Raw genomic sequence first — 57,671 nt, forward strand, 5'->3', positions numbered from 1 at the left:
GATAAGTCCTGGGGAGCTGAGAATAAGCTTTGATCCAGGAATTTCCGAATGGGGCAACCCACCTGAAAGTTCGTTATAATTGCTCTTCGGAGCAGCCTATAACGGGCTTAAACAGGTACTTTTAACCTGAACACATAGGGTTTTAAGAGCAAACCCGGGGAACTGAAACATCTAAGTACCCGGAGGAAAGGACATCAATAGAGACTCCCCTAGTAGCGGCGAGCGAACGGGGACCAGCCGAGTCCTGAGAGTGAACAGAATGGTCTGGAAAGGCCAACCACAGCGGGTGACAGTCCCGTATGTGAAGCTCGATGGAACGTATTAAGTAGGGCGGGACACGTGAAATCCTGTCTGAAGATCGGGGGACCACCCCCGAAGGCTAAGTACTCCTTACTGACCGATAGCGAACCAGTACCGTGAGGGAAAGGTGAAAAGCACCCCGACGAGGGGAGTGAAACAGTACCTGAAACCGAACGCCTACAATCAGTCGGAGGCTCCTCGAGAGCTGACGGCGTACCTTTTGTATAATGGGTCATCGACTTGGTCTATCTAGCAAGCTTAAGCCGTTAGGTGTAGGCGCAGCGAAAGCGAGTCTTAATAGGGCGATGAGTTAGATGGATCAGACCCGAAACCGAGTGATCTAGGCATGACCAGGATGAAGGTTAGGTAACACTAACTGGAGGTCCGAACCCACACCTGTTGAAAAAGGTCGGGATGAGTTGTGCCTAGGGGTGAAAGGCCAATCAAACTCGGAGATAGCTGGTTCTCCGCGAAATCTATTTAGGTAGAGCGTCATCCGAATACCCCTGGGGGTAGAGCACTGGATGGGTAATGGGGCCCCACAGGCTTACTGATCCTAACCAAACTCCGAATACCAGGGAGTACTAGATGGCAGACACACTGCGGGTGCTAACGCCCGTAGTGGAGAGGGAAACAACCCTGACCTCCGGCTAAGGCCCCCAATTCATGGCTAAGTGGGAAAGCAGGTGGGACGACCAAAACAACCAGGAGGTTGGCTTAGAAGCAGCCATCCTTTAAAGATAGCGTAACAGCTCACTGGTCTAATTAAGTTGTCCTGCGGCGAAGATGTAACGGGGCTCAAGCCATGAGCCGAAGCCGAGGATGCGCATAGCGCATGGTAGCGGAGCGTAGTGTGACATAGGACTACTCCTCTTCTGCATCCTTCGGGATGTAATGGAGGAGCAAGTCCTTTCTGTGAAGCCGGGCTGTAAGGCATCCGGTGGAGAGATCACTAGCGAGAATGATGACATGAGTAGCGACAAAGAGTGTGAGAGACACTCTCGCCGAAAGTCCAAGGGTTCCTGCTTAAAGCTAATCTGAGCAGGGTAAGCCGGCCCCTAAGGCGAGGCCGAAAGGCGTAGTCGATGGGAACCAGGTCAATATTCCTGGGCCATGTGGTGGTGACGGATTGCAGAGGTCGTTCTTCCTTATCGGATTGGAAGGGCGGCTGAGCGGTTCCTGGAAATAGCCCCACTTTGAGACCGTACCCTAAACCGACACAGGTGGACTGGTAGAGAATACCAAGGCGCTTGAGAGAACGATGTTGAAGGAACTCGGCAAAATACCTCCGTAAGTTCGCGAGAAGGAGGCCCAGTTTCAACGCAAGTTTTGGCTGGGGGCACAAACCAGGGGGTGGCGACTGTTTACTAAAAACACAGGGCTCTGCGAAGTCGCAAGACGACGTATAGGGTCTGACGCCTGCCCGGTGCCTGAAGGTTAAAAGGAGGGGTGAGAGCTCTGAATTGAAGCCCAGGTAAACGGCGGCCGTAACTATAACGGTCCTAAGGTAGCGAAATTCCTTGTCGGGTAAGTTCCGACCTGCACGAATGGCGTAACGACTTCCCCGCTGTCTCCAACATCGACTCAGCGAAATTGAATTGCCTGTCAAGATGCAGGCTTCCCGCGGTTAGACGGAAAGACCCCGTGCACCTTTACTACAGCTTCACACTGGCATCAGGCCATGCATGTGCAGGATAGGTGGTAGGCTTCGAAGCGGACACGCCAGTGTCCGTGGAGCCTCCCTTGAGATACCACCCTTGCATTGCTTGATGTCTAACCGCGATCCCTTATCGGGTTCCGGGACCCTGTGTGGCGGGTAGTTTGACTGGGGCGGTCGCCTCCTAAAGCGTAACGGAGGCGCGCGAAGGTTGGCTCAGAGCGGTCGGAAATCGCTCGTTGAGTGCAATGGCAGAAGCCAGCCTGACTGCAAGACTGACAAGTCGAGCAGAGTCGAAAGACGGCCATAGTGATCCGGTGGTCCCAAGTGGGAGGGCCATCGCTCAACGGATAAAAGGTACGCCGGGGATAACAGGCTGATACTGCCCAAGAGTCCATATCGACGGCAGTGTTTGGCACCTCGATGTCGGCTCATCTCATCCTGGGGCTGGAGCAGGTCCCAAGGGTATGGCTGTTCGCCATTTAAAGAGGTACGTGAGCTGGGTTTAGAACGTCGTGAGACAGTTCGGTCCCTATCTGCCGTGGGTGTAGGATACTTGAGAGGAGTTGCCCCTAGTACGAGAGGACCGGGGTGAACGATCCACTGGTGGACCAGTTGTCGTGCCAACGGCAGTGCTGGGTAGCTATGATCGGACAGGATAACCGCTGAAGGCATCTAAGCGGGAAGCCCCCCTCAAAACAAGGTATCCCTGAGGGCCGTGGAAGACCACCACGTCGATAGGCCGGAGGTGTAAGTGCAGCAATGCATTCAGCTGACCGGTACTAATGGCCCGATAGGCTTGATCCGATCCAGGAACAGCAAGGCTGTTCCAAGATCAGACGAAGCATACAACCCCTACAAAATACTTGACTTGGTATCTGTCGCTCCCAGCTTCCCGGGGGTGTCGGCCCGCAACCTGCTTCGCAGGTCGCTTCCGCCGACCCGTCGCGCTGCGCGCGACGTTGTGGGTTTTTCTTGGTTTGGTGGTCATAGCGCAAGCAAAACACCCGGCTCCATTCCGAACCCGGCCGTTAAGTGCTGCCGCGCCAATGGTACTGCGTCTCAAGACGTGGGAGAGTAGGTCACCGCCAAACCTAGTAAAACCCACAATAAATCAACAAAAACGTATCTCTCAAAACGATCCTCAGCCTTATATTCCTATCCTGCAGCGCCGAGCGACCGCCACGCGACCCACCCCGGTCGCGATTTGCGCGTTTGTGTGGGCATCAGCGCCAAGATCGACCTGGCCGCATGCTCTCGACGTGGGGCAGGGTATCCGAATGACCCAACGCTAAGCACTCGCAGCGCCTATGGCCGGGGCCTCGCGGGCTGCTATGTTGTACTGCATCAGCGTCGTGGGGGGACAGGATGCTTCGTCAGCAAGATGCGCACTTTGGGCCAATGGACTTTCTTGCCGGGGACGGCGAGATGGCGCGGCGTATCCGTGAGACTGACTGGAGCGCGCATCCCTTCGGCCCGCCCGAGAACTGGCCGCAGTCGCTGCGATCCGCGCTGTCGATCTGTCTCAATTCGGCGTTTCCCACGGCCATCTACTGGGGGCCGGAGTTGCGGCTTCTCTACAATGACGCCTGGGCCCCAATCCCCGGACCGCGGCATCCGGCCTCGCTCGGCGCGCCCGCGCGCGAGGTCTGGAGCGACATCTGGTCGATCATCGAGCCACAGTTCAACGAGGTGATCCGCAGCGGCAGCGGGCTTTTCCTCGAAGACCAGATGCTGCCCATGCAGCGCTTTGGCTATCTAGAGGAAACCTATTGGAATTATAGCTTTACGCCGATGCGAGGCGAGCTCGGTGAAATCGTTGGGGTCTGGAATTCGGGGAGCGAGACCACCGAGAACGTGATCCAGCGGCGCAATGCCGAATGCATGGTGAAGCTGAACGAAGCGCTGCGCAATTGCACCAGCGCGCAGGACGGGATGCAGGTCTCTCTTGAGCGGCTGGGAACCCATCTGGGGGCCGATCTCGTCGGGCTGGCGGAGTTCGACGGCAGCGGCACCGCCGTTCCGCTGTGCGAGGTTTATACGCCGCAGTCTTCGGCGCGTCGGCCCGAGGGGGCGTCGATGTTTGGCCCGGCGCTGCTCGCCGAGCTCAAAGCTGGCATGGACGTCTTTGTCAGCAGAGGCGAGGCAGGGCAGGACCCCGAGACGGCGGCCTATATGTCAGCGCGCAATCTGGCCAGCGGCGTGCTGGTGCCGTGGCTGTCGGGCGGCGCGCTGCATGCGGTGCTCTATATCCACTGGTCCCGGCACCGATCGACCGGCGTGCTCGACGTGGCGCTGGTCGAGAAGGTGCTCGAGACGGTGATTTCTTGGGCCGAGCTGGAGCGGGCGCGGGCGCGCGAGGCGGTGATGTCGCAGGAGATCGACCACCGCGCGCGGAATATTCTGGCGATCCTGCGCGCCGTGGCGCGGTTGATTTCGGCCGAGACCGTCGCGGACTACAAGGCCAAGCTCGATGACCGGATCGCGGCACTGGCACGGATCCATGGTCTGCTGTCGCAGCGCAAGTGGGACGGTCTGACCCTGCGCGAAGTGATCGAGGTCGAGATCGCAACCTTCGGCGTTGCCGAAGGCGTCCGCCTGTCGCTGTCTGGTCCCGAAGTTTCGCTGCCGGCGGGCGATGCGCAACTGCTGGCGATGATGATCCATGAGATGAGCACCAACGCCTTAAAACATGGCGCGCTTGGCGATCCCGAGGGCGCGCTCGAGGTGGACTGGAGCGTGCGGAGCGAAGATGGCGCGGTGTTGCTGCGCTGGGTCGAGCAGTCTGGTCTCATCGTGCCCGAGGAGGCTCAAGATGACCTTCCGCGCGGCTTCGGCACCGTTCTACTGCAGCGTGTGGTTCAGGACCATTTTCAGGGACAGATCGAGCAAGCCATTGCGCCGGGGCAGTTCAGCTACGCGGTAACCCTGCGCAACGGCGCGTGGTCTGCTGAGCCCTCCGCTTCCGCCGCCGAGGTCATCGCAGGGGGAGATGATCCTGCAACGACGGTCCTGATCGTCGAGGACGAGCCGATCATCGCATTGGACCTTGCGGGTATGATGGAAGACGCAGGCTATGCGCTTTTTGGTCAACATGGCACCGTTGCTACGGCGCTCGAGGCGCTTGAGAAGGGCATGCCTGACCTTGCCCTGCTGGACGAGAACCTTGCGGGCGAGCGCTCGACAGCGGTGCTGGACAAGCTGATGGCGCATGGTGTGCCGGTGGTGATCATCTCGGGCTATGACGGCGAGGCGATGACCGGCGTGCCCCGGCTTGCAAAACCCATCTCTGAGGCCGAGCTTCTGGCTACGCTGAAAAGCATGTGAAGGGCCAGCCGGTCAGGGTAGAGCGGCTGGCTTGCGCTCAACGCTCCGCGCGGCTTTCGGTCGTCTTCGCACGAAGGTCGCGAAACTGCTCTTCGAAGGCGGCGGCGGTGGGCGAGGGCGCGCGCCGCGCCGGGGTCAGCAGGTAGAGCTTGCGTTCGAGCCGCAGGTCCGCGAGCGGGACGAAGGCGATGCCCGGATCGTTGAACAGCTCTACCGCATTGCGCGGCAGCAGCGCGATGCCCACGCCCGCGCGTACGAGGCAAAGCTGCGCGATGGTGGAATGGCTCCGCAGCGGGCCGGTTTTGAACCGCGCGGGCAGCGCCGCGCCCGCAAGCAGCCGCGAGGTGCCGGTGTCCGCGCCAAGGTGAATGAGCTCTTGCGGATCAATGGCATCCAGCGGAACCGCCGCCGCGGCACGCGCCAGAGGGTGACCCGCGGCGCAGGCCAGCCCGAAGAGATCGGCGGCGATCTCGGTCTGAACAAGCTCTGGCGAGCTGCGGGCGCGTCCCGCGATGGCCAGATCCAGCCGGTCGTCGGCGACCATGCCCGCCAGCGCCTCGGCAACATCGTCATGCAAGGTCAGTTCCACATCGGGATGGCTCTGACGGAAAGCGGCAATCGCCGGGGCCACATGCGGGGTGATCGCCGAGGGCGTCGCGCCGATCCGAAGGCGCCCGCGCAGACCGCGCGCCCGATCGCGCAGCCGCGACAGCGCGCGGTCCATGGCCGCGAGCAGCGGTGCCGTCTCTTCAAGAAACTCCTGTCCCAGCGGCGTTGGCGCAGGCGGGCGGGACCGGCGGTCAAAGAGCGCGCCGCCGGCGATGTCCTCAAGCTGGCGGACCGTCTCGGTCAGCGCCGAGGGCACCACACCCAGACGGTCCGCGGCGCGGGCAAAGCTGCCCTCGGCGCGGATTGTGTGGATGGCGCGCAGGTGGCGCAGGTTGAAGTTCGTATTTTCTGAATCAATCTTCATATGTTTCAATTTCAAAGAATGCGGGTCTTCGGTCAATATGCCGCCAGACAGGAGACCCAGATGACCGCCACCGACCGCAGCCTTTCCGACGCCATCGACCGACTTCCGCGCGCCCTGAAGGACGCGGGCTTTCGCGGAGAGGTGACGCGTGACAGCGCGCTGAGGGCGGCCATGTCCACCGACAATTCCGTCTATCGCATCCTGCCCGACCTCATCGTCGCGCCGCGCGATGCTGCGGATGTGGCGGCCTGCATGTCGGTGCTGGAGCGTCCCGAGTTTGCCCATGTCCCGCTGACCGCGCGCGGCGGCGGCACCGGCACCAATGGCCAGAGCCTCAACCGCGGCATCATCCTCGACATGCGCCGCCATATGCACCGGCTGCTGGAGGTCGATCCCGAGGGACAATGGGCCGACGTGGAGCCGGGCATCGTGCTCGACGATCTGAACGCGCAGCTGCGGCCTAAGGGGCTGTTCTTTGCGCCTGAAACCTCGACCTCGACCCGCTGTGTCGTCGGCGGCATGGTGTCGACCGATGCTTCGGGCAAGGGCTCGCGCATCTACGGCAAGACCTCGGACAATCTCTTGGGGGTCGAGATCGCGCGGGGGCAGGGGCTGGTCTCCAGCCTCAGCGACGCGCCGGACTGGGCCGCGCCGATGCTGGCGGCGGCAGAAACCGCAGCGCGGGCCGGGCGCGCGGCCTTCATCAAAAACACCCCGCGGCTCAACCGTCGCTTCACCGGCTATGACCTCGAGCGCGCCTGCCCCGAAGAGGGCGGCTTTCAGTGGTGGCGGCTGTTCCCCGGATCCGAAGGCACGCTTGGGCCGATCACCCGCATCCGGGTGAAGCTCCGCCCGCTGCCCAAGGAAAAGCGCCTCGTGGTCGCCGGGTTTGCCAGTTTCCGCGACTCGCTGGCCGCTGCGATGCCGCTTCTGCAGGACAATCCGACCGCCATCGAGGTGATGGACGAGCGGGTGCAGGCCCTCGCCGAAGAGGCCGGTCTGCTTGGCCGCCTGCCCGAAACCCTGCGTCCGCTGGGCGGTGAGGCGCTGGCCTACACATTCGTCGAATTCAATGGCGACGATGCCGCGGAACTTGCGGCGCGCATCGCGGCTTGCGAGGCGCGTCTGCAGGGCTTGCCCGGCATCCGGGCGGTGCATGTCGCGGCAGGCAGCGATGAAATCCGCGACCTTTGGGCGGTCCGCTCGGCCGGTGTCGGGCTCTTGGGCAAGATCGACGGCCGGGCGCGCCCCGTTGCCTTCGTCGAAGATTGTGTTGTGCCGCCCGAGACGCTGCCGGAGTTCCTCGACGGTTTTCTCGACATTCTCACCCGGCATGGGCTGAGTTTTGGCATCTACGGCCATGTGGACGTCGGCTGCCTGCACATCCGCCCGGCGCTCGACATTGACGCAGAGGAGGGCCGCGCGCGGCTGGTGCAGGTCTCTGACGAGATCTTCGAGTTGGTCAACCGCCATGGCGGCATCTTCTGGGGCGAGCACGGCAAAGGGGTGCGCGGTGCCTATCTCGAGGGCTGGATCGGGCCGGAGGCCTATGCCGCGCTGCAGGGGGTAAAGGCCGCCTTCGATCCTTCGGGGCGTTTCAATCCCGGCAAACTGGTCGCCGCGGGCGCGCCGGTCATGGGTATCGCCACGACACCCTTCCGCCCGTTCAACGCACCTGAGGGCGATCCGCTGGAAAAGGCTTTCCGCTGCAACGGCAATGCCCAATGCCTCAGCTATGCGGCGAGCGTGCCCATGTGCCCGTCCTTCAAGGCGACGGGGGACGTGCGACACTCGCCGAAGGGACGCGCCGATGCGCTGCGCGCATGGCACGGGGACCGGCAGACCGGAGAGGCGACGATAGACGAGGCGGACCTTCTCGGCACGCTCGACACCTGCCTCGGTTGCAAGGCCTGCGCCTCGACCTGCCCGGTGCAGGTGGACATCCCGGCGATGCGGGCGGCGTTCTACGCGGAGGTCTACACCCGCAAGGCGCGGCCGCTGACCGACCGGGCGATGCTGCTGGCCGAACGTCTGAGCCCGCTCATGCTGCGCGCGGCACCCGTGATACGACCGTTCTGGCCGCTCGCACGGCGCGTGGCAGAGGTGATGCTGGGCGTGACGGATTTACCCGGAGAACTAGCGCACCCCTTGCCGCGTTCGGCACGGATCTCGCTGGCCGAGCTCAAACAGCGCGCGCTTCCGGAGCGTGCGGTTCTTGTGTGGATGGATTGGTTCTCGGCGCTCTATGACGGCGTGACGCAGCGCGATGTCTATCAAGGCCTCACGGCGCTCGGTTATGCGCCGCTCTTTGTCGAGATGCTGCCAGCGGGCAAAGTGGCGGGCGATCTTGGCGACCGGGCGGGGTCTGCGAAGATGGCGGGGCGTTTGGTGGCGGCGCTCAGCAACGGCGCGGCCAGCGGCGCGCCGATGATCGGTCTCGACCCGGCCTTCGTCATGGCGCTGCGGCAGGACTATCGCAAGGCGGGGCTCGACGTGCCGGAGGTGCTCTTGCCGCAGGAATTTCTTGCGGCGGAGGTCCGGCGCGGGGCGACGCTGCCGCAGGTGCCCGGCGGGGCGCTGAGCCTCTTCACCCATTGCACCGAAAGTACCGGAGCGCCGGGGGCGCGGAAAGACTGGCAGGAGGTGTTTGCCGCGCTTGGCCTGCAGATCGACACGCCCGCGACCGGCTGCTGCGGCATGGCGGGCATGTTTGGGCACAAAGAACGGCACCAGCAGATGTCTCGCAAGCTGTTCGATATGTCTTGGGCGGAGCCTTTGGCCAAGGCTGAGGAGGCAGTGGCCACGGGGTTTTCCTGCCGCTGCCAGACGGAGCGGCTCGCGGGCATGCCGATGCGTCACCCGCTGGGCCTGATTGCCGACCGTCTGAAATAAGCTTCGCGAAGGCTCCAAACCCGGTGTTTTGCCCCGGAAGGCCGCAGGATTGATCACCTGCGCGCCGAAGCGCGTTCGCGGGCAGCCCATCCTTCCCATTCCCGTTGCGCCGGGTAACCCGTTCCGCCAACCTGTGGAAACAGTCTATATTGGTGACCAAACCGTCACCATTTTGGTGAATGTTTTTGGGAGGACCCTCGTGAAGCCAGCTGCGCGCCGGGAAATGATTGTGCAACTTGTCGAGGATCTCGGGGAGGTGCTTGTCGACAGTCTTGCCGAAAGGTTCGATGCCTCCCGCGAGACGATCCGGCGCGATCTGAACGAATTGGACGGGGCGGGGCGGATCCGCAAGTTTCACGGCGGGGCCCGCAAAGCCTCGAGCCGGGGCGACGGCGGGCTTGTCGAGGGGCCTTTCGACACGCGGATGGAGACATTGGCGGGCGAAAAGGCGGCGATCGGGCGCTGCGCCGCGGGCCTCTTTGACGAGGGGGCGGTGATCTTCATCGACACCGGATCGACAACGATCGCCTTTGCACGGGCGTTGGCGCGGCGGCGCGCGCTTACCGTGATCACCAATTCGCCGGAGATCGCCCGCCTTCTTTCCCGCCCCGAGGGCCAGCATCGGGTCTACCTCGTCGGCGGCGAGATTGCCGCCGAGGGTCGCGAGACGCTGGGCGCGCTGGCCATCGAACAGCTTGGCCGTTTCAAGGCCCGCCATGCGGTGCTCACGATCGGCGGGATGACCACCGGGGAAATCATGGATTTTGACCTGCGCGAGACGGAACTTGCCCGCGCCATGGTCTCGCGCGCGGAAGAGGTCACCGTGCTGGCGGATCACAGCAAGCTTGGCCGCGCGGCGGTGTTCGAGGTGGCGGCGCTCACAGACATTGATCGTTTGGTGACTGACCGTTTGCCCACCGCCGAGATGCAGGCGGCACTGCGCGCGGCAGGGGTCGATCTAATCATCGCGCCCGACGAGTGACGGCCCATGCGCTGAAACTTTCCGCAAAGCCCGCCCCGGTCGGCGGGTTTTCTTGTTCATGCACTGCCGCAATGTTGTGGATACAGTCATTATGATGCACGATCAGTCAAAATCCAAAGCGCCAATCATTTCGCGCTTTGGAAAGTGACGGAGGCGTAGCTTGACCATTTCAGTGCCCGACACGGACGTCGCAATCATCGGGGCCGGTGTTGTGGGCTGCGCGATGGCGCGACGCTTTGCCTTGGAAGGCGCCCGCGTTGTGGTGATCGAGGCGGGCACAGACATCCTATCCGGCGCGTCGAAAGCCAATAGCGCGATCCTGCACACCGGGTTCGACGCGCCGCCGGGGTCGCTTGAACTGCACTGCATGCAGCAGGCCTATGACGAATACCTCAGCATTCGCAATGAGATGAACCTGCCACTTCTGGAGACCGGCGCGATGGTGGCGGCGTGGACCGCGCAGGAGGAAGAGCGTCTGCCAGACTTGCTTGCGCAGGCGCAGGAAAATGGGGTGAGCGACGCGCGGCTGATCTCTCGCGCCGAGGTGCTCGCCCGCGAGCCGCATCTGGCGGGGGACGTGCGCGCCGCGCTTCTGGTGCCGCGCGAGCATGTGGTCGACCCGTGGTCGGCGCCGCTCGCCTATGCGACGCAGGCGCAGGCGCTTGGCGCGCGCTTCATGTTTGCCGCGCCGCTTCAATCGGCGCGGCGCGACGGCGGCACTTGGCATCTGGCGACTGCTGCGGGAGAGTTGCGCGCAAGAACTGTGGTCAATTGCGCGGGTCTGTACGGGGATCATATTGAGGCGATGTTGACCGGCGCCAGCCGCTTTGAGATCCGCCCGCGGAAGGGGCAATTCGTGGTCTTCGACAAGGCGGCATCGGCGCTGCTGCGTACGATCCTGCTGCCGGTGCCGAGCGACCGGACCAAGGGCATCGTGTTGACGCGCACGGCGTTCGGCAACCTTCTGGTCGGCCCGACGGCGGAAGAGCAGGAGGCGCGCGACCGTCCCGATGTCACCCGGCCCGAGCTTGACGCGCTGATCGCAAGAGCCGGAGAGATGGTGCCGGGGCTGCGCGACATGCCGGTCACGGCGGTCTATGCCGGATTGCGCCCAGCGAGTGAGCGCAAGGAATACCGTGTCCATGCCGATGCCGACCTTGGCTATTATTGCGCCGGGGGGATCCGGTCCACCGGGCTCACCGCCTCACTGGGCATCGCACGCCACGTTTTCGACCTTTGGGCACAGGCGTATTCCGCGTCCGGGCCCGCCGTCGCCGCGCCGCCAGTCGTCAAGGTGCCCAACCTTGCCGAACACCGCCCACGAGACTGGCAGCGGCCGGGACATGACGGCATCCTGTGCCACTGCGAAATGGTCACAACGCGCGAGGTTGAGGCGGCGCTGCAAAGCCCGCTGCCGCCGGGCGATTTCGGCGGCCTCCGCCGCCGCACCCGCTGCGCCATGGGCCGCTGTCAGGGGTTCAACTGCCTCGCCCGGATCGCCAGCCTGTGCGAAGGCCGTCTGCGCGCGCCGATGGTCTCGGAGGACGCGCCATGACCGCCCGCGATGACTATGACGTGATCGTTGTCGGTGGCGGGCCAGCGGGCCTCTCGGCCGCCACGACGCTCAAAGCGCTCGGCGTTGAAAGGGTTCTGCTGCTCGAAAGGTTTGAAGCTGCAGGCGGGATGCCGCGCCATTGCGGCCATCCGCCGTTTGGCATGCGCGAGTTTCGCCGGATCCTCAGTGGCCCTGCCTATGCGCGCCGTTTGGTGGCCGAGGCGGAGCGTGCCGGGGTCGAGATACGCACCCGCAGCAGCGTGCTTGAGCTGAAACCCGGCGGCGTGCTCGAAGTGGCCACGACCGAGGGGATCGAGCACCTCACTGCCCGCCGCATCCTCATTGCAACGGGCACTCGTGAGCAGTCCCGCGCCCAACTGCTGGCACCGGGGCTCCGCCCTCTAGGGGTGATGAACACCGCCGCGCTGCAATCCTTCGTCTATCTCGACGGCCGCGCCCCTTTCGCACGACCGGTGATCATTGGCAGCGAGCTTGTCTCGCTCTCCGCACTGCTCACCTGCCGCCGTCACGGAATCCGCCCCGTCGCACTGATCGAGCCCGACCGGGCGCCGCGCACCCGTTCGCTCTTCATGCAGCTCTGCCGGGCGCTGCGCGTGCCGGTCCATTGCGGGGCGCAATTGCTCTCGATCGAAGGCCGCACCCGAGTCGAGGCGCTGTGCCTGCGCAAGGCCGATGGCACGGAGCAGCGTCTGGAGTGTGACGGCATCGTCTTTTCCGGCCGCTTCACACCCGAGGCTACATTGGCCCGGCAAAGCGCGCTGCGGATCGATCCGGGCACGCTGGGGCCGGACGTCGATGCCGAGGGTCGCAGTTGCGATCCGCAGGTCTTTGTTGCAGGCAACGTACTGCACCCGGTCGAGACGGCGGGCCATTGCTGGGCCGAAGGTCGGCGCATCGCGCGGCGGATCGCAGAGGACCTTTCGACGGACGCGTCGATCCCGCAGGCGGGACCGCGCATCAAACTTGGCGAAGGGCTGCGCTACGTGGTGCCGCAATCGCTGGCCCGCGCGGAGGTGGATTGCGTGCTCAATATCCGTGCCGAGGGGACGGCGCGCGGGCGCCTCGTGCTCCGCAACGCGGCGGGGCAAGAGGTCGCGTCGCGCCGGGTCAACAGCTATCCCGAGCAGCCCCTCCGACTTAAGGTTCCGGCGCGAACAGGCGGCCTGTCCGGACAGGAGCTTGAGCTGCGGTTGGAAGAAAGAGGCTGAGCCATGCGAATTCTGGCGCTCGATCAGGGGACGACCTCGACGCGCGGCCTGCTGGTCGATGCGCGCGGCGGCTGCCGGATTGTTAAGGCGCTGCGCCACGCGCAACATTTTCCCGCCGCCGAACGGGTCGAACATGATCCCGCCGAGCTTCTGGCCAACCTGCGCGCGGTGATTGATGCGGCGGGCCCGGTGGATGCCATCGCCCTGTCGAACCAAGGCGAAAGCTGCCTTGCGTGGGATGCCCAGACCGGCGCGCCACTGTCGCGCATCATCGTCTGGCAGGACCGGCGCACGGAGGCGCGCCTCGCTAAGATGACAGATGCCGAGGCGATGGTGCGCGCGCGGGCCGGTCTGCCGCTCGATCCCTATTTTTCAGCCTCGAAACTGGCGTGGCTTCTGGAAACGCAGCCGCAGGTGGCCGAGGCGCATCGCACAGGGCGGCTTCGGCTCGGCACAACGGACGCCTTTTTTCTGCAGAACCTGACCGGCGCGGCGCTGACCGATGTGACCACCGCCTCGCGGACATCGCTCATGTCGCTGGAGACGGGCAGTTGGGATCCGGACCTCTGCGCGCTCTTCGGTGTCCCGCTGGAGTGCCTGCCCGAGATCCGCGCCACGGTAAGCGACTTCGGGCGCATCGGCGAAACCCCGGTGACCGCAGCTATCGTTGATCAGCAGGCGGCGCTTTACGGCCATGGGTGCCGCGCGCCGGGGGATGCGAAGATCACCTTCGGAACCGGGGCCTTCGCATTGGCGCTGGCAGGGGAGACACGCCCCGATCTGGAGGGCAGCGGGCTGCTGCCGACGGTGGCGTGGCGTTTCGGCGAGCGGACGCGTTTTGCCAGCGACGGCGGTGTGCACGCGGCTGGCGCGGCGGTGGAATGGGCGCTGCGCGTTGGGCTTTTGGACAGCCCGGAGGCGCTGGCGGCGTTTGATGCTGCGCCCGCCATTGATCGCGATCTGGCTTTCGTTCCCGCGCTGTCGGGCCTTGCCGCGCCGCATTGGGACGGGTCTGCTGCAGGGCTCTTCATTGGCATGACCGGAGCCACGACGCGCGATGATCTGGCGCAGGCGCTGATCGAAGGCGTGGCGCTGCGCGCGGCTGAGGTGGTGGTACGGATGGGGCAAACGCAGGGTGCCATCGAGCGCATTTCCGTGGACGGTGGGCTGAGCCGCTCGGAATACCTGTGCCAGTTCCTCGCGGATGTGACCGGCGCGCAGATCGTGCTGCCGGGGACCGAAGAACTCACGGCCTATGGCGCGGCGCAACTGGCGGCACTGGGACTGGGCGTGGAGGTGCCCGCCCCGCTGCCGAGGGCAGAAATCACCCCCCGTGCCTGTGACAGGGCAGCACGCATGTCCCGTTTTTCCGACGCGGTGACGCGGGCCCGTGGATGGCGGCAGTAGGGGTGCTGCGAGCTCGGGTCTCTTCGTTTTGGTGGTGTGGTGCAAACCACCATATCAGGCGAAAAATAGACCATTCGGTCAGTTTTGATGTGGCGCTCTCCAGCGCGGATTCCGAAACCGCACTGCAGAAGGCAGGCCTGTGCAAAAAACAGGCCAAACTGTCGCCCAAGCGGCATTTCTCTTGCGAGTCCCTTAACTTCCCCCGGGCAATGCACATAGTGCAGATGCCAGCCTCCGGCAGGCTTGCCCGGCGTGCCGCAAACCCTGCATTTCTTGCTCTGCAAGCACGGCAGAGCGCGCCGGGACGGGAGTTTTCCCGTGACCTAGGATCACCTCGGTCATACGCTGACCGAAACCACAACCCGCCCCGATTTCCGACGTGGGTGTGGCTCTGAAAGACCGAACAGGAAAGCAAAGCTCATGACCTCCGAAAACCCGCCGCTCCCCTTTGTTTGCCGCAAGACCCCGGCGCAAAGCTCGCAGGGTATTGTGGTGACCAACCATCCGCTTGGCTCGGTGGCGGGACACGAGATGCTCGCCTCGGGCGGCAATGCGGTGGATGCGGCGGTGGCCTCGCTGCTGGCGCTGACGGTGGTCGAGCCGATGATGGTGGGGATTGCCGGCGGCGGCGTGGCGCATCTGCGCCTGCCGGACGGAGAGCACACGGTTTATGACTGCCTGTCGCAGGCCCCCGCGGCGGCAACGCCGGACATGTTCCAGCCGGTCTCGGACCGGCTGCCGGACTACATGGAGACGGTCGGGCGGCGCAATCTCGTGGGCCCCTCGGCGGTCGCGGTGCCCGGCAATCTGCAGGGCTGGTGCGCGATGCAAAAGGCCCATGGCGCGCTGCCCTTCGAGGATGTGATCGCCCCGGCGATCCGTTACGCGCAGCGCGGTTTTGCGGTGACCAACTATCTTGCCTCGAACATTGAGCGCCACGCCGAAGACATGTCGAAGGATCCCGAGATCTCGCGCATCTTCCTGCCCGGCGGCACCCCGGCGAAGCCCGGCCATCGGCTGGTGCAGAGCGACTATGCCGAGAGCTTGAAGCTCGTGGCCAAGGAAGGCGCTGCGGCGTTGCACGGTGGCGCTCTGGGCCGCGCGCTGGTTGACCGCCTCGCCACCGGCGGGCCGGATGCGGGGCTCGTCTCCATGGCGGATCTCGAGGGCTATACCGCGAAGGAACGCGAGGCGATCTTCGGCAGCTATCGCGGCCATGACATCGTTGGCCCGCCGCCGCCCGCCTCGTCGGGCGTGCATGTGGCGCAGATGCTCAACATCCTCGAGGACTTTGATCTGGCGGCTATGGGCTTTGACAGCCCCGAGCGCCTGCACCTTCTGGCCGAGGCCATCCGCATCGGTTTCGAGGATCGCCGCGCCGCCTCGGGCGATCCCGATTTCGTCGATATCCCGGTCGAGAAGCTGATCTCCAAGGCCTATGGCGAGGCGTGCCGCGACCGCATGCGCCCCGCGGGCGGCGCGGGCCATGTGCCGCCGGGCTATGAGAGCCGCAACACCACGCATATCACCGTGGCAGATCGCGATGGGCGGATCGTCTCGGCGACGCATACGATCAACGGTCTTTTTGGTGCGCGCTTCATGGTGCCGGGGACCGGCATGATCCCCAACAACTACATGTACAACTTCGACCCGCATCCCGGGAAGGCGTTGTCGATCGCGCCGGGCAAGCGCGTGCCCACCTCCATGGCGCCGATGATCGTGCTGAAGGATGGCAAGCCGAGCTTTGCGCTGGGGCTGCCGGGGGCCGTTCGCATCTTCCCCTCGGCGATGCAGGCGATCATCAATATGATCGATTTCGGCATGACCCCGCAGCAGGCGGTCGAGGCGCCTCGGGTCTGGACCGAGGGCGCGCATGTGGAGCTTGAGCCGGCGTACGCGCATCATGCCGAGGCGCTGACCGCGATGGGCCATGAGGTGCGCGTGGTGCCGCATATCGGCGGCGGGATGAATGCCATCGCCTTTGGCGCCGACGGCGAGATGACCGGGGCCGCCTGCTGGCGCGCCGATGGCACGGTCTCGGCGCTTGGCGGCGGGCTGGCGGGCGAAGGCATTGCCTTCCATATCTGACAAAGTGCAGAGGCGCGGCGCCAGCACATGGCGCAGCGCAGCAGACTGAGAGGCACGAGACATGCAAAAGACGTTATTGCTGACCGGGGCGAGCCGGGGGATCGGCCATGCCACGGTGAAGGTGTTCCAGGCGGCGGGCTGGCGGGTGCTGACCGTCTCACGCACGGGCTTTGATGACCGCTGCCCGTGGCACGCCGGATCCACCGATCACTTTCAGGGCGATCTGTCGAACCCCGAGAACCGCGCCGATCTGGTGGCGCGGGTGCGCGAAAGCCTTGGTGGTGGCCCGCTCAACGCCATCGTCAACAACGCCGGGATTTCTCCGAAAGGCGAGGGCGGCTCGCGGCTCGGCATTGCCGAAAGCTCCGACGAGGTCTGGCGGCAGGTTCTGGCGGTGAACCTGATGGGACCGGCGGCGCTGATGCGCGATCTGCTGCCCGAGCTCGAACAGGGCAAGGGCGCGGTGGTCAACGTCGGCTCGATCGTCGGCTCGCGGGTGCACCCGTTCGCCGGGGCGGCCTATGCCTGCTCGAAGGCGGCGCTGGCCGCGCTGACCCGCGAGGCGGCGGCAGAGCTTGGCCCGCGCGGGGTGCGGGTGAACATGGTGACGCCGGGCGAGATCGAGACCGAGATCCTCTCGCCGGGGACCGAGGAAATGGCCGAGATCATTCCGCTGCGCCGCCTCGGCAAGCCCGATGAGGTGGCGCGCGTGGTGCTGTTCCTGTGCTCTGAACAGGCCTCTTACGTCAATGGTGCCTCGATCGACGTCAACGGTGGCCAGCATGCCTAAAGCAAAGGGGCGGGCGTGATGCGACACGCCCGCCCCCGCGGTTTTGCTCCCAGGGTAGGGGGCGGCTCAGTAGCCGCGCCCCGCATCCGCCAGATCGGCGCAAGTGCCGGTTTCCTCATAGGTCTTGAGGTTGGCGGCGATGATCCGCCCGCCGGTGGCCGCGTCGATCTGCGAGGCCACATGCGGCGTCACGGTGATCGCCGGATGATCCCAGAACGGGTTGTCGGTCGGCAGCGGCTCTTGGTGGAAGACGTCGAGCGTCGCCTGCTTGATCTGGCCGCTGTCCAGCGCCGCCAGCAGGTCCTCGTCCACGAGGTGCGGGCCGCGCGCGCAGTTGATCACGCAGGCGCCCTTGGCCAGCTTGCCGAAAAGCTCGGCATTCATCAGGCCGCGGGTCTGGTCGGTGAGCGGCAGCAGGTTCACGAGGATCTCGCAGCCCGACAGGAAGTCGTCGAACTGCTCGGGGCCGGTGAAGGTCTCGACGCCCTCGATTCTCTTGGGCGACTTCGACCAGCCGCGCGTGGTGAAGCCGAGCCCGGCCAGCGTCTGCGCCGCAGCGGTGCCGAGGTTGCCAAGACCCATGACGCCGACGATGCGGTTCGGGGCGACGGGAACGACGATCGCGTGCCAGTCCTTCTCGGCCTGCGCCTGCAACTGGCGCGGCATGTCGCGGTGATGGCGCAGCACCTGCAGCGCCACATATTCGCGCATGCGCTGGGTGAGGTCGGTGCCCACGGTGCGGATGATCGGCACGCCCTGCGGCAGCGCTTCGTCGGCCAGCACGTGGTCGATGCCGGCGCCGATCGAGACGATGGCCTTGAGGTTGGGCAGCTTGGCCAGATCGCCGGTGCGCGGACGCCAGACGACGGCATAGGTGACCGCCTCGGGGTCGGTTACCTCATCCAGCGGCTGGACCGTCCATCCGGGCAGCAGGTCTTGCAGCATATCCACCCACCATTGGGTCTTATCGGCGAGGGGAAGATAGACGGCGACAGTCATGGGAACTCCTTGGGTGTGGCCTTGATATCGGAGACAAGGGAATGAACTTCAAACAGCTCGAAGCCTTCTACTGGCTTAGCGAGTTTCATAATTACAGGCAGACGGCAGAGCATCTGGGTCTGACGCAGCCTGCGGTTTCCGCGCGGATTCAGTCGCTCGAGAAGGACCTCGGCAAGACCCTCATCGACCGCGAAGCGCCGGGCTTCGTGTTGACCGATCAGGGGCTTGAGGTGGCCGAGTTCGCTGTCGACTTCCTGAATCTGCGCGAGGCGATGATGGGGCGGCTGCAGGACAAGCAAAAGCGCGGCCTGAGCATCGGGCTTGCGGGCATGGCCGCGCTGACTTGGGGTCCGCTGCTGCGCGCCGCGGTCGAGGCGGCGCACCCCGAGCTGATCCTCGACATTTACGCCGGATCGGACCTGCAGCTGCGCCGCTTTGTCGAGGCCGGCACGCTGGACGCTGCCTTCACCGCGACCGGCGACAGGGCACGCGGCACGGATTTCGCCGTGCGCTACGACGTGGGCTGGGTGGCGCGACCCGACGTGATCGAGGGCAGGGCGATGCCGATGAGCCCGGACGAGCTGCGCAAGCTGCCGCTGGTGCTCTATCCCAAGACCTCGCCGCTCTTCACGCCGGTCGCCGACTATGTCGACGACATGCGCGAGCGTCCCGCGCCGCGCCATTACGGCAATTCGCTCTCGACGATCTGCGAGATGGTGCGCGGCGGCTACGGCGCCTCGGCGCTGGCGCTCACCGCGCTGCGCGAGGATTTGGCGCGCGGCACGGTCGTCCATATTCCGGCGACCGAACCGCTCGCGCCGCTGCACGTGTCCTGCACCCACCTCAACCGCGCCCGCCGAAAGCAGGTGGTCGAGGTGCTCGAGCTGGCCCGTGAGGCCGCCAGAGAGTGGTGCGCAGAACATCCTGAGTACAGCTCCTTCGTCGAGATTTGAGGGCTTAGCCCTCTGTCTTGGCCTTGACCATCTTGGTTGCGCCGGACATCTCACCGAGGTGCGTGCCAGCGGTGACCTTGGCCTCATTGACGCGGCCGCGCTCGGTCTTCAGCTCGCCCTCGGCCAGCACCTCGTCGAGGTCCTCGGGGGCAATGAACAGCACGCCGCTTTCATCTGCCAGCACCGCGTAGCCCGGAAGCACGGTGGCGCCGCCGATCGAGACCGGCACGTTGAAGCCGCCGCCGGTGTTGTAAAGCCGCGTGGTGACGGGCGAGGGGCCGCGCGACCACATGGCGAAATCCTGATCCTTGATCTCGGCGGTGTCGGTGTGCGGGCCGTCGACGCAGCCGCCTTCGAGGCCGATCATCGCCGCCATACGGGTCACGCCGCCGCCCCAGCAGGCGTATTTCGTGTCGCCAAGACGGTCGACGGCAAGGAAGTAGCCCGGCCCGCACTGGCTGAGGCAATGGTGCAGCAGCGTGCTGTCGAGGCCCGGAATGGCCAGCGTCGCGACGGTGGCGGCGACGACCTTGCCCGGCAGCACCGGCTGGATCGCGGGGGCGGCAAAGCCGTAGTGGTAGAAGTGGCCGATGGTGGCGGTTTCGAGCTTTGCCAGCCGGTCGAGCTTGTCCTGCGGGATGGGCTCGGGCATCGGGTTCAGCTTGTAGACGAGATTGGACATGGGTCCCTCTTTTAGTTTTGTGGTCCGAGGATGAGGTCGGGCAGCAGCGTCACTGTCTGCGGCACGAAGGTCAGGAGGATGAGCACCGCAAAGAGCGGCAGCAGCATCGGCAGCACGGCCATGGTCACTTTCTCGAAGCGCACGCGTCCGACTTCGGCGACGATGTAGAGGCCGATGCCCATGGGCGGCGTGGCGATGCCGATCAGCAGGCCAAGCTGGATGATGATCCCGAAGTGCACGCGGTCGATGCCATAGGCGTCGATCAGCGGCAGCAGGGTGGGCACGAGGATCAGCTTGGCGGGCACACCCTCGACGACGCAGCCGACGAGAATGATGAACACCAGCAGCAGTCCGAGGAAGACGTTCTTGTTCTCGGTCAGGCTGAAGGTGAAGTCGGCCAGTTTCTGCGGCGTCTGGTCGATGGCCAGCAGCCAGCCCATGGCGATGGAGAAGGCGATGATGATCATGATGACCGCGGTCATCATTGCGGTGTCCGACAGCGCGTTGAAGAAGGCGCGGAAGGTCAGCTCGCGGTACCAGATGCCGATCAGCACGCAGTAGATGCAGGCCAGCACGCCCGCCTCGGTGGCGGTGACAAAGCCGAACATGATGCTGCCCAAGATGATCGCCGGGGCGACCAGCGCCAGAAAGCCATGCTTTGCGGTGCCGACGACTTCGCGGGCGGAGGCGCGGGGCTGGGTCGGGAACTCCTGAAACTGCGCGCGGATACGCACATAGATCATCAGCGCCAGACCGACGAGAATGCCCGGCACGAGGCCCGCAAGGAACATCCGCTCGATCGATTGCTGCGCGAGGAAGGCATAGAGCACGAGGCCGATCGACGGCGGGATGAGCGGCCCGATGACCGAGGAGGCGACGGTGATCGCGGCGGCGAAATCGGCTTTGTAGCCGCTCTCGCGCATCGCCTTGATCTCGATCGCGCCCAGACCGGCGCAGTCCGCCACGGCGGCGCCCGAGATGCCCGCGAAGATCATCGAGGAGAGGATGTTGACCTGCGCGAGGCCCGCCTTGAGGTGGCCCACCAGCGCGTTGGCGAAGGCGAAGATGCGCTCGGTGACGCCGGTGGCGTTCATCAGATTGCCCGCCATGATGAAGAAGGGCACAGCGGTCAGCGAGGCTTTGTTCACCCCTTCCAGCATCTGCTGGGGAATGATCTGCAGCGCGGTGGAGAAATCCGAGGTCAGGAAGGTCAGCACCGTGGCGGTGCCGATGGCAATCGAGATCGGAACGCGCAGCAGGATGAGCGCGATGAATGTGCCGAAGAGAATCCAGGCCATGGTTTACACTTCCGGATGGTGGTCTGTGACGTTCTCTGGCAGCCCGGCCACCAGTTTCGCAAGATCGAGAACGGCGGTCAGGGCAACGAGGAAGGTCGAGATGAAGAGGGGCGCAGAGAGGGCGAAGCGCGGCAGCTCGGCGCCGCCGGGGAGGATCGCGCCGTCATAGACGCCGTTCGAAGTGGCGATGACCGTGGGCAGCTGCTGAAGCAGCACGCCGGTGACCAGCAGCGTCGCCGCGTCCGACAGGATGCGGGTAAAGACGACACCCGCCGGGCCAAGCCGCTCGGCCAGAAAATCGATGCGCACGTCCTTGAGACGGGCGTAGAGGGCGAAGAAGCCGAAAAAGCTGAGCCAGATGAAGAACACCATGGTCCACGGCCACATCCAGTAGGGCGCCATGCTCATGGGCCGCAGGATGATCGTCGCGGTGGTCAGCCCCAGCATCACCAGAAGGCAGATGTTGGAAATCCAGAGGAACACGCCGCCCATGGACCAATTGAGACGGTCGAGGCGGTTGAGGGCCCGCTGCAGCGGGCCCTCCGGTGAAAGGTCGAACGGCGTCACTGCGCGGGCGCCCGGGCCGCTTCGACGGCTTCCATGAAGCCCTCGGGCAGCTCGCCCTTCTCGGCCATCTCTTCGTAGAAGGCCTTCATCTTCTCGACCAGCGGCGCGGTGTCGAGCACGGTGTATTCGGCGCCATCGGCGACCATACGCTCGATGCTCTCGTCGGCGACGCTGAACATCAGGTCCTGCGACATCTCGCCGGCTTCTTCATAGGCCTTGAGAAGACCCGCACGGGTGTCTTCATCGAGCGCATTGAGGGCGCTTTCGTTGACCATGAAGCCAACCGACTGCCAGTATTCGTCCATGCGGGCGATATACGGCGCGACCTCGTTGAAGCGCATGGATTCCACCAGCGCGACGGGCGAGTTCACCGCCTGCACGATGCCTTTCGAGATGCTCTGATAGACTTCGGTCCAGGGCAGGGTGATGACCTCGGCGCCCAGACGGTCCCAGGTGTCAATCGCCACCTTGTTCTCGTGCATGCGCATCTTGAGGCCTTCGTAATCGGCCGCGGTCTTCACCGGCACGTTCGAGACGGTGACGCGGAACGGGCCGCGCAGCACGAGGGTCGGATCGCCCAGCGGACGCACGCCGGATTTCTCGGCGGCATTGTCGAACCAGCCTTTCACGGTGTCGGAGTTCATGAACCGCTGCCAGTGGGCAAAGTCGTCAAAGGCGTAAGGGCCAGCGAGCCAGCCAAGCGCGGGCTCCCACTTCTTCATGTAGCCAAAGCCCTCGGCGTAGATTTGCACGATGTTGGCCTGCAGCTGCTCGAGAACGGCGTTCTCTTTGCCGAGCTGCTCGTTGGGGTAGACGGTGATCTTCAACTCGCCGCCGGTGTACTCTTCGGTCAGTTCGGCGAATTTCTCGAAGACCTGCCCCTCGGGGCTGTCGACCGGCATCTTGGTGGCCATTTTCCAAGTGGTTTCGGCCTGTGCCGCAGAGCCGAGCACCAGCGCGAGGCTGGTCGCGAGGCCAAGAAAGGTTCTTTTCTTCATGTGTCGTTCTCCGTGTTGGGGGAAATGGCCGGGTGGTCCCGGCTCATTGTTGTGAATGCGTGGATCCGGGGGGTGATCAGTCGTGCAGCCCCTTGGCGACATGGTCGCGCACGAGGCCCGCGCCGATCTCGGCCAGCCGCGCCACCAGCACGTCACCGGTCTCGGCCGAGCAGAGCGTGGGGTTGCAGGCGTAGGCGCCGGTCTCGGTCGCTTCGAGCGCCTCGATCGGGGCCTGAATTTTCGCGCCGTCATACTCGATCGACGAGAAGCCGCCGATGGCCATGCCCTTGATGGTGCTGCCGGTGGGGGCTTCGCGCACGAGGTCCTTGCGGATCAGGTCGGGGTAGAAGTGCAGGCCGACCGAGGTCAGCGGGTCGCCGCCATGGCCCGACGAGGCCTTGGCCTTCTCGGCGCCGATCAGCGCGGGCAACTGGCCATAGGCGACCTGCCACAGATACATCGAGGGCACGAAAAGGCCCGCCTTCTGGCGCCAGCGCAGCGCGACCTCGGTGATCGCGGGGACGTTGCCGCCGTGGCCGTTGACGATCATCAGCTTGCGGATGCCGTGCCGGTTCAGACAGCCGAACATGTCGTCGAGGATGCCGCAGAGCGTCGCGTGGCTGATCGAAATGCCGCCGTGGCTCGACTCGAAGTAGTCCTTGCCGCCGAAGGGGATCACCGGGGCCACAAAGGTGGGCACGCCATCGGCGCGCGCGGCCTTGGCGATCTCCATCGCCATCAGGTCAGCGGCGAGATAGTCGCCCATCGGTGCGTGGATGCCCTGGTCTTCCAGCGAGCCCATGGGCAGCAGCACCACGGCCTCGGAGGTCAGTTCCTGACGGGCCTCTTCCGAGGTCAGCTCGGCGATGCGGATCTTCTCGATCATTTGGGGAGGTTCCTGTTGCTTTGGTCGTCTTTGAGGTCAATGAAGCCGTGCCGGGCCGTGGCCGTCCAATTCATTCGGGTTGCCTTGCCATAGAGAAAATTTTTCAATTTTTACCGTGACTTGTCGCCATAGGCACAGCTCCGCCACAACGGTCGCGCAGGGCGCGCCGCGGGGGTGGGTGGGGCGCTTTCTGGGGCTTGGCGGGATCGCTTCGGCTTTGGAAAACGCAGTCGTTCTGAGTGCTGGCAGCGAGGCGGGGGTAGGGTATGCCCCGCTGCCCGAGGCGGGCTTAGCCCGCGGTGGTCTGGGGCTGCGGCCCCGCTTTGATACAGGCAGCGCGCCAACCGGTGCCGACCGGCTCCAGCGCGGGCACAGCTGCGGCGCAGGCCTCTTCGGCCATCGGGCAGCGGGTGCGGAACGGGCAGCCCGAAGGCGGGTTCGCAGGACTTGGCAGTTCGCCCTCCAGCACCTTGTCGCGCGCATCGTCTCCGCGCGCCTCCAGCGACGGTGTCGCCGCGAGCAGGGCACGGGTGTAGGGGTGGGCCGGTGTGCCAAAGACCTTTTCGGCGGGGCCTTCCTCGACGATGCGGCCGAGGTACATCACCACGATCCGGTTGCAGAGGTGGCGCACCACATGCAGGTCGTGGCTGATGAACAGCATCGCGAGGTCCAGATCGCGGCGCAGGTCCATCAGCAGGTTCACCACCTGCGCCTGGATCGACACGTCGAGCGCCGAGACCGGCTCGTCCGCCACGATGAAATCGGGCCGGGTCGAGAGCGCGCGGGCGACGGCGATACGCTGCCGCTGACCACCCGAGAACTGATGCGGACGGCGCTGCGCTGCCGAGGCGGGCAGGCCGACCTGTTCGAGCAGGCGCGCGACCTCGGCGTCGACTTCACTTGACGGCACGATGTTATGGGTGCGCAACCCGTCGGCGATCTGCGCCCCGACAGAGCGGCGCGGGTCGAGCGATCCGAAAGGGTCCTGAAACACCATCTGCATGCGGCGCGACAGGCGGCGGCGGTCGGCTCCGGTGATCCCCGAGAGGTCGCGGCCATCGAAGGTCACGGCCCCTGTCGTCGGAGCGTCGAGCCCCAGCATCATCCGGCCCAGCGTGGACTTGCCGCAGCCGGACTCGCCGACCACGCCGACGGTTTCGCCGGGCGAGACGGTCAGGCTGACGCCATTGACCGCCCAGACGTCCTTTTTCTTGCCGAGCAGGCCCTTGCGCGACGGGAAGTTGCGGCCAAGGTCTTTTGCCTCGACCAGCGGTGCGGTGGGTACGTCGTGGATCAAGAGACATCCTCCCAGCGGAAGCAGCGTGTCAGCCGGTCTGAAGTGGGCTCTGCGGCCTGCGGTGCATGGTCGATGCAGCTGGGCAGCGCAAAAGAGCAGCGCGGTGCAAAGCGGCAGCCGGTGGGCATGGCGCGGGGCGAGGGCACGGCGCCGGGAATGGCCACCAGCCGCTCGGAGCCGCCCTCGGGGACGGAGGCGATGAGGGCCTGCGTGTAGGGGTGCTTGGGCGCAGCAAAGACCTCGGCGACCGGGCCTTCCTCGACCACTTCACCGGCGTACATCACGGTCACCCGGTCGGCGATCTCTGCGACCACGGCCAGATCATGCGTCACGAAGATCATCCCCATCTCGGGCGTCTCTTCCTTGAGCCGCGCAAACAGCTGCAGGATTTGCGCCTGAATCGTCGGGTCGAGCGCGGTGGTGGGCTCGTCGGCGATCAGCAGCCGCGGGTTGTTGGCCACGGCCACGGCGATCATCGCTCGCTGCCGTTGCCCGCCGGACAGTTCATGCGGATAGGCCGAGACGCGGGTTTCCGGGTCGGGAATGCCCACATGGCGCAGCAACTCGATGACGCGGGTCTTGAGGGCCGCGTCGTCGATGTCGTGATGCGCGCGGATCGCCTCGCCGACCTGCTCGCCGATGCGCAGCACCGGGTTGAGCGCCGCCGCAGCGTCCTGAAAGACCATCGAGATATCCTCGCCGCGCAGGGCGCGGAAGCCATCTTCGTCAAGCCCGGTCAGATCGATCGGCTCGCCGCTGCGCGAGCGGTAGACGGCAGAGCCGCCGGTGATGCGCAGCGTGTCGGCCAGCAGCCCGGTCATCGCAAGCCCGGTGAGGGTCTTGCCCGAGCCGCTCTCGCCGACCAGCGCCACGGTCTCGCCGGGGCGCACGGTCAGACCGACGCGGCGCACCAGTTCAAGGTTGTGCGCGGCGATCGACAGGTCGCGGATCTCCAGCAGCGGCGCGTCGGTTTCAAGCGCTTTGACCGGCTTCTTCGCCTTGTGCTTCTGGCGCGGGCGCAGCCACAGCGCGCCACCAGCGGTGAAGCTGCGCGGATCGAGCACCGACTGCAGCCGGTCGCAAAGCAGGTTGAAGGTGAGGATCGTGCCAGCCAGCGCCAGCGACGGCCAGACCAGTAGCAGCGGGGCAACCTCCATGGCGCCGCGTGCCGAGCGGATCATCAGACCCCACGACGGGGTGGGGGGCACGACGCCGAGGCCAAGGAAGCTCAGCCCGCTTTCGATCACCATGGCCGAGGCGACCACCAGCGACATCTGCACCAGAAGCGGCGGCAGCACATTCGGCAGGATGGTCCGCACGAGGATGCGCAGCGGGTGGGTGCCCATGGCGCGCTGCGCGGTGACGAAATCGAGCCCGCGCACCTGCTGCGTGGCGGCATAGACCACGCGGGCATAGTTCGGCGTGTAGAGAATGGTCAGCGCGATGATCAGCGGCCAGGTGCCCGCGCCAAGGATCGCCACGACCAGCAGCGCCAGAAGCAGCGGCGGCAGGCACAGGATGATCTCGGAGGCGCGTACGGTCAGCAGTTCGACCACGCCGCGGAAATAGCCACCGAGCAGACCCAGCGTGGTGCCGATGGCGGCGGCGATCAGCGCCGAGCCGACGGCGATGAAGAGCGAGGCCCGGCCACCCCAGATCAGGCGCGCCAGCACGTCGCGGCCAAAGTCGTCCTGCCCAAGCCAGTGCTCGGCGGAGGGCGGGGCGAAACGATGAGGGATGTCCATGCCGCGCACGTCTTGCAGCGGCAGCACGGGGGCTAGCAGCACGGTCGCGACGATCAGCGCGATGATGGTGCCGGGCAGAAGCAGTTTGCGTGTTGTCCGGCTCATCAGCGCACCAGCGAAATACGGGGGTCAAGCATGGCGTTCACCACATCGACCACGAGATTGAGAAGGACGAAGAGCACCGAGATCGTCATCACGATCCCCACCACTTCGGGATAGTCGCGCGCATCGACGGCGGTCACGAGGTAGCCCGACAGTCCGGGCCAGTTGAAGACAAATTCCACCAAGACGGTGCCTCCGATCAGCGTGCCAAGCTCGAGGCCGAGAATGGTCAGCACCGGGATCAGCGCGTTGCGCACCACGTGGCGGCGCAGGATGCGCGCGCGGCTGACACCCTTGGCGCGCGCGGTCCGCACATAGTCGCGCTCGAGCACTTCGAGCACCGAGGCGCGGCTCATGCGGGTGATCACCGCGAGCAGCGACAGCGCCACGGTCCCGGCGGGCAGCAGCAGCAGTTTCAGATGTTCGACCGGATCCTCGCTGAACGGCACGAAGCCCCCGGCAGGCAGCCATTTCAGCTCCTGCGCGAAGATCAGGATCACCACCGAGCCGACCACGAAAACGGGTGTGGAGAGCGCGGCGGAGGCGAAGAAGGAGATCACGGCGTCGGCGCGGCCATCGGCCCGGATCGCGGCGAAGGTGCCGAGCGGCACGCCGATCGCCGAGGCGATCAGCGCGGCCGACACGATGACTTCGAGCGTCCGGGGCAGGCGAAGCCCGATCTGTTCGATCACCGGCGCGCCATCGCGGAACGACGCGCCGAGATCTCCGGTGAAGATACCGGCGATATGGTCGAGATACTGCTGCCAGAGCGGGGCGTTGAGCCCCATCTTCTCGCGCAGGGCGAGGACCGCATTGGGATCGGCCGGAATATTGCCCTGACTGAGCAGAAGTTCCGCCGGATCACCGGGGATCAGGTGCAGGAGCAAGAAGACGACGGTGACCACGATCCAGACAAGGAACAGGGCCACCAGGCTACGGAAGGCGATGTATCTCAACATGGGTTTGCGATCAGCCGATCATCGCTTCTTCCAGCGTGAAGCCGGAGTGGAAGGTCAGCTGGCCGGGCAGGTTGCTGAAGCCCGAGACGTTGGCCGCCATGCCGTAGCCTTGTTCGCGCCAGCACAGACCCATGATCGGCGCGGTCTCGATGGCGACGCGCTCCAGTTCCTTGTAGATCGCCTTGCGCTCTTCGGTGTCGAAGCTGGCGCGGCCCTTGGCGAAGGCTTCGGAGATCTCGGGCGTTTCCATGCCGTAGCTGCGCGCGTAGCTGGGGCTCAGCGAGCCGTCGAGCACCGTGGCCAGACCGTCGGGATCGTTGTTCGCGGCGGCGGTACCCATGACTGCGATGTCATAGGTGCCCTCGTTGCCTTTCTTCACGCGGGTCGACCATTCCGGCAGGTCGAGCGTGACGTTGACGCCGATCATCGACAGATACGCCTGACAGACCTCGGCGGTCGACTGGTGCATGCCGTATTGCGCGGTCGACAGCATGGTGCAGTTGAACCCGTCGGGATAGCCCGCTTCGGCCAGCAGCGACTTGGCTTTCTCGGGGTCGTAGTTCCACTCGTTGGCGAATTCGGCGTTGTAGAATTCCGATGCGTCGGGCAGCGGCAGATGCTCAAGCGGCGCGCCGCGCTCGTAGAAGGCGGCTGCGGCGATGTCCTCGCGCTTGATCGCGTGGCCCATGGCGCGGCGGACGAGCGGGTTGTCGAACGGCGGCTTGCTCGCGTTGAAGGTCAGATACATGAACGGGCCGAAGGTGGTGTCGAGCTTCAGCGCGTCGTTTTCCGCAACCTGCTCCATCGCCTGCCACGGCACATATTCCACGATGTCCACGTCACCCGCTTCCAGCGCGGCGACGCGCAGGTTCTCGTCCGCGTAGACGATCGCCTCGATGGTGCTGACCTTGGGCAGACCTTCCTTGTAGTAGTCGGGGTTGGCTTCGACAGTGACCGAAACGCCGCGGTCGGTCGAAACCAGCTTGAACGGACCGGCGCCCATCAGGCTGTCGCGCTCGGAGCCCTTCTTCATGATCGACATATTGTAGTTGGCGAACCACTCCGGCAGCACCGCCTGCGGCTCGCTGGTCTTCATCACGACGGTTTTCTCGTCGGGGGTCTCGACCGAGGTGATGGTCGCGAGGCTGGCCTGCAGATAGGCGGCGGAGTCGGGCTTTTGCGCCTCGGTCACGGTCCATGCCACGTCTTCTGCGGTCACCGGCGAGCCGTCGTGCCACTTGGCGTCACGCAGCTTGAACGTCCATGTGCCGTCTTCGGCCACGTCCCAGCTTTCGGCCAGTTCGGAGCGGATGAGGCCTTCCTTGTCGTAGCTCAGCAGGCCGCGGTGGCAGAGCACCTTGATGGTGCCGGCGGAGGTGCCGTTCGAAGCCCAGACGTCGAAGCTGGGCGGGTAGGTCGAGAGACCAAAGCGCAGCGTGCCGTTGTCCTGCGCGCGCAGGACCTTCGGGCCGAGGAAAGTGAGCGCGCCAGCGGCACCCGTAGTGGCCAGAAAGCCCCGGCGGTTCATGTGGTTCTTCATCGTTTGGACTCCATGTTGAGGGAATGGGCTCTTGTCGGCCCTTGAATGAGAAGTGAGGCCTGCCGCGTTATTCCGCGGCAAGATGGGTGGTGGGTTCCGCGTCTTCTTCGGGTGCGCCGTAGCCGCCGCCGCCCGGGGTCACGACCTCGAGCCACTCGCCGGCGCGCAGGATGCCCGCGCCCCGGTCGAACGCGTCGGTCTCGGGGCTGGTGGCATAGCTGCCGTGGCCGCCTTCACCGCCGCCCTGCAGGCCCCAAGAGCGCGACTGGTTGCGCGAGATGTCGACGCGCACCATGCAGTCTTCGGTCGCGCGGTAGACCCGGCGCAGACCCATGCCGCCGCGGAATTTGCCCGCGCCGGCGGATCCGTCGACCAGTTCGTAGCGCTCCAGCAGCAGCGGATATTCGAGCTCCAGCGCCTCCACCGGCAGGTTCGAGGTGTTGGTGGCATGCACGTGGATGCCGTCGAGCCCTTCGGCGTGGGGGCGAGCGCCACCGCCACCGCCGATGGTCTCGAGATAGACCCAGTAATTGCCTTCTTCGGGGCCGGACTGGCGGGTGCCCGAAAAGAGCGCCACGGTGCAGCTCGAGTTGGTGCAGGCCGAGACGCGCTCGGGCACCGCCTGCGCGAAGGCGCCGATGATCAGGTCGGCGACACGCTGACAGGTCTGTACGCGGCCATTGACGGCGGCGGGATGCGCGCAGTTGAGCACCGAGCCATGCGGCGCGTTGACGGTGATCGGACGGGCAAGTCCGGCATTGGGCAGCACCGTCGGGTCGATCACCGATTTGACGATGTAATAGACCGTGGCGAGCAGTGCCGTGCGGGTCATGTTGATCCCGGCGCGCAGCTGCGCTGGGGCCTCGAAGTCCAAGCTGATCTCATCGCCCGCGACGGTGACGGTCACCGCCAGCGGCAGCGGCGAATCAAGATCGAGGTTGTCGAAGACATCTTCGAACCGCCAGCTTCCGTCGGGCAGGGCCTTGATGCCCGCGCGCATCTTGCGCTCGGCGTAATCCAGCAGCGCCTCGCCCGAGGCCAGAACCGTATCGAGGCTATGGCGCTCGCACAACTCCTGAAAACGCTGCACGCCGACGCGGTTGGCGGCCATCTGCGCGCGCAGGTCCGACAGCCGCTCGCGCGGGACCTGACAGTTGAGCAGGATCAGTTCCTGCACGTCCTTCTGCAGCTTTCCGGCGCGGTAGAGGCGGATCGGCGGGATCCGCAGGCCTTCCTGATAGATATGCGCATGCGCCCGGTCGACGAAATCCGAATGGTGCGCAAGGTTGACCGTCCATGCGACCAGCTCGCCATCCACAAAGATCGGCTCGGCGAGCACGATGTCGGGCAGGTGGGTGCCGCCGCCGCGATAGGCGTCATTGCCGACGAACACATCGCCCGGCTGCATCTCGGCCGGGTCGTGATCGGCCAGCACCATCGGGATGAAGTCCAGAAAGCTGCCAAGGTGCACGGGGATGTGCTCGGCCTGACAGAGCGTGCGCCCCTCGCGGTCGAAGAGGGCGGTGGAACAGTCGCGGCGCTCCTTGATGTTGGTCGAGTAGGAGGCGCGCACAAGCGCCTCGCCGGTCTCTTCCACGATCGAAGAAAGCGCCGCACCGATGACCTCGACAGTGATTGGGTCGAGTGCGTGAGTGGTGGCCTGCTGGGTCATCGGGTTACCTCCAGAATGAGGTTTTCGATCTTGTCCACCGAGACGCGTACGCCCGGCGGAACAAGCGTCGTGGTGTCCATTTGCTCGACGATCGCCGGGCCCTCGAAGCTCATGCCGGGAGCGAGGCGGTCGCGGGCGTAAAGCGTGGTCTTGGTGAAGGCGCGGGTCTCGGGGTACCAGACGTCACGGCTGCCGGTGATCGCGCCCGAGGCATCGGCGGCCCCTAGCGGGCGTTCGGGCAGGGCGGCTTTCTGCACCAGCCCCAGCGCCTCGGCGCGGAAGGTGACACAGAGGATGCGCTCGCCCTCGACGGCAAAGCCGTAGAGCCGTGTATGCGCCTCGGTGAACCGCTCTTCGAGCAGCTTGAGCGCCGCCGCGTCGAGCGGGCCGTCCGGCACCGGGATCGACAGTTCGTAATTCTGGCCCTCATAGCGCATGTCGATGCGGCGCGTGCTGCGGCGCTTGCTCTCTGCGATGGCCTCTTTTTCAAACCACGCGCCGGTTTCCTCCTCGACCTCGCGCAGTGCCTCGGCGATCGGGGCGAGGCTGGCCTCTTCAAGCGGCAGGATGCGGGTGGAGGAGAAATCGGCGCGCAGATCGGTCAGCAGCAGACCCATGGCGCAGAGCGTGCCCGGCGTGCGCGGGATGATGACGCGCGCCATGCCCAGTTCCTGCGCCAGTCGCACCGCATGCAGCGGCCCGGCGCCGCCGAAGGCCATCAGGGCATAGCCGCGCGGATCGTGCCCGCGCTGCACCGAGATCACCCGGATCGCCTTGGCCATATTGGCGGTGACCACCGAGATGATACCCTGCGCCACATCCATAGTGTCCATGCCCAGCTGATCGGCCATCCGGCCAAGCGCCTCGACGGCGAGATCGCGGCGCACGTCCATGCGCCCATCCAAAAGGTGGGTGGGGTTGAGCACCTGCAGCACGATATTGGCGTCGGTGACCGTGGGCTCGGTCGCGCCGCGGCCATAGCAGACCGGGCCGGGATCGGCGCCCGCGCTTTCCGGACCGACTTTGAGCAGCCCGCCGCTGTCGATCGCGGCGATCGAGCCGCCGCCCGCGCCGACGGTGTGAATGTCGAGCATCGGGGCCTTGATCGGATAGCCGTGCACGATGCTCTCGTTGGTCTGGGTGGTCTGCCCCGCCGCCATCAGCGCCACATCCGAAGAGGTGCCGCCCATGTCGAAGGTGATGATGTCGTCATAGCCTGCGCTGCTGCCGATCACCTGCGCCGCGACGACGCCGGTGGACGGCCCCGAAAGGACCGCGCGCACCGGGGTCAGTGCGGCGGTCTCGAAGCGCACCACGCCGCCGTTCGATTGCGTGAGATGCGGCGGGATCGGCAGGCCGAGGTCTTTCAGGCGCGGGCTGAGGCGACTGATATAGCGGTGCATGATCGGCCCGAGATAGGCGTTGACCGTGGCGGTCGACAGGCGCTCGAACTCGCGGAACTCTGGCGCGATCTCATGGCTGGCGCAGATGAACGCATCGGGCAGTTCTTCTTCGACGATGCGGCGGGCGATGCGCTCGTGCTCGGGGTTGACGAACGCATAGAGAAAGCAGATCGCCACCGCCTCGACACCGGCGGCCTTCAGCGCCTGCGCGGCTTTGCGCACCGCGGCCTCGTCGAGCGGTTTCAGCACTTCGCCGGTGTGCAGCATGCGCTCGGGAAGCTCGAACCGCAGGTCGCGTGGGACCAGCGTTTGCGGCTTTTCGGCGAAGAGGTCGTAAAGGTCAGGGCGCTTCTGGCGACCGATTTCCAGCAGATCACGGAAGCCTTCGGTGGTCAGCAGGCCGACGCGGGCACCGCGATGGGTGATCAGCGCGTTGGTTGCGACGGTCGTGCCGTGACCGAGGTACGCAATGGCCGACGCCGGGTCAGCACCGCCGCCCGCGCGTTCCCTCATGCCTTCCTCGACACCTTGGGCGATGCCGCGCGAGGGGTCATCGGGGGTGGAGGATACCTTCCAGATGGCGATCTCGCCGCTGGCCTCGTTGAACATGCACACGTCGGTGAACGTGCCTCCCGAGTCGACTCCGACCCGCCAAGAGGCGTCGGTTTCGAAATCTGCAGCTCCGTCCATCATGGCTGGGTTGCCTTTCCTGCGTGTACTTCAAGTATACATTGAGGTGTGATTGATGCCGCGTGTCGAGACTGAACGGGCGAAAGATGTCCCATACGGGCACTTTTTGAGGAGAAAGGTGAATGAACAGACATTCTTCCACCGCAGGAGCCGAGCAAGTGCCGCGATTGTCGGCGCGCGAGTTGGCCTACGATTCGATTCGCTCCGGCATCCTCAACGGTGATTTTCCGCCGGGCGGCTACGTCGAAGAAGCGGTCGCCTGCGAATTGACCGGTGTGTCGCGCTCGCCGGTGCGCGAGGCGCTCAACCGTCTTGCCGCCGAAGGTTACGTCGATCTGCACCGGCGCAGAGGCGCGATGGTGCGCGCGATGTCTCCGGCTGAACTGCGCGACCTGCATGAGGTTCGGCTGATGGTCGAGACACAGGCGGTGATCAAGATTTGCCGCGAGCGGCGCGAGGTTCCGGACCGGCTCACTGCGCTGTGCGATGCGCATGAGGCGACCCCCGCCACGGACCATCTGAGCTGTCTGGAAAACAACCGCCAGTTTCACCAAGCGATTGTCGAAGCGGCGGGAAACACCGTGCTCGCAACGGTTTACGAAGGTCTGCAGGCCCCGCTGTCGCGGCTGGCGATGCTGTCGCTGCGCAAGGGGTTCGGCAAGACCGAGGCTATCGAGCACGAGCACCGGGCGCTCGTCGCCGCGCTGTCCGAGCATGATGAGGCCCGCGCGCTGGAGATCGTTCACGAACATCTGTCGCTGATGCCGCAGCTCGCTCGCGTCCTGCCCGGCTGACCTTTCGGTGCGCGCGGCGGCAGTCGAGGGGAGCGTGTGGGCAAGGGCGGTCATTCGTGCCTCTGGCTTGGGACGTTAGGCCTGCTGGAGCATCGTGTTGTGTCAGAGTGAGCGGCCCGACCCCCGCCGCGTCCAATTCAAAAGTTTTGTGACACTAGAGATTTTTCTTATTGATTGGTGCCACGCGGCGCGGCCGCTCCGGGCTTGGGGCCTGCGATGTAAGCCGCCTGATTTTGCAGTGAGAGCAGGTTTGGAGAGGGGCAGGGGCTTCCCTCGGGGCAGCCGCTGGGCGCCCAGACTCGGGGTGCCCCGCCCGAAGAAACTTCAGCCGAACGATCCACCGAAAACTTTCCCACAGGCCCTGCATCTGCCCGCAACTTGAGCATGAGCCATCGTCGGGCATCGCAAATGCGCGAGAGGGGAGCCCGCACGTCCGGGCCGCGATTGCGAACCGTCCAACCATGTGAGGAACACAGCGATCACTATAACAAAAGTGTATCGCAATTGAAGGTATTGATATTTGTCTTATGCGCTCTCGCACCTCTTAATCCGTCGAGACTTCCGATGGAAACAGGTGTGCGCGACGTGAAAAATCTGGGTGACTGGGACATCATCGTGGTCGGCGGCGGCCTCGTGGGCACCGCCGCCGGGCTTGGCATGGCGCGCGATGGTGCGCGTGTGCTGATCCTCGATGCCTCCGACACCAGCTTTCGGGCAAGCCGCGGGAATTTCGGCCTCGTCTGGGCGCAGAGCAAGGGTGCGGGCAACCGTGACTATGCCACATGGACCCGCTCTGCGGTGCGCGCCTGGCCCGAACTGGAAGAGGAACTGAAAGAGCTCTGCGGCGTGGATACCCACTATGAAAACGGCCTTGGCCTGCATCTGTGCCTGAGCGAAGCAGAGTTCGATAAGCGGGCAGAGATGATCGGGCGGGTCGCGGCGCATGAGCTTCCCGGCGACGATGTGCGGATGATCCGCCGCGACGAGCTGACCGAGATCATGCCGGGTGTCGGCCCGGAGGTCTGCGGTGCGTCGATCTCGTCTATCGACGGCGCATGTCATTCGCTGTCGCTGTATCAAGGCCTCAGCCTCGGGGCTCAGGCCGCCGGGGCGACGCTGCTCTCGAATGTCGCGGTTAGCTCTATCGAGAGCAGCGACAACGGCTATACGGTCACCGCTGAAGGGCTGACGGCGAAGGCACCCAAAGTGCTGATCGCGGCGGGGCTTGCGACCAATGATCTGGCGCGTCCCTTCGGCATCCCGGATTTGGTGCGTCCCCAGAAAGGCCAGATCCTCGTGACCGAACGCAGCGCCCCGATCCTGCCCGCGGTGACCTCGGGCCTGCGGCAGACCGCCGAGGGCACGATCCTCATTGGCGACACCAAGGAAGAGACCGGCGAGGATCATTCCACCGGCGAAGGCATCCGCGAACTCGCCAGCCGGGCGGTTCGCCTGCTTCCCGCAATTGGAAATCTTCGGGTGGTGCGCAGCTGGGCCGCGCTGCGCGTACTGACCCCCGATGGCAACCCCGTCTATGATGAGTCCCCCACCCATCCGGGGGTCTTTGTGGCCACGACCCATTCGGGCGTGACCTTGGCCCCCGCCCACCGGGGACCGCTTGCGCAGTGGATCATGAACGGGCAGCGACCGCCCGAGTTCGCCAGCTTCACCGCGCAACGCTTTGCATAAAAACCAAACGTCCAACAGGAACAAAACCATGAAACATAAAGCATTCTCCCTTCTCGCATTCGCCGCCGCGGGCGTGCTTGGCGCTTCAGCAGCCAGCGCTCAGGTCAGCCTCACCTTCGGCGGCATCAACCCGCCGGGCGCGCCGGTCACGCAAGCGTCGAAGCGTTTCGCCGAACTGGTGAACGAGCGCACCGAGGGCCGCGTTCACGTCGATTTCTACGAAGGCTCGCAGCTTGGCTCCGGCCCCGCGCAGATCGAGGCCATGTCCGCCGGTGCGCAGGACGGCTACATCTCGTCGGGCTCCAATGCGTCGAACCTCGTCAAGGAATTCGGCGTCGTCGACATTCCCTTCGTCTTCGAAAGCCAGGATCACTTCCTGAAGTTCATGGAAAGCGATCTGGCCAATGGCCTCAAGGACGAGCTGCGTGACGATTTCAACGTGCGCATCCTCGCCACCAACTGGTTCCGCCTGCCGCGCGTGTTCATGACCAAGGGCGCCTGCGTGGAAACGCCCGAGGATATCGCTGGCAAGCGCGTGCGCTCGCCCAACCTGCCGATGTTCATCGCGGGCTGGGAAGCGGTGGGCACCGTGCCGGTGACCATCTCCTACGGCGAGACCTACATGGGCCTCAGCCAAGGCGTTGCCGATATGGCGGAAAGCGCGGGCGAGCAGGTCTATTCGTCGAAGTTCTACGAAGTGCTGCCCTATGTGACCGACGCGCAGATGATGTATCCGCAGAACTCGGTCTACATCGCCGAAAGCTCGTTCCAGCAGCTGTCGGACGAGGACAAGGAGATCGTCACCAAGGCGGCAGAGGACGCGGGCGATTACTTCGTCTCGCTGGTCGAAGAGCAGACCGCACCGAACCGCGAGACCATGGAAGCCGAAGGCGTCACCTTCTGCGACATGTCCGCCGAGACCCGCGAAGCCTTTGCCGCGAAAGTCGCCGAGTCGGTGCCCTCCTTCGAGGAAGAGGGGCTGCTGCCCGAGGGTTGGTGGAATCAGATCCAGGCGATGAAGTGATCCGCCACACTGCCTGAAACACTCTCGCGGGCCATGTTCCGGCCCGCGACCCCAACCCCTCGGACCCTGCCATGACCAAGCTTTTTTCCGGTCTGCACCGGGCCACGCTGTGGCTCTGCGCGGCGCTGGCGGTGGCGATCATCGGGGCGCTCAGCGTCCAGATCGTCTCGCGCTATGTGTTCAACGCGCCGGTGCATATGACCGATGACATCGCAGAGATCTCGCTGATCTGGATGACCTTTCTCGGGGCGGCCCTCGTCTACCGAGAGGGCGGCCACATTGGGCTGGACGTGATGTCTTCCGTTCTTCCTGCTGCCGCGCACCGGGCGCTGCGCGTCGCGCTGCACGTGCTGGTGATCGCCGTGCTGGCCTATGTGCTGACGCAGGTGCGGCAGCTGCAGCCGCTGATGTCGCGGCTGGAGTTCGGCACCGTTCCGAACGGGCCGCTTACCTCGAAATTCATGCTCATCCTTCTGCCCTTCGGGCTGGGCGCTGCCATGACGATCCTCTTCGCCCTCGAGGCGATCTGGGCCGAACTGCGCGGCGAGAAGGTGGAGGCCGATATATGACCACCGCGATCTTTCTGATCTCCTTTTTCGGCCTGCTGATCCTCGGCCTGCCGGTCGCCTACACCATGCTGGTCACCTCGGCGGTGTATATCCTGATGGCGGGCCTGCCCGAGATTCAGCTGACCATGCGCGCCTCGGGCGGCATCGAGAGCTTCTCGCTGCTGGCGATCCCGATGTTCCTGCTGGCCGGCAACCTGATGAACGGCATGGGCGTCACCGAGCGCATCTTCAATTTCGCCGGCGTTCTGGTGCGCCATATCACCGGCGGTCTGGGCCATGTGAACGTCGTTGCCTCGATCCTCTTCGCGGGCATGTCGGGCTCGGCTGTCGCCGACGCGGGCGGTCTCGGCGCTGTCGAGATCAAGGCGATGGAGCAGGCGGGCTATTCCAAGCGCTTCTCTGCCGCGGTCACCGCCGCCTCGGCCACCATGGGGCCGATCATCCCGCCGTCGATCACGCTGGTGGTCTATGGCTTCCTTGCCGAAGAATCCGTGGGGCGGCTGTTCCTTGGCGGCGCGCTGCCGGGTCTGCTGACGGGCTTTGCCCTGATGGTGATCATCTACGTGCTGGTGGTGACCGGGCGCGAGGACGCGCCGCGTCTGCCGCGTGCCAGCTTCTCGGAAGTGGTCAGCGCCTTCTGGGCCGCGCTTCCGGCGCTGATGGCCCCGGTGATCCTGCTGGGCGGCATCCTTGCCGGGGTGTTCACCCCGACCGAGGCGTCGGTGGTCGTGGTGCTCTATATCCTCGTGATCGGCTCGATCTCGATGGGCTTTGACCGGGCGCTGATCGTCGAGGCGCTGCTGGGCACCGTGCGCACCTCGGCTTCGACCCTCTTCATCATCGCCGTCTCTGCGGTGTTCGGATGGATCATCTCGATCCAGCGGCTGCCGATCGAGATGGTGAACATGATGCAGGAGCTCTTCGTGTCGAAGGCCGCCGCCATCGCGCTGATCATCGTGATCCTGCTGATCGTCGGCATGTTCATGGAGGTGCTGGCCGCGTTGGTGCTGCTGGTCCCGACGCTGCTCGCCATCGCCTCGAGCTTCGACATCGACACCGTGCATCTTGGTGTCACCGTCGTGGTGACCATGATGATCGGCACCATCACACCGCCTGTCGGCCTTGTGCTCTACACCGTGATGACGGTGGCGCGCGTCGGCATGGGCGAACTCACCCGGGCGCTGGCCCCATTCTATGTCGCGATGATCGTGGTGGCGCTGCTTGTCGCCTTCGTGCCGCAGATCACGCTCTTCCTTCCCGACCTGCTGATGCCGACGGCTCAGTAAGGCGCAGATTGCAAAGGACCCAACGCAATGTACCGTATCGGCTTCGATGTGGGAGGCACTTTCACCGACTTCACGGCGCTTGAGACCGGAAGCGGCAAGGCCATCCACTTCAAGACCTCCTCCACCCCGCATGATCCCTCCGAGGCGATCGAAACTGGCCTGCGCCACTATGTCGAGGAACTGGGCGTCGCGCCCGAGGACTTCGAGTTCGTTGGCCATGGCACCACCGTTGCCACCAATATGGTGATCGAGCGCCGCGGCGTGCCGACCGGGCTGATCACCAGCAAGGGCGCACGCGACGTGCTCGAGATCGGTCGCCAGACCCGCCCGCACCTCTACGACTACGCGATCACCAAGCCCGAGCCGCTGGTCGAGCGCTACATGGCGCTGGAAGTGACCGAGCGGCTGAACGCCAACGGCGACGTGCTGCAGCCGCTCGACGAGGCCGAGGTCCGCGCGGCGGCGGAGACGCTGCGCGACGCCGGGGCCGAAGCGGTGGCGGTGTGCTTCCTGCATGCCTATCGCGATGGCCGGCACGAGCGCCGCGCCGCCGAGATCGTGCGCGAGGTGCTGCCGGATGCCTATGTCTCGATCTCTTCCGAGGTGCTGCCCGAATTCCGCGAGTTCGAGCGTTTCTCGACCACAGTGATCAACGCCTATGTCGGCCCGCGCATGGATCGCTACCTCGAGCGTTTCCTGCAGCGTCTTGCCGACATCGGCATCAAGAACGCGCCGCGCACCATCCATTCCAACGGCGGGCTGATGTCGGTGGACACCGTGCGCAGCTTCCCGGTACGCACCTGTCTGTCGGGCCCCGCTGCGGGTGTGGTCGGCGCAGCCAAGGTCGCAGGCATCTCGGGCTATCCCAACATCGTCACCTATGACGTTGGCGGCACCTCCACCGATGTGTCGCTGGTCGAGGGCGGACGCCCGGCCTTCACCACCTCGCGGCTGGTCGCCGACTACCCGGTGCGCTGCCCGATGCTCGACATCAACGTGATCGGCGCGGGCGGCGGCTCGATTGCCGGGCTCGACGATGCCGGGGCGCTGAAAGTGGGGCCGCGGTCTGCGGGCGCCTATCCGGGGCCGGTGGCCTACGGGCAGGGCGGCACCGAGCCGACCACCACCGACGCCAACCTCGTGCTTGGACGGCTGGACAGCGACACGCTGCTCTCGGGCCGCATGCAGGTGGACAAACAGGCCTCGCGCGATGCCATCGAGACGCAGATCGCCAAGCCGCTCGGCCTGACGGTCGAAGAGGCGGCGCTGGGTATCCTGCGCATCGCCGTCGCCAACATGGGCCGCGCGATCCGCGCCGTGTCCACCGAGAAGGGCCACCGTCTGCAGGACTTCGCGCTCTTCGCCTATGGCGGCGCGGGTCCGCTGCACGCCGCTGCCGTGGCGGTAGAGACCGGCATGAAGACGGTGATCGTTCCCGCCCAGCCCGGCACCATGTGCGCCCGCGGCATCCTGCTGTCGGACGTCGGCTTTGACTTCGTGCGCACCGGCGTGTCCAACGCCACGCCCGAAAGCTGGCCCGCCATTGGCGCGGCCTTCAAGGAGATGCTGAAGGACGGTCAGGACTGGCTGACCGGCGAAGGCGTGCCGGAAGACCGCCGCTCGATGCAATATGTGGTCGACGCGCGCTATGACGGTCAGAACCACGAAGTGCAGGTGACGCTGGAGAGTGCCGACGCGGCTTATGACACCTTCCTCGAAGGCTTCCGCGCCGCGCACCGGCAAGAATACGGCTATGACATCGAGGACCGCGCGGTCGAGATCGTCAACCTGCGGCTTTCGGTGAAGGGCGCTTCGGCGGCTGCGCCGGATGCCGAATACACCGCGACCGAGGGCGATCCGACGCTCGGCGCGCGGCAGGTGTATTTCGAAGGCGGCTGGTATGAGACCACCATCTACGAGCGCGCCCGCCTTCCGGTCGGCCCCTATGTCGAGGGCCCGGCCATCATTCAGGAAATGTCCTCGACCACCATCGTGGAGCCCGGCCAGCGGCTGCGCGTGGACGGCTCGGGCACCATGATCATCGAGGTCTGACCCATGAGCGACACAAGCAAAAGCGACGCAAGCAAACCCGCCCTTTCCGACCCCATCGCCATGGAGGTCTTTACCAACCGGCTGCTCGCGGTCGCCGACGAGATCGGCACCTCGATGATCCGGGCCTCCTTCTCGTCGAACATCAAAGAGCGCAAGGACTGCTCGGTGGCGCTGTTCTCGGCGGATGGCCGGCTCATCGCGCAGGCCAGCCACATCCCGCTGCACCTCGGCTCGCTGATGGGCTCGGTCAACGCGGTGCTGAAGGCCTATCCGATCGAAAAGATGGTCGAGGGCGACGTCTTCATCTGCAACGATCCCTATGTTGCCGGTGGCACCCACACGCCCGATATCTCGGTGATCACCCCGGTGTTCGCGGGCGGGCGGCTGCGCTACTTCACCGCCAACATCGGCCACCACTCGGATGTCGGCGGTACGGTGCCGGGCTCGATCCACGGCGGCGCCACCTCGATCTTCGAAGAGGGCCTGCGCCTGCCGGTGATGAAGCTGTTCCGCGCGGGCGAGCTTGACGAAGACCTGCTGCGGATGATCTCGCTGAACTCGCGGTCTTCCGAGGAACGCTGGCTCGACATCAAGGTGCAGGCGGCGGCGAACGAGCGCGGCGCGCGGCTGATGCGCGAGCTGGCCGACACGCTGGGGGCGGACAAGGTCGACGCGCTGGTTGAAGACCTCTTCGCCTATACCGCGCAGCGCCTGCGCAACCGTATCTCGGAAATGGCTGACGGCACCGCCAGCTTCCATTCCAAGATCGAGAGCGACGGCCTCGGCCCGGTCGAAGTGCCGATCCAAGCCAATGTCACCGTCAAGGGCGACCGGCTGATCGTCGATTTCGAAGGCACCGGCCCGCAGGCGCGCGGCGGTCTCAACGTGGTGGCCTCGGCGCTCAATGCCTCGGTCTACTATGTGGTCAAGACGCTGCTCGATCCCTACCTGCTGCCCAACTCGGGCATGTTCGACGGTGTCGAGATATCGGCCCCCGAAGGCAGCCTGCTGAACCCGCGCCAGCCCGCGGCCACCGGCGCCCGCTCGATCACCTGCAACAAGGTGGTGCGCGCCCTGATCGGGGCCTTCTCGCAGTTGCTGCCCGAGGATCGCGGACAGGCGGCGGGGCAGGACATCGTTCCGGTCATGGTCTTTGCTGGCAAGCGCCGGGGCCGTGACGAGGGCTATGTCTATCTCGAATCCATCGGCGGCGGCGCAGGCGCGCGGGCGCTCGGCAACGGCATGGACGGGGTACATGTGCATGTCACCAACTCCTCGAACCTGCCGATCGAGCCACTGGAGATCGAATATGATCTGCTGGTCGATGAATACGCGCTGGTCGAGGACAGCTCGGGCGCGGGCCGCTATCGCGGCGGCATGGGCATCGCCCGGCAGATCTCGGCGCCTAATGGCGGGGTGATCTTCACCGCCCGTTCGGACGGGCACCGCGAGGGCGCTCCGGGGGCCAAGGGCGGCAGCGCCGGGCGCGAGGCGCATCTGGTCAAGAATCCCGGCAGCAACCACGCCGAGGAACTGAGCCCGATGATCGCCGGTCTCAGCCTTGGTGCGGGCGAAAGCGTGCGGCTCGAAACCCCCGGCGGCGGCGGCTACGGCGCCCCGGCGGAGCGCGATCCCGCAGAGCTTGGGCGCGACCTGCGCGACGGGCGGATGAGCCGTGAGAAAGCCGAAGAGCTTTACGGCAAGGAGATGCTCGAAAAGGCGCTCGACCGCGCCTGAGACGGCTTCCCTCGAGGGACAGTAGAACGCTCTCCGCTGCGGCGGGGAGCGTTTTCTTTTGCGCCACTCTTGGGCGCGGGCGGGCTCAGCAAGGCGAGGGCACAAAAAAAGCCCCCCGCAGGGCGGGGGGCAGTTCAGGGAGGTAAGGTTGAAGCAGGGCTTATTTCGCCGCGATGGTGGTGATCTCCACCAGCGTGCCCTTCGACAGTTCAGCGCCGCCGATATAGGCGCGGACCGGGAAGCTCTCGGGCGAGAGCCATTCGGTCCATGCCGCGTTGAAGGCGTCTTTCTGATCGAAGGCGGCGGAATAGATGGTCACCGACAGCAGCTTGTCTTTCGAACTTCCAGCCTGAGCGAGCAGGTCTTCGAGCTTGCCGAAGATTTCCTCGGCTTGGCCCTTCATGTCCTTGCTCTTGTCGCTGGCCACCAGACCGCCGATGTAGATGGTGTCGCCGTGCTCGACGATGCGGTGGTGGATTTTGCCCTGGATGTGACGGGTGATCATGCAAGTCTCCTTGGTTGCGTAGCCGCCTCGGTGGGAGCCGAGAAGCGGGTGATGTCGAAAGGGTCCAGCTCTGGAGCGAGCCGGCCCGTGTCGATGAGTTCGGCCATCAGCGCACCGGTTGCCGGGCCAAGCTGAAAGCCATGTGCGGAAAAGCCGAAGGCGTGAAAGGCGCTCTCGTGCCGCGACGAGCGGCCGATGATGGGCAGCCGGTCGGGCGTGCGCCCCTCGATTCCCGACCACGCGCGCTGCACCGTGGCGCCGCGCATGATCGGGAAGATGTCCTGCGCGGTGCGCGCGGTGAGGCGCAGCTCGCGAAAGTCGATATCGGTCCGGTTGCGGGCGGGATCGACCCGGCCGAGACGGGCGCCGCCGATCACCACCGTGCCATTTGCCATCTGCTTGAACGACAGCTGCCGCCGCGCCACGCCGATCACGGCGCTGCAGAAAGGGCGCATGCGCTGGGTGACGATAATCAGCGGCGCGATGGCCTCTACCGGGGCCGTCTCGCCCAGCAGCTCGGCGATCCTGCCGCCCCATGCGCCAGCGCAGTTGAGCAGCTTGGCGCCGGTGTGGCGCCCGCTCTGCGTCTCCACGCGCCAGAGCCCGCGGCTGTGCTCGATCGCCGCCACCGCCTCGCCTTCGAGGATCGTCACGCCGAGCGCGCGGGCGCGGCGAGCGAAGGCGGCGGTGGTCTGGGCGGGCATGGCAAATCCGTCCTCGGACAGCAGACCGCCGGTGCAGTGTTCGGAGACGGCGGGCACAAGCGCCCGCAACTCGGCGCGGTCAATCAGCCGTTCGTGGGTATGCCCGGCCTCCTGCATCCGGGTGACGCGGGCGGCGAGCACCTCCATATCGGCATCGCCTTCAGCGACCTTAATGCCCGGCACCGGCTGAAAGCCGCAGTCGTCCTGAACAATCTGCGACATCCGATGCCACATCTGCATCGACAGGTTCGCCAGCGGAACCTCTGCAAGGTCGCGCCACAACCGCCGCACCCCACCAGCGTTCGCGCCCGAGGCATGGCGGCCCACGCTGTCCTTCTCCAGAAGGGTCACGCGCAGGCCACGCTCGGCGGCAAACATCGCGGCGGCGCAGCCGTGCAGCCCGCCGCCGATGACCAGCAGATCGGATGCCGCACCCGAGGTCATTCCGTGTCGGGCTCGAAGGCGGCGAGTTCGGAAAGGGACAGCGGCTTGAGCGGCGGGCGAATGCGGAAATAGCCGGTCTCGCCGGGGCTGCGCCCGGAGGTTTCGGCGATCAGCCCGGTCACCGCCAGCCCGCAGGTGCGGCCCTGACAGGGGCCCATGCCGGTGCGCAGGAAGGATTTCACTTGGTTCGGGCCGGGCGCATTGGCCTTGGCCGCGGCGCGGATCTGGCCGGCGGTGACCTCTTCACAACGGCAGATCATCACCTCGTCGCGCGGCGCCAACGCCTGCGCCACGGGCGCGTAGAGCGTTTCGAGGAAGGGGCGCACGGCGGCGTCCTTGGCCAGTTCGCGGCGCAGCCGGGGCAGGTCCGGCGAGACGGGGCGTCCGGCCTTTTCCGCTACGCGCAGGCCGGCGATGCGTCCGGCCAAGGCCGCAGAGCGCGCCCCGCGGATGCCCGCACCGTCACCCGCCACATAAAGGCCGGGCAGGGAGGTTTCGCCGTAGCTGTCCGTCACCGGCTGGAACGCGTGCTGCGCGTCGTTCCAGACATGCTCGCAGCGCATCAGCCGGGTGATCTGCTGGTTCGGCACGACGCCATGGTGCAGCCCGGCGGTGCCGGTTTCGATGCGATGGCTGCGGCCCCTGGCAGAGAAGCTGACCGCCTCAAGCTGGCTGTCGCCGTCCAGCGAGATGTCCTGAACATCGCGGTAGATGGGCACGCCCGCCGCGCGGACCTTGCGCAGCAGCGTCAGGCCCTTGGTGAGATAGCCCATGCCACGCAGCGCACCCGGCAGATGCTTCAGCGCGCTCAGGTAGTTGGCGTTGGGCACCGTTTCGAGGATGGCGCGGGGCGGACGCCCTGCGGCAACCATCTGCGCCGCGAGCAGCAGCTGCAGCGGACCGCAGCCGATCAGCACTACATCCTCAGCGACCGTGCCCGCGGTCTTCAGCAGGATCTGCAGCGCGCCGGTGGTGGTCACGCCGGGCAGGGTCCAGCCGGGCAGGGGCATCGGCCGCTCGACCGCGCCGGTGGCGACGATCAGCGCATCCGCCCGCACCACATGCGAGGCGCCGTTTTGCGAGTAGGACAGCGCATAGCCCGTCGCGTCGGTTTCCACATGCCAGACGGTGGCGCCGGAGAGATAGGTGCTCTCGCTGGCGGCGAAGGCCTCGGCCAGCTTGCGGCCCGCGGCGTAGTCAGGCCCGAGGATCTTTAGGCGGGAATCGTCTGCGCGAGTGACATCGCGGTAGATCTGCCCGCCGGGGCGCAGCGCCTCGTCGAGCACGGTGACCGAAAGCCCCGCCTGCCGGGCGGCAATCGCCGCGTCCATGCCTGCCGGGCCAGCGCCGATGATACAAAGGTCCTGATGGGTCATGCGGCGCCTTTCTGGCGGTTGACCACCATGCCCTCACGCACCTCGGTCATGCAGGCCTGCCGGTTCGGCACGCCGTCGACCGTCACCAGACACTCAAAGCAGGTGCCCATCATGCAAAACGGCGCGCGCGGCGCTCCGCTGACCGGCGTATCGCGGAAGGACCCCACGTTTTCGGCCAGCAGGGCGGCTGCAAGGCTTTCGCCCGCATCGGCGCTGATCGACCTGCCCTCGAAGGTGAATGTGATCGGTGTCCTGACCGGCTCGGTTCGCGTGTACATGGGCGGTTACGGGGCTCTTTCGGTGGCAGAAATATCTGTTTCGAGAGGCAGTTTCCTTGCATTGGTGCCCATAAATCAAATAACAAATACAGCGACCTTCATCCGGGAATGTTATAGCCATGCTGTCACAACGTGCGCTCGAAGCCTTCAAGACCGTTCTCGAAAGCGGCAGCGTCTCTGGCGCTGCCGAGATCATGAATGTCTCGCAGCCCGCGGTGAGCCGCCTGATCCGCGATCTCGAAGATCGGACGGGGCTGCAACTCTTCACCCGCTTCGGCGGCAAGATCGTTCCCACCCCCGAGGCGCGGGAGCTTGCGGTGGAGGTGGAGCGCTCGTTCGTGGGCCTCGCGACCATCGAGAAGACCGCGACCGAGATCCGTCAGGGTCGGCGCAGCACGGTCGCAGTTGCGGCGATGCCCGCACTGGCGCATTCGCTGCTGCCCGACGCGCTTGTCGATCTGCTGGTGAAGCGCCCGAATTTCCGCGTGCAGCTGCTCTCGATGCAAACCCACAACGTGGTGCGGCAGGTCGCCTCGCGCCAGAGCCAACTTGGGTTCACCTCACCGACGCGGCACGAGCATGATATCGACTTGGTGCGCACGGTGGAGCTGGAATACGTCTGTATCTTGCCGCCCGAGCACCCGCTCGGCGCCAAGGACCGCCTGCGGCTTGAGGATTTCGCCGGACAGTCGGTGGTCGGCTACAGCGAGAACACCGCCACGGGCGCCTTCCTGCAGCGCGAGTTCGGCAAGATGGTCAATGCGCCCGAGGTCATCGTGCAATCGCATCTGTCGACGCTGGTCTCGGCGCTGGTGCTGCGCGGTCTGGGCGTTTCGCTCGTCGATCCCTTCACCGCCCGTTCGCACGAGGCGCAGGGCGGTCTGGCGCGGCCCTTCGAGACCGACGCGCGCTTCAGGCTGGCGATCATCAGGCCGCGCGGCATGTCGCTGGGGCCGGATCTGGAGGCGCTGCTCGAGGTATTTGACGCTCAAGTCGCCCGCTACAGCGGTTGAGCGGCTTGCGCCCTGCGCTCAGCCGAACTTGCTTTGCAGATAGGCGATATAGGCGGTCGGGTCCGACGCCTCTTGCCCGAGCGCGCCCAGAAGTTCGGCGCGGCTGCGCCCGCGCCCGTGCCGCCAGACATGGGTTTCCAGCGCCGCGCGCAATGGTGCGGTCTCGCCTCGGGACAGCGCCGCGCCGACCTCTGGCTGCTGCGCGCGCAGGGCGCTCATGATCTGCGCCGCGGTGATATTGCCGATGGTGTAGGTCGGGAACGACCCGATGTAGCCTGACGACCAGTGGACATCCTGCAGACACCCCACACCGTCATGCGGAACCTCCACGCCAAGGTCGCTCCGCATCGCCTCGTTCCACGCTGCGGGAAGGTCGGCGACGGACAGAGCCCCCTCCATCAGCGCCATCTCCAGCCGCACGCGCAGCAAGATGTGGAAATCGTAGCACAACTCGTCCGCCTCGACGCGAATGAGCCCCGGCTCGACTCGGTTCACCGCGGCGACGAACTCTTCTTCAGTGACGTCCGAAAGCTGCTGGGGGAAATGGTCGCGCAATGTCCCGAAGTGGCGCGCCCAGAAGGCCGGGGACCGTCCAACGTGGTTTTCCAGCAGGCGCGACTGGCCTTCGTGCATGCCAAAGCTGGTGCCGCCCACCGCATAAAGCCCGATCATGTCGGTGGTCATCGCACTTCGGCTCAGCGCCGGATCGACACCCATCTCGTAGAGGGCATGACCGGTCTCGTGGATCGAGCCAAAGATCGCCATGGGCAGATAGTCTGTCGGCCAGCGCGAGGTGATGCGCACGTCGCTGCGGGTCATGGAGATCTCGAAGGGATGAACAGCGGTGTCGAGCCGCCCGCGCGTGAAGTCGTAGCCAAGCTCGGCGACCAGCGCGCGGCAGAAGGCCTGCTGCTGCGCCACCGGGTAGTCGCGGTAGAGGAAATCGGTGCGGGGGCGGGGCTTGCCGAGCGCGCGGTCGAGGATCGGCTTCTGCGCGGCGCGGAGCCGGTCGAAGAGGCTGCCAAGGCTGGCGGCGGTCTCGCCGGGTTCGAAGACATGCACCATGGGATCATAGGGGTGGCTGCCGAGCCCGCTGGCCGCCGAGACCTGCCGCGACAGGTCCAGCATTTGCTCCAGATAGGGCTGGAAGAGCGCGAAATCCCCGGCCGCGCGCGCTTCGGCCCAGACCGTGCCAGCGAGGGCCGATTGCTCGGCGAGACGGCGCAGCAGATCGGCAGGGATCGCGGCATGCCACGCGCGGGCCGCCAGCACCGCACGCGCCGAGGCGTCTTCGTCGGTCCCGAGCGCCGCCTGCGCGGCATCCTCCATCGCCGGGTCGAGGATCATCTCGCGCGCGATGCCCTTCAGCGTGGCGATCTGGTGGCCGCGGCTTTCGGCGCCGCCACGGGGCATCATCACCCTTGCGTCCCATTGCAGCGCATTCACGCTGCACAGCACATCGTTCAGCCGCGCGACGCGGGTGCTCAGTGTCGTGCTCATGCCGCCGCCTCGGCGGATCCCGTGCCGCCATCGTGCAGGTGGCAGGCCACCGAATGCGCCGCCTCCGGCTCGGTGAGGCGCGGGGTCTCGGCCTTGCAGCGCGGCCCGGCGAGCGGGCAGCGCGGGTGGAAGGCACAGCCCTTGGGCGGGTTCAGGGGCGAGGGAATTTCGCCCTTGATCGGATGGAACGACGCGCGCCCGGTGCCCAGCGTCGGCACCGAGGCAAAGAGCGCCTTGGTGTAGGGGTGCAGCGGCTGCGCGTAGATGCGCGCGGCGCTGGTCAGTTCGACCACCCGGCCAAGGTACATGATCGCCACCCGATCACAGACGTGGCGGACGACCGACAGATCGTGGCTGATGAAAAGCGCGGCCAGATCAAGCTCGCGCCGCAGGTCGAGGAAGAGGTTCAGCACCTGCGCCTGAATCGAGACATCGAGCGAGGCCACGGCTTCGTCCAGCACCAGCAGTTCCGGCTCCATCGCCAGCGCGCGGGCGATGGCGATGCGCTGGCGCTGCCCGCCCGAGAACTGGTGCGGCAGCCGTCCTGCATAGGCGCCCTCAAGCCCGACCTGTTCGAGCAGTTCCGACACCCGCGCACGCAGGCGCGCGGGCTCGACGATGCCGTGCACGCGCGGGCCTTCAGAGATGGTCTCGCCCACCTTCATGCGCGGGTTAAGACTGGCGAAGGGATCCTGATGGATCATCTGCACGCGGGTGGTCAGCTTCTCGATGCCGCGGTCGCTGCCCTTGCCCACCGGCTGGCCGTCAAGCGTGACAGCCCCTTCGGTGGGCGCATAGATGCCCGACACGATCCGCCCGAGGGTGGATTTGCCGCAGCCGGACTCGCCAACAACCCCCAGCACCTCGCCCCGTGCGACCTGCAGCGACACATCGGTGAGCGCATGCACGGTGCTTTCCGAACTGCGACCGGTGAGCCTGTCGATCCCGCGCCCAAGAAGGCCGGGCTTGCGACTGAACCGTTTCGAGACGTTTTCGATTTTCAGCAGCGCGTCGGTCATTGGGCCTCCAGCGGGTGATGGCACAGCACGCGGCGGCCATGGGTCTCATGCAGGGGCGGTGCGGTCGTGCAGGCTTCGGTGGCAAAGGCACAGCGCGGTCGGAACGGGCACCCCGAGGGCAGATTGGCAAGCTGCGGGGTGGAGCCGGGAATTTGCGGCAGCTTGCGGCCCGGCTCGTGCAGGCTTGGCACGCTTTCGATCAGGCCCCGCGTATAAGGATGGCGCGGCGCTTCGATTACCTGCTCGGCGGTGCCGCTCTCGACGATGCGGCCCGCGTACATCACCGCGATATCGTCGGCGAGCGAAGAGACCACCGCCAGATCATGCGTGACCCAGACGATCGCGGTGCCGGTCTCATCGGCAAGGCGGCGCACCTCGGCAAGGATCTGGCCTTGGATCGACACGTCGAGCGCCGTCGTGGGCTCGTCGGCGATAATCACCGCGGGCTGGTGCAGCAGCGCCATGGCGATGGCGACGCGCTGGCGCATGCCACCCGAAAGCTGATGGGGGTAGGCCTTCAGCCGCTCGGCAGGGGCGGGGATGCCCACCGTCTCGAGCGCCTGCCGCGCGCGGTCCCATGCGGCGCGTTTGCTCATCTTCTCGTGCACGCGCACAGCCATGGCCATCTGATCGCCGACCCGCAGCACCGGGTTCAGCGTCATCATCGGGTCCTGAAAGACCATCGAAACCTTGCTGCCGCGCATTTTGCGCATGGCGTCGGGTGGCAGGGCGCGCAAGTCCTGTCCCTCGACCAGCACCTGACCGCCGGTGACCTCGCCGGGGGCGTCGATCAGCCCGAGCACCGAAAAGCCGGTCACGCTCTTGCCCGAGCCGCTCTCGCCAACGAGGCCCATGATCCGGCCCGGCGCAACCGAGAAGCTCACATCGTTCACGGCGTTGACCGGGCCCTTGCGGGTATCGAAGCGCGTGGTCAGCCCGCGCACGTCCAGCGCGGCGCTCATCGTTGGCCTCGCGGGTCGAGCACGGTCCGCACCTGGTCTCCGACGAGGTTGATGGCAACCACGGTGATCATCAGGAAAATCCCCGGATAGATGGACAGCCAGTAGCGGTCCGAGTGGATGTATTTGAAGCCGTTCGAGATCAGCGAGCCCAGCGACGGTTCGGTCAGCGGCAGGCCTACGCCGAGGAAGGACAGTGTCGCCTCCAGCGCGATGGCGCTGGCGACCTGCACCGTGGCCACGACGATGAGCGGCGGCAGGACGTTCGGCAGCAGGTGGCGGAACAGCACGCGGCGCGTCGGCAGCGGGGTGGAGCGCGCGGCCTCGATGTAATCCTTGCTGCGCTCGACGGTGGCGGCGCCATGGGTGGTGCGGGCGAAATAGGCATATTGCGCCACCACCAGTGCGAGGATGATCTGCCCCACGCCCTGACCCAGCATCGCCACCAGCACCAACGCCAGCAGGATTGCCGGCATCGACAGTTGTAGATCGACGATGCGCATCAGCAGGCTCTCGATCCTGCCGCCGAAATAGGCGGCGGTGAGCCCGACGCAGATGCCGACCAGCAGCGCCAGCGCGCCTGCCGAGAGGCCGATAACAAAGCTGGTGCGCAGCCCGTAGAAGATTGCCGAGAGCATGTCGCGCCCGGCGTTGTCGGTGCCGAGCAGATGGGTGTAGCCGCCCGAGCCGGTCTCGCCGGGGTGCAGGAAGGCGTCCATCCAGTCGAGTGCGGCCATGTCATAGGGGTCCTGCGGCGAGACCAGCGGCGCGCCGAAGGAGACGAAGATCAGCGCGATGATCACCGCGAGCGAGGCCACGGCCACCGGCGAGCGCCGGTAGTCGGCCCAGAAGTTGCGCAGGCGCTGGGCGCGGGTTTCCACCTCGGCGCCGGGCCGGGCCAGCGCGGGGTTGGTGAGGGGGGCAGTGTCGGACATCAGGCGTTCCCCTTCAGGCGCACCCGCGGATCGAGGCGTGCGTAGACAAGATCGACCACGAGGTTGATCAGCACGAAGAGGATCACCACGAGGACGAGGTAGGTGACCATCACCGGACGGTCGAGTTGCAGGATCGAGTCGATGATCAGCTTGCCGACGCCGGGCCACGTGAAGACGCTTTCGGTCACCACGGCGAAGGCAAGGGTCGAGCCAAGCTCGAGCCCAAAAACCGTGACGATCGGGATCGAGATGTTGCGCAGCACGTGGCTGAAGACGATCTGCCGGTCGGGCAGGCCCTGCGCGCGGGCGAACTTCACGTAGTCGGTCTGCATCGCCTCGACCATGCCGGCGCGGGTGAGGCGGATCAGCAGGCCCATCTTGAAGAGCGACAGGTTGAGCGCGGGCATGATCACATGCGTCCAGCCATCGGCTGTGGCCAGCGAGGTGGGGATGCCGAAGAGGCTGCCAACATCGCCGCGCCCGCCCGAGGGCAGCCAGCCGAGGTTCACCGCGAACGCCATGATCAGCAGCATACCGATCCAGAAGGTCGGCACGGAAAAGCCCAGCACCGAAAGCGCCATGATCGCGCGGGCGGCGAGGCTGTCCGGTTTGTACCCCGCGTAGAGGCCCGCCGGGATGCCGATGAAGGTCGCGATGCAGACCGAGACGAAGACCAGCTCCAGCGTCGCGGGCAGGCGCGAGAACACGAGATCGACAACCGGAATATTGTAGACCATCGAGGTGCCAAGATCGCCTTGGGCGACATTGGCGAGGAAGGTGAAATACTGGCGCCACAGCGGCTGGTCGAGCCCGTATTGGGCGATCAGCTTGGCGCGGATTTCCTGCGTCGCGCCGGGGTCGATCAGCACGTCGATCGGGTTGCCGATGGCATAGACCCCGACGAAGACGATGATCGACATGGCAAAGACCACGACCACGGCCTGCGCAAGGCGCCTGACGAGATATCCTAGCATGTGGGCCTCTTGTCGGATGAGACGCGCGGCCGCCCAAGGCCGCCGCGCGCGTGAGGGTAATCAGGGTGCCCCGAGGGGCACCCGAAAGGGGATCACTCGACCGGTGTGATCTCATAGGCGCGGGTTTCCTGATCGACGCGCGGCGCGAAGCTCAGCGTGTCTTTGTCAGCAGCCCAGACCGTCTGCAGGATCACCGTCGGGATCAGCGCCCGGTCCTCCATCGCGATGTAAGACGCCTGCTCATAGAGCTTGCGGCGCTCTTCGGGGTCGAGCGTCTGCGCGCCCTCATCGAACACCTTGTCGAACTCGGGGTTGGAATAGCCGGTGCGGTTGAAGTTGCCGAAGCCCTTCTCTTCGTCCGGGGTGTGGGTCAGCGCGCCATAGGTATAGGCGGCCTCGCCGGTCAGCGTGCCCCATGCGGACATGGCCATCGTGTATTCCTTGCGCGCGGCGGCGGGGAAGAAGACCGTGCCGTTGAGCGCCTGCGCGTTCACCGTCAGGCCAAGGCGCGACCACATCTGCGCCAGCGCCTCGCAGACCACGGCGTCGCCGGGCACGCGGTTGTTGGTGCAGGTGAAATCGATTTCGAAGCCTTCGGGATAGCCAGCCTCTTCCAACAGAGCCTTGGCCTGCTCGATGTCATACTCACGCGCGCCAAGCTCGTCGGTGTAGCCAAAGAACCCTTCGGGCATCAGCTGGTTGGCGGGGGTGCCGAGGCCTTCGAGCACGACGTCGACCAGAACGTCGCGGTTGATCGCCAGATCGAGCGCCTTGCGCACGCGCACATCCTGCAGCGGGTTGCCGTCGACCGGCTCGCCGTTGATGGTGATCGGCTGCGGCTCTTCGTCGACGACCGAGGGTTGCACGTTGAGAATGTAGACCGAGTCGGAAATGAAGGTCTCGAGATCGGAGTCATTCTTCATCGCCAGATAGTCCGACGCGGGCACGTAGTTGATCAGGTCCACCTCACCCGAGCGCAGCGCCGCGACGCGGGCGGCATCGTCGGGGATCTCTTTGCGGATGACCTTCTCCCAGATCGGGGTTTCCGCCCAGTAGTCGTCGAATTTCTCGAGCACGAGATCGCCCTTGGGCTGCCACGAGACGAATTTGTAGGGGCCGGTGCCGATCGCCTTGGCGCCCGAGTTGAACTCTTCGTTGCGCGCTTCCATGCCGGTTTCCGACGGCACGACGAAGAGGCGGGTGAAGTCGTTCGGCAGGGCAGGCGCGATGCCCTTGGTGTGGATGCGCAGCGTGTAGTCGTCGATGACCTCAACGCTGTCGACGTATTTGGTGTAAAGCGTCATCGACATCGGGCCGGTGACCTCGGGGATGCGCTCGATCGAGAATTTCACGTCCTCGGCGGTGAAGTCAGTGCCATCGTGGAATTTCACGCCTTCGCGCAGTTTGAAATCCCAAGTGGTGTCGTCGACCGCTTCCCACGACAGGGCGAGGCCGGGCTTGAGCTGCAGGTTGTCATCCACGTCGACCAGCGTGTCGTAGATGTGGCGCAGCGCTTCGGCCTGACTGCCAAGCGTCGACCAATGCGGGTCAATGGAATCCGGACCGGCGCGCAGGCCGATCACCAGATCTTCGGCCATGGCCATTGGCGCAGCGGCCAGCAGCGCAAGCGCTGCGACGGCGGACTTTAGGGTCGCTCTCGTCATAATGTGAATTCCCTGTTGTGTTATCTTATGATGTCACACTGTCGGCGGATTCTGATACGGTCAAGGAAATGTTGTAACGAAATTCTGCGAGATTTGCGGCGCGCTTCAATTTTGGGCGGGCAAACATATAACACTTGGCAGGTTAAGTGTTCTAATGCATTGTCACGAAATGAGTGAAAAACAGGCACAGCTCGATCGGTCCCTTGAGCGGCTCGCGGAGGCGATCGACCGGGCATCTTCGGTATCAGTCTCCGTCCAGTTGCGCGGCGCGCTGGAGTTTGGAATCGCCTCGGGCGAGCTGCCCGCCGGGGCGCGATTGCCCTCTGTGCGGGTCATGGCGGCGCGTCTGGGCATATCGCCGGTCACCGTCAGTACTGTCTATGCCGCGCTGCAGGACGCGGGACATATCGAAGGCAGGGTGGGCTCTGGCACCTTCGTTGCGCCCGGCGCGTCGGTGGGCAATGCCGCGCATCTGCGCAAGCTCGACGATCTGATCGGCGAATTGCTCGCGGTGGGGCGGCAGTGCGGTTTCAGCGCCGCCGACATCGCCACGCGGGTCGCCTCGGCGCAAGGCCGGTCCCGCCGCCCGCTGCGCCTGCTGATGCTTGGCAATTTCCACGATGCGACCGAGGCTTATGCCGCCGCGCTGCGCCCAAAGCTGCGCGACGGTGATGAGATGAGCGTTGCAGTGCTGTCGGAGGTGCGCGCGGCGCTGCCGCAGGGCATCGACGTGGTGCTTGCACCGCGCACGCTGCTCAGCGCGGCCAGAGACCTGTTTCCGCAGGCCGAAGTCTGCGGGCTGACGCTGATCCCCGACGAGGCGACGCGGGTCGCGCTGGCCTCGCTGCCCTCTGACGCCCGCGTGGTCGGCTATTCCTATTTCCCCGAGTTCGTCACCATCATGAAGGCGGGCATCCGGCGCTTTGCGCCGCATGTGGCCGATGTCTCCATGGCGGTGCGCGGCGAGCCCGGAGCCGAGGCGCTGATCGCCGCGGCCAGCGTGCTCGTTTTCGCCACCGGGGCGGAATACGTGCAGGCCGATCTGGCGCCGGGCCAGGCCGCATTCGAGTATCGACATACCCCAGACAATCAATCCGTGAAGGCCGAGCTCCTCCCAGCTATCGAGGCCGTCCGTCTGCGTCTGGGCACACAGAAGGAAACGTGATGTGAAGATTTCCGAAAGCAATTGGTTCGAGGTTGAGAAATACCTCGAGACGGACGACCGCTGCGTGCTGCCGCTGGGCAGCACCGAGCAGCACGCCTATCTGAGCCTGTCGGTCGACTCGATCCTCTCCGAAAAGGTGGGGGCCGATGCCGCCGAACCTCTGGGCGTGCCGGTGTTTCCCGCGGTGGCCTATGGGCTGACGCCTTACTTCATGGCGTTTCCGGGCAGCGTGACGCTGAAGCTGTCGACCTATGCGGCGCTGCTGCGCGATATCCTCGACAGCCTCTACGCCACCGGCTTCCGCCGGATCCTGATCGTCAACGGCCATGGCGGCAACAGCCCCGTCCAGCCGGTCACCATGGAGTGGATGGAGGCCAACCCCGGTGCCCGCTGCCGGTTCCACGACTGGTGGCGCGCGCCCAAGACATGGGCCTGCGTGCAAGAGATCGACCCGGTCGCCAGCCACGCCAGCTGGATGGAGAACTTCCCGTGGACGCGCCTGCCGGGTCGTGACCTGCCCACTGAGCAAAAACCCTTCGTGCCCTTCGAGCGCCTGCGTGACCGCAACGCCGCTGGCGTGCGCGAGTTGATCGGCGACGGCAACTATGGCGGCGTCTATCAGAAACCCGAGGCCGACACGGACCGCCTTTGGGCCACCGCCGTGGCCGAGACCCGCGCGCTGCTCGAAGGGGATTGGGCATGAGCGATGATCCGATCCTGATCTGGGGGGCGGGGGCCATCGGCGGCATCATCGGTGCCTATCTCGCCCGCGCGGGACACGCCGTGCATATGGTCGATATCGTGCCCGAACATGTGGAGGCGATGCGCACCAGCGGTCTGCACATCGAAGGGCCGGTCGAGACCTTCACGCAGGTTCTGCCCGCCAGCACGCCTCAGGAACTGACCGGGCGCTACAGCCGCATCATCCTTGCGGTGAAGGCGCATATCACCGAGGCGGCGCTCGACATGCTGATCCCGCATCTGGCCGAGGGCGGCTATGTGGTCTCGGCGCAGAACGGCCTCAACGAGCGCACCATCGCGGCGCGCATCGGGGCCGAGAACACCGTGGGCTGCTTCGTCAATTACGGCGCCGACTGGCTAGAGCCAGGGCGCATCCTCTTCGGCAACCGTGCCGCCGTGGCCGTGGGCGAGCTTGACGGCCAGATCACCGACCGGGCGCGCGAGGTGCACGCGCTGCTCTCGGTTCTGGAACCAGAGGCGGTGCTCACCGACAACATCTGGGGCTATCTCTGGGGCAAGATGGGCTATGGATCGCTGCTGTTCTGCACGGCGCTGACGCCCGACAGCATGTCCGATGCCATGGCCCGTCCCGAGCACCGCGCGGTCTATGCGCGGCTTGGCCATGAGGTGATGACGCTGGCCGCCGCCGAGGGGGTCACGCCGCTTGGCTTCAACGGGTTCGACCCTGATGCCTTCCGCCGTGCCGGCCGTGCGGCAATCGACGCCTCGATGGACAAGATGGTGGCCCACAACCGCAAGACCGCCAAGACCCACTCGGGCATCTGGCGCGATCTGGCGGTGCGCAAGCGCCGCACCGAGGTGGATGCGCAGATCGGCATCATGGTCGAGCTGGGCCGGGCGCATGGCGTCGACGTCTCTGCCATCGCCCGTATGGTCGAGCTGATCCACGACATCGAAGAAGGGCGCCGTCCACAATCGGCGGAACTGGTCACGGAGATGCTGCCGATATGCACCTGAATTTCGAAGGAAAGACCGTCGCCGTCACCGGCGCGGCGCAGGGCATCGGCGCGGCCATCGCCCGACGTTTTGCGGCATCGGGCGCGACCGTGGCGGCGCTCGATATCGACATGGAGGGCATGGCGCCGCTCGAGGCCGAGGGGATCAGCCGTCACGCCGCAGATCTCGGCAGCCGGGAGAGTGCCGCCGCCGCCGTCGAGGCGGTGCTCGCGCAGCATGGAAAGATCGACGTACTGGTCACCTCTGCGGGCGGGGTGCGCGGACAGGTCGGCCGCCCCATCGACGAGATCGGCGAAAAGGATTGGCACGCGATCTTTGGCGCCAATGTCGACGCGGCCATGTGGTGCGCGCAGGCGGTTGTGCCGGGAATGCGGGCGCGCGGCGGCGGGCGGATCATCACCATCTCTTCGGGCGCGGGGCTGCGCCCCAGCCTCACCGGCATTCAGGCCTATGCCTCGGCGAAACACGCGCTGGTCGGGCTGACCCGGCAACTGGCGCTGGAACTGGGGCCGCAGGGGATCACCGTCAATTCGGTGGCGCCGGGCTTTGTCCTCTCCAACCCTTCGACCGAGAAACAGTGGGACGCCTTTGGCCAAGAGCGCCAGAAGACCGTGCTGAACGCAATTCACACCCGGCGCCTAGGGCGCCCGGACGACATCGCCAGCGCGGTGGCCTTTCTGGCCTCGGACGCGGCGGAATGGATCAGCGGACAGGTGCTGTCCGTAGACGGAGGTCACGCATGAGCGAGCCGTATGAATGGGAAGAAGCGCAGTGGCGCGGCATGGTCGAGCAGGTGCGCGCCGGGCGCAGCCTGTTGCCGGAGCGCTGGCCGGGCGGCGCGCGCTGCGCTGTGGCACTGAGCTTTGACAGCGACCATGAAACCAATGAGTTGCGCGATGGCGGCACCTCGATCGCCCGGCTCGGATGGGGCGAATACGGCACCCGTCGCGGCATCCCGCGGATCAAGAAGGTGCTCGACCGCTTCGACGTGAAGGCCAGTTTCTTCGTGCCCGCGGTGGCGGCGCTGCTGCATCCCGAAGAGCAGCGCATGTTGGCGCAGGAGGGCCATGAGATCGGCCTGCACGGCTGGATCCACGAGCGCAACACGCTGGTCCCGCCCGAAGCCGAGCGCGATCTCATGCTGCGCTCTGCCGACACGCTCGAGCAGATCACCGGCACGCGCCCGGTGGGGATGCGCACGCCTTCTTGGGACTATTCCGCCGTGACGCTGAAGATCGCGCGCGAGATGGGGCTGCTCTATGACAGCTCGCTGT

General features: G+C 65.7%; 45 protein-coding genes and 2 rRNA genes (2 of these 47 running past the window's edge). 24 read left to right on the forward strand and 23 right to left on the reverse strand.

Going from position 1 to position 57,671, the window contains the following annotated elements:
• The 3 genes from AYJ57_RS10915 to AYJ57_RS10925 form a co-directional block, all read left to right on the forward strand.
• Positions 1–2,764, forward strand: a 23S ribosomal RNA gene (locus tag AYJ57_RS10915) (it extends 70 nt beyond the left edge of the window).
• 172 nt (positions 2,765–2,936) lie between these two features.
• Positions 2,937–3,051, forward strand: a 5S ribosomal RNA gene (rrf, locus tag AYJ57_RS10920).
• Positions 3,052–3,358: 307 nt separating this feature from the next.
• Positions 3,359–5,284, forward strand: a complete 1,926-nt coding sequence (locus tag AYJ57_RS10925) for an HWE histidine kinase domain-containing protein (protein WP_066104885.1) — start codon at positions 3,359–3,361, stop codon at positions 5,282–5,284.
• Between the two features lie 37 nt (positions 5,285–5,321).
• Here the strand turns inward: AYJ57_RS10925 and AYJ57_RS10930 are convergent, their stop codons facing one another.
• Complete coding sequence (locus AYJ57_RS10930) at positions 5,322–6,257, reverse strand: LysR family transcriptional regulator (RefSeq protein ID WP_066104888.1); 936 nt, start codon at positions 6,255–6,257, stop codon at positions 5,322–5,324.
• A gap of 60 nt (positions 6,258–6,317) precedes the next feature.
• Between AYJ57_RS10930 and AYJ57_RS10935 the strand changes: the two genes are divergently transcribed.
• The 7 genes from AYJ57_RS10935 to AYJ57_RS10965 all read left to right on the forward strand — a co-directional run bounded on the left by AYJ57_RS10935 (position 6,318) and on the right by AYJ57_RS10965 (position 17,200).
• The gene (locus tag AYJ57_RS10935; protein ID WP_066104891.1) at positions 6,318–9,149 is read left to right on the forward strand and encodes an FAD-binding and (Fe-S)-binding domain-containing protein; all 2,832 of its coding nucleotides are present in this window, start codon (positions 6,318–6,320) and stop codon (positions 9,147–9,149) included.
• Between the two features lie 223 nt (positions 9,150–9,372).
• Positions 9,373–10,131 (forward strand): DeoR/GlpR family DNA-binding transcription regulator, encoded by a 759-nt coding sequence (locus tag AYJ57_RS10940; protein WP_066104894.1) that lies wholly within the window; start codon positions 9,373–9,375, stop codon positions 10,129–10,131.
• 160 nt (positions 10,132–10,291) lie between these two features.
• Positions 10,292–11,686: an NAD(P)/FAD-dependent oxidoreductase gene (locus AYJ57_RS10945; RefSeq protein ID WP_237220141.1), complete on the forward strand. Its 1,395-nt coding sequence runs from the start codon at positions 10,292–10,294 to the stop codon at positions 11,684–11,686.
• Positions 11,683–12,915 carry an NAD(P)/FAD-dependent oxidoreductase gene (locus AYJ57_RS10950; protein WP_066104896.1) on the forward strand — a complete coding sequence of 411 codons (1,233 nt, stop codon included), beginning with the start codon at positions 11,683–11,685 and terminating at the stop codon, positions 12,913–12,915. The genes AYJ57_RS10945 and AYJ57_RS10950 overlap by 4 nt, the downstream gene beginning before the upstream one ends.
• 3 nt (positions 12,916–12,918) lie before the next feature.
• Complete coding sequence (locus AYJ57_RS10955; protein WP_066104898.1) at positions 12,919–14,322, forward strand: FGGY family carbohydrate kinase; 1,404 nt, start codon at positions 12,919–12,921, stop codon at positions 14,320–14,322.
• A 420-nt stretch (positions 14,323–14,742) separates the two neighbouring features.
• Positions 14,743–16,410 (forward strand): gamma-glutamyltransferase, encoded by a 1,668-nt coding sequence (gene ggt, locus AYJ57_RS10960; protein ID WP_066104901.1) that lies wholly within the window; start codon positions 14,743–14,745, stop codon positions 16,408–16,410.
• Positions 16,411–16,471: 61 nt separating this feature from the next.
• Complete coding sequence (locus AYJ57_RS10965) at positions 16,472–17,200, forward strand: SDR family NAD(P)-dependent oxidoreductase (RefSeq protein ID WP_066104903.1); 729 nt, start codon at positions 16,472–16,474, stop codon at positions 17,198–17,200.
• A 66-nt stretch (positions 17,201–17,266) separates the two neighbouring features.
• Here the strand turns inward: AYJ57_RS10965 and AYJ57_RS10970 are convergent, their stop codons facing one another.
• On the reverse strand, positions 17,267–18,199 hold the full coding sequence (locus tag AYJ57_RS10970; protein ID WP_066104906.1) for a 2-hydroxyacid dehydrogenase: 933 nt from the start codon (positions 18,197–18,199) through the stop codon (positions 17,267–17,269).
• A 41-nt stretch (positions 18,200–18,240) separates the two neighbouring features.
• Between AYJ57_RS10970 and AYJ57_RS10975 the strand changes: the two genes are divergently transcribed.
• Positions 18,241–19,152, forward strand: coding sequence for a LysR family transcriptional regulator (locus tag AYJ57_RS10975; RefSeq protein WP_066104909.1), 912 nt, complete (start codon positions 18,241–18,243; stop codon positions 19,150–19,152).
• Positions 19,153–19,156: 4 nt separating this feature from the next.
• Here the strand turns inward: AYJ57_RS10975 and AYJ57_RS10980 are convergent, their stop codons facing one another.
• From AYJ57_RS10980 to AYJ57_RS11030, 11 genes are all read right to left on the reverse strand, one after another.
• Positions 19,157–19,834 (reverse strand): RraA family protein, encoded by a 678-nt coding sequence (locus AYJ57_RS10980; protein ID WP_066104912.1) that lies wholly within the window; start codon positions 19,832–19,834, stop codon positions 19,157–19,159.
• An 11-nt stretch (positions 19,835–19,845) separates the two neighbouring features.
• Positions 19,846–21,132: a TRAP transporter large permease gene (locus AYJ57_RS10985; RefSeq protein ID WP_066104918.1), complete on the reverse strand. Its 1,287-nt coding sequence runs from the start codon at positions 21,130–21,132 to the stop codon at positions 19,846–19,848.
• A gap of 3 nt (positions 21,133–21,135) precedes the next feature.
• Positions 21,136–21,699 (reverse strand): TRAP transporter small permease, encoded by a 564-nt coding sequence (locus AYJ57_RS10990; protein WP_083191219.1) that lies wholly within the window; start codon positions 21,697–21,699, stop codon positions 21,136–21,138.
• Positions 21,696–22,697 (reverse strand): TRAP transporter substrate-binding protein, encoded by a 1,002-nt coding sequence (locus AYJ57_RS10995; RefSeq protein WP_066104924.1) that lies wholly within the window; start codon positions 22,695–22,697, stop codon positions 21,696–21,698. Before AYJ57_RS10995 ends, AYJ57_RS10990 begins: the two co-directional genes overlap by 4 nt.
• 76 nt (positions 22,698–22,773) lie before the next feature.
• Complete coding sequence (locus AYJ57_RS11000) at positions 22,774–23,583, reverse strand: creatininase family protein (protein WP_066104927.1); 810 nt, start codon at positions 23,581–23,583, stop codon at positions 22,774–22,776.
• 289 nt (positions 23,584–23,872) lie between these two features.
• Positions 23,873–24,880 carry an ABC transporter ATP-binding protein gene (locus AYJ57_RS11005; protein WP_203595446.1) on the reverse strand — a complete coding sequence of 336 codons (1,008 nt, stop codon included), beginning with the start codon at positions 24,878–24,880 and terminating at the stop codon, positions 23,873–23,875.
• Positions 24,877–26,730: a dipeptide/oligopeptide/nickel ABC transporter permease/ATP-binding protein gene (locus AYJ57_RS11010; RefSeq protein ID WP_083191220.1), complete on the reverse strand. Its 1,854-nt coding sequence runs from the start codon at positions 26,728–26,730 to the stop codon at positions 24,877–24,879. The genes AYJ57_RS11005 and AYJ57_RS11010 overlap by 4 nt, the downstream gene beginning before the upstream one ends.
• Positions 26,730–27,686 carry an ABC transporter permease gene (locus tag AYJ57_RS11015; RefSeq protein WP_066104934.1) on the reverse strand — a complete coding sequence of 319 codons (957 nt, stop codon included), beginning with the start codon at positions 27,684–27,686 and terminating at the stop codon, positions 26,730–26,732. The genes AYJ57_RS11010 and AYJ57_RS11015 overlap by 1 nt, the downstream gene beginning before the upstream one ends.
• A gap of 10 nt (positions 27,687–27,696) precedes the next feature.
• Positions 27,697–29,226, reverse strand: coding sequence for an ABC transporter substrate-binding protein (locus tag AYJ57_RS11020; RefSeq protein WP_066104936.1), 1,530 nt, complete (start codon positions 29,224–29,226; stop codon positions 27,697–27,699).
• A gap of 67 nt (positions 29,227–29,293) precedes the next feature.
• Positions 29,294–30,898 carry a hydantoinase B/oxoprolinase family protein gene (locus tag AYJ57_RS11025; protein WP_066104938.1) on the reverse strand — a complete coding sequence of 535 codons (1,605 nt, stop codon included), beginning with the start codon at positions 30,896–30,898 and terminating at the stop codon, positions 29,294–29,296.
• The gene (locus tag AYJ57_RS11030; protein WP_066104941.1) at positions 30,895–32,994 is read right to left on the reverse strand and encodes a hydantoinase/oxoprolinase family protein; all 2,100 of its coding nucleotides are present in this window, start codon (positions 32,992–32,994) and stop codon (positions 30,895–30,897) included. The genes AYJ57_RS11025 and AYJ57_RS11030 overlap by 4 nt, the downstream gene beginning before the upstream one ends.
• Positions 32,995–33,113: 119 nt before the next feature.
• On the opposite strand from AYJ57_RS11030, the gene AYJ57_RS11035 reads away from it, so the two are divergent.
• From AYJ57_RS11035 to AYJ57_RS11065, 7 genes are all read left to right on the forward strand, one after another.
• Positions 33,114–33,785, forward strand: coding sequence for a GntR family transcriptional regulator (locus tag AYJ57_RS11035; RefSeq protein WP_066104943.1), 672 nt, complete (start codon positions 33,114–33,116; stop codon positions 33,783–33,785).
• A gap of 564 nt (positions 33,786–34,349) precedes the next feature.
• On the forward strand, positions 34,350–35,474 hold the full coding sequence (locus tag AYJ57_RS11040) for an NAD(P)/FAD-dependent oxidoreductase (protein WP_066104946.1): 1,125 nt from the start codon (positions 34,350–34,352) through the stop codon (positions 35,472–35,474).
• 28 nt (positions 35,475–35,502) lie between these two features.
• Positions 35,503–36,498 (forward strand): TRAP transporter substrate-binding protein, encoded by a 996-nt coding sequence (locus tag AYJ57_RS11045; protein WP_066104949.1) that lies wholly within the window; start codon positions 35,503–35,505, stop codon positions 36,496–36,498.
• A gap of 71 nt (positions 36,499–36,569) precedes the next feature.
• Positions 36,570–37,067: a TRAP transporter small permease gene (locus AYJ57_RS11050; RefSeq protein WP_066104952.1), complete on the forward strand. Its 498-nt coding sequence runs from the start codon at positions 36,570–36,572 to the stop codon at positions 37,065–37,067.
• Complete coding sequence (locus tag AYJ57_RS11055) at positions 37,064–38,353, forward strand: TRAP transporter large permease (protein ID WP_066104955.1); 1,290 nt, start codon at positions 37,064–37,066, stop codon at positions 38,351–38,353. Before AYJ57_RS11050 ends, AYJ57_RS11055 begins: the two co-directional genes overlap by 4 nt.
• Positions 38,354–38,380: 27 nt before the next feature.
• Positions 38,381–40,405 carry a hydantoinase/oxoprolinase family protein gene (locus AYJ57_RS11060; RefSeq protein WP_066104958.1) on the forward strand — a complete coding sequence of 675 codons (2,025 nt, stop codon included), beginning with the start codon at positions 38,381–38,383 and terminating at the stop codon, positions 40,403–40,405.
• Between the two features lie 3 nt (positions 40,406–40,408).
• Entirely contained in the window at positions 40,409–42,142 is a 1,734-nt protein-coding gene (locus AYJ57_RS11065; RefSeq protein ID WP_066104962.1) for a hydantoinase B/oxoprolinase family protein, read from the forward strand.
• Positions 42,143–42,302: 160 nt separating this feature from the next.
• On the opposite strand, the gene AYJ57_RS11070 is transcribed toward AYJ57_RS11065, so the two are convergent.
• The 4 genes from AYJ57_RS11070 to AYJ57_RS11085 are packed head-to-tail and all read right to left on the reverse strand — an operon-like array spanning position 42,303 to position 45,449.
• Positions 42,303–42,647 carry a RidA family protein gene (locus AYJ57_RS11070; protein ID WP_066104965.1) on the reverse strand — a complete coding sequence of 115 codons (345 nt, stop codon included), beginning with the start codon at positions 42,645–42,647 and terminating at the stop codon, positions 42,303–42,305.
• Positions 42,644–43,795, reverse strand: a complete 1,152-nt coding sequence (locus tag AYJ57_RS11075; protein WP_066104968.1) for an NAD(P)/FAD-dependent oxidoreductase — start codon at positions 43,793–43,795, stop codon at positions 42,644–42,646. Before AYJ57_RS11075 ends, AYJ57_RS11070 begins: the two co-directional genes overlap by 4 nt.
• Positions 43,792–45,171, reverse strand: a complete 1,380-nt coding sequence (locus AYJ57_RS11080) for an NAD(P)/FAD-dependent oxidoreductase (protein WP_066104971.1) — start codon at positions 45,169–45,171, stop codon at positions 43,792–43,794. Before AYJ57_RS11080 ends, AYJ57_RS11075 begins: the two co-directional genes overlap by 4 nt.
• Positions 45,168–45,449, reverse strand: a complete 282-nt coding sequence (locus AYJ57_RS11085) for a (2Fe-2S)-binding protein (RefSeq protein ID WP_066104974.1) — start codon at positions 45,447–45,449, stop codon at positions 45,168–45,170. The genes AYJ57_RS11080 and AYJ57_RS11085 overlap by 4 nt, the downstream gene beginning before the upstream one ends.
• 119 nt (positions 45,450–45,568) lie before the next feature.
• Between AYJ57_RS11085 and AYJ57_RS11090 the strand changes: the two genes are divergently transcribed.
• Positions 45,569–46,462, forward strand: coding sequence for a LysR substrate-binding domain-containing protein (locus AYJ57_RS11090; RefSeq protein ID WP_066104977.1), 894 nt, complete (start codon positions 45,569–45,571; stop codon positions 46,460–46,462).
• 18 nt (positions 46,463–46,480) lie between these two features.
• Here AYJ57_RS11090 and AYJ57_RS11095 read toward each other — a convergent pair whose 3' ends face one another.
• From AYJ57_RS11095 to AYJ57_RS11120, 6 genes are all read right to left on the reverse strand, one after another.
• A complete protein-coding gene (locus tag AYJ57_RS11095; protein WP_066104983.1) occupies positions 46,481–47,962 on the reverse strand; it encodes a carboxypeptidase M32 in 1,482 nt (493 codons plus the stop codon).
• The gene (locus AYJ57_RS11100; protein WP_066104986.1) at positions 47,959–48,981 is read right to left on the reverse strand and encodes an ABC transporter ATP-binding protein; all 1,023 of its coding nucleotides are present in this window, start codon (positions 48,979–48,981) and stop codon (positions 47,959–47,961) included. The genes AYJ57_RS11095 and AYJ57_RS11100 overlap by 4 nt, the downstream gene beginning before the upstream one ends.
• Positions 48,978–49,943, reverse strand: a complete 966-nt coding sequence (locus tag AYJ57_RS11105; protein ID WP_066104988.1) for an ABC transporter ATP-binding protein — start codon at positions 49,941–49,943, stop codon at positions 48,978–48,980. Before AYJ57_RS11105 ends, AYJ57_RS11100 begins: the two co-directional genes overlap by 4 nt.
• On the reverse strand, positions 49,940–50,875 hold the full coding sequence (locus AYJ57_RS11110) for an ABC transporter permease (protein WP_066104991.1): 936 nt from the start codon (positions 50,873–50,875) through the stop codon (positions 49,940–49,942). The genes AYJ57_RS11105 and AYJ57_RS11110 overlap by 4 nt, the downstream gene beginning before the upstream one ends.
• Positions 50,875–51,849 carry an ABC transporter permease gene (locus tag AYJ57_RS11115; RefSeq protein WP_066104994.1) on the reverse strand — a complete coding sequence of 325 codons (975 nt, stop codon included), beginning with the start codon at positions 51,847–51,849 and terminating at the stop codon, positions 50,875–50,877. The genes AYJ57_RS11110 and AYJ57_RS11115 overlap by 1 nt, the downstream gene beginning before the upstream one ends.
• Before the next feature lie 92 nt (positions 51,850–51,941).
• Positions 51,942–53,513, reverse strand: a complete 1,572-nt coding sequence (locus tag AYJ57_RS11120) for an ABC transporter substrate-binding protein (RefSeq protein ID WP_066104998.1) — start codon at positions 53,511–53,513, stop codon at positions 51,942–51,944.
• A 169-nt stretch (positions 53,514–53,682) separates the two neighbouring features.
• On the opposite strand from AYJ57_RS11120, the gene AYJ57_RS11125 reads away from it, so the two are divergent.
• The 5 genes in view from AYJ57_RS11125 to AYJ57_RS11145 are tightly spaced (at most 1 nt apart) and all read left to right on the forward strand, a layout consistent with a single transcriptional unit that may run on beyond the window.
• The gene (locus tag AYJ57_RS11125) at positions 53,683–54,678 is read left to right on the forward strand and encodes a GntR family transcriptional regulator (RefSeq protein ID WP_066105001.1); all 996 of its coding nucleotides are present in this window, start codon (positions 53,683–53,685) and stop codon (positions 54,676–54,678) included.
• A 1-nt stretch (position 54,679) separates the two neighbouring features.
• Positions 54,680–55,381: a creatininase family protein gene (locus AYJ57_RS11130; RefSeq protein WP_066105004.1), complete on the forward strand. Its 702-nt coding sequence runs from the start codon at positions 54,680–54,682 to the stop codon at positions 55,379–55,381.
• A complete protein-coding gene (locus AYJ57_RS11135; RefSeq protein ID WP_066105007.1) occupies positions 55,378–56,397 on the forward strand; it encodes a ketopantoate reductase family protein in 1,020 nt (339 codons plus the stop codon). The genes AYJ57_RS11130 and AYJ57_RS11135 overlap by 4 nt, the downstream gene beginning before the upstream one ends.
• Complete coding sequence (locus AYJ57_RS11140) at positions 56,388–57,140, forward strand: SDR family NAD(P)-dependent oxidoreductase (RefSeq protein WP_066105009.1); 753 nt, start codon at positions 56,388–56,390, stop codon at positions 57,138–57,140. The genes AYJ57_RS11135 and AYJ57_RS11140 overlap by 10 nt, the downstream gene beginning before the upstream one ends.
• Positions 57,137–57,671: the 5' portion of a polysaccharide deacetylase family protein gene (locus tag AYJ57_RS11145; RefSeq protein WP_066105012.1), read on the forward strand. 365 nt of this gene lie beyond the right edge of the window; the window shows 535 of its 900 coding nt (coding positions 1–535); the start codon lies at positions 57,137–57,139; its stop codon lies off the right edge, out of view. The genes AYJ57_RS11140 and AYJ57_RS11145 overlap by 4 nt, the downstream gene beginning before the upstream one ends.

This window comes from Salipiger sp. CCB-MM3 (assembly GCF_001687105.1).
Lineage (GTDB): Bacteria > Pseudomonadota > Alphaproteobacteria > Rhodobacterales > Rhodobacteraceae > Salipiger.

Coding starts and splice junctions, on each gene's coding strand:
- AYJ57_RS10970 (WP_066104906.1), bottom strand. CDS start 18,199: ATGACTGTCGCCGTCTATCTTCCCCTCGCCGATAAGACCCAATGGTGG.
- AYJ57_RS11115 (WP_066104994.1), bottom strand. CDS start 51,849: ATGCTAGGATATCTCGTCAGGCGCCTTGCGCAGGCCGTGGTCGTGGTC.
- AYJ57_RS11045 (WP_066104949.1), top strand. CDS start 35,503: ATGAAACATAAAGCATTCTCCCTTCTCGCATTCGCCGCCGCGGGCGTG.
- AYJ57_RS11015 (WP_066104934.1), bottom strand. CDS start 27,686: ATGTTGAGATACATCGCCTTCCGTAGCCTGGTGGCCCTGTTCCTTGTC.
- AYJ57_RS11125 (WP_066105001.1), top strand. CDS start 53,683: ATGAGTGAAAAACAGGCACAGCTCGATCGGTCCCTTGAGCGGCTCGCG.
- AYJ57_RS11070 (WP_066104965.1), bottom strand. CDS start 42,647: ATGATCACCCGTCACATCCAGGGCAAAATCCACCACCGCATCGTCGAG.
- AYJ57_RS10925 (WP_066104885.1), top strand. CDS start 3,359: ATGGACTTTCTTGCCGGGGACGGCGAGATGGCGCGGCGTATCCGTGAG.
- AYJ57_RS10930 (WP_066104888.1), bottom strand. CDS start 6,257: ATGAAGATTGATTCAGAAAATACGAACTTCAACCTGCGCCACCTGCGC.
- AYJ57_RS10985 (WP_066104918.1), bottom strand. CDS start 21,132: ATGGCCTGGATTCTCTTCGGCACATTCATCGCGCTCATCCTGCTGCGC.
- AYJ57_RS11035 (WP_066104943.1), top strand. CDS start 33,114: ATGAACAGACATTCTTCCACCGCAGGAGCCGAGCAAGTGCCGCGATTG.
- AYJ57_RS11040 (WP_066104946.1), top strand. CDS start 34,350: ATGGAAACAGGTGTGCGCGACGTGAAAAATCTGGGTGACTGGGACATC.
- AYJ57_RS10965 (WP_066104903.1), top strand. CDS start 16,472: ATGCAAAAGACGTTATTGCTGACCGGGGCGAGCCGGGGGATCGGCCAT.
- AYJ57_RS10940 (WP_066104894.1), top strand. CDS start 9,373: ATGATTGTGCAACTTGTCGAGGATCTCGGGGAGGTGCTTGTCGACAGT.
- ggt (WP_066104901.1), top strand. CDS start 14,743: ATGACCTCCGAAAACCCGCCGCTCCCCTTTGTTTGCCGCAAGACCCCG.
- AYJ57_RS11085 (WP_066104974.1), bottom strand. CDS start 45,449: ATGTACACGCGAACCGAGCCGGTCAGGACACCGATCACATTCACCTTC.
- AYJ57_RS11065 (WP_066104962.1), top strand. CDS start 40,409: ATGAGCGACACAAGCAAAAGCGACGCAAGCAAACCCGCCCTTTCCGAC.
- AYJ57_RS11100 (WP_066104986.1), bottom strand. CDS start 48,981: ATGACCGACGCGCTGCTGAAAATCGAAAACGTCTCGAAACGGTTCAGT.
- AYJ57_RS11000 (WP_066104927.1), bottom strand. CDS start 23,583: ATGATCGAGAAGATCCGCATCGCCGAGCTGACCTCGGAAGAGGCCCGT.
- AYJ57_RS11010 (WP_083191220.1), bottom strand. CDS start 26,730: ATGAGCCGGACAACACGCAAACTGCTTCTGCCCGGCACCATCATCGCG.
- AYJ57_RS11090 (WP_066104977.1), top strand. CDS start 45,569: ATGCTGTCACAACGTGCGCTCGAAGCCTTCAAGACCGTTCTCGAAAGC.
- AYJ57_RS11030 (WP_066104941.1), bottom strand. CDS start 32,994: ATGATGGACGGAGCTGCAGATTTCGAAACCGACGCCTCTTGGCGGGTC.
- AYJ57_RS11110 (WP_066104991.1), bottom strand. CDS start 50,875: ATGTCCGACACTGCCCCCCTCACCAACCCCGCGCTGGCCCGGCCCGGC.
- AYJ57_RS11120 (WP_066104998.1), bottom strand. CDS start 53,513: ATGACGAGAGCGACCCTAAAGTCCGCCGTCGCAGCGCTTGCGCTGCTG.
- AYJ57_RS11060 (WP_066104958.1), top strand. CDS start 38,381: ATGTACCGTATCGGCTTCGATGTGGGAGGCACTTTCACCGACTTCACG.
- AYJ57_RS11140 (WP_066105009.1), top strand. CDS start 56,388: ATGCACCTGAATTTCGAAGGAAAGACCGTCGCCGTCACCGGCGCGGCG.
- AYJ57_RS11105 (WP_066104988.1), bottom strand. CDS start 49,943: ATGAGCGCCGCGCTGGACGTGCGCGGGCTGACCACGCGCTTCGATACC.
- AYJ57_RS11050 (WP_066104952.1), top strand. CDS start 36,570: ATGACCAAGCTTTTTTCCGGTCTGCACCGGGCCACGCTGTGGCTCTGC.
- AYJ57_RS10955 (WP_066104898.1), top strand. CDS start 12,919: ATGCGAATTCTGGCGCTCGATCAGGGGACGACCTCGACGCGCGGCCTG.
- AYJ57_RS11075 (WP_066104968.1), bottom strand. CDS start 43,795: ATGACCTCGGGTGCGGCATCCGATCTGCTGGTCATCGGCGGCGGGCTG.
- AYJ57_RS10935 (WP_066104891.1), top strand. CDS start 6,318: ATGACCGCCACCGACCGCAGCCTTTCCGACGCCATCGACCGACTTCCG.
- AYJ57_RS11055 (WP_066104955.1), top strand. CDS start 37,064: ATGACCACCGCGATCTTTCTGATCTCCTTTTTCGGCCTGCTGATCCTC.
- AYJ57_RS11020 (WP_066104936.1), bottom strand. CDS start 29,226: ATGAAGAACCACATGAACCGCCGGGGCTTTCTGGCCACTACGGGTGCC.
- AYJ57_RS11080 (WP_066104971.1), bottom strand. CDS start 45,171: ATGACCCATCAGGACCTTTGTATCATCGGCGCTGGCCCGGCAGGCATG.
- AYJ57_RS11135 (WP_066105007.1), top strand. CDS start 55,378: ATGAGCGATGATCCGATCCTGATCTGGGGGGCGGGGGCCATCGGCGGC.
- AYJ57_RS11025 (WP_066104938.1), bottom strand. CDS start 30,898: ATGACCCAGCAGGCCACCACTCACGCACTCGACCCAATCACTGTCGAG.
- AYJ57_RS10975 (WP_066104909.1), top strand. CDS start 18,241: ATGAACTTCAAACAGCTCGAAGCCTTCTACTGGCTTAGCGAGTTTCAT.
- AYJ57_RS10980 (WP_066104912.1), bottom strand. CDS start 19,834: ATGTCCAATCTCGTCTACAAGCTGAACCCGATGCCCGAGCCCATCCCG.
- AYJ57_RS10995 (WP_066104924.1), bottom strand. CDS start 22,697: ATGAAGAAAAGAACCTTTCTTGGCCTCGCGACCAGCCTCGCGCTGGTG.
- AYJ57_RS10950 (WP_066104896.1), top strand. CDS start 11,683: ATGACCGCCCGCGATGACTATGACGTGATCGTTGTCGGTGGCGGGCCA.
- AYJ57_RS11095 (WP_066104983.1), bottom strand. CDS start 47,962: ATGAGCACGACACTGAGCACCCGCGTCGCGCGGCTGAACGATGTGCTG.